Below are 56,234 nucleotides of genomic sequence, written 5' to 3' on the forward strand. Positions count from 1 at the left end.
CGCCCCGGCACTTGGCGTTTTTCTCCGGTGAGTGTTCATCCACCGAATACGGGTACGCGCTGCAGGTCCATCCGACCGGATGGAGCCGAAGGGGGTGTTCGGATGCAGGCGCAACATACTACGGAGTCGTCGTCACCCGGCGAGGGTGGTCCGCACCAGTTGCGGGAACAAGCAGGTCAGGTAGGCCACGAAGCGGCGCACGAGGGCCGCCAGTTGGCCAACCAGGCGACCGAGCAGGGTAAGCGGGTGGTGAACGAAACCGGCCGGCAGGCTCGCAACCTCGTCGGCGAGGCCACCTCGCAGCTGCGGGAGCAGGCCAGCACTCAGCAGCGCCGAGCCGCCGACGGGCTGCGAACGATCGGCAACGAACTGCAGGAGATGGCAGACAAGGGCCAGCCGGACGGGCTGGCGGGCGAGTTGGCGCGCCGTGCCTCCGACGCCGCCCAGCAAGCCGCCGGCTGGCTGGAGAACCGGCAGCCGGGTGAGCTGGTCGACGAGGTGCGACAGTACGCCCGACGGCACCCGGGAACCTTCCTTGCCGGGGCGGCCTTCGCCGGACTGCTCGTCGGTCGACTCACCCGCAGTCTCAGCGGCGGTCAGGCCGGCTCCGGCCAGCAGGACCAGCAGGATACGGGCGGCAACGGGCACCGGCCGGACCCCGGCGACGGGTTCACCGCGCCGCCGCCGGTCGCCCCGATAGGTGGCGAGTACGGGCAACCGCTGACGGCCGGACGCCGTCCAGGTGTCACGTACGGCGACGGCCGCTATCCCGATGGCGACGGCTATCCGGGTTCTCTCGGCAATGGGGTGAACCGATGAAGTCGATGCAGCGGGAACAGGCTGTGGCTGGGGACGGACGCGCGCAGGCCTCCCTCGGTGAGTTGCTGGGCGACGTGTCCCGGGATCTGTCCACCTTGCTGCGCCAGGAAGTCGAGCTGGCAAAGGCGGAGCTCAGGCAGGAGGCGGGTAAGGCAGGCCAGGCCGGGGGGATGTTCGCCGGGGCGGCGATCGCCGGCCTGCTGACCCTGTTCTTCCTCTCGTATGCGCTCTGGTGGGGGCTGTCGAACGTGATGGACCAGAGCTGGGCCGCGTTGATCGTGGCGGCGGTGTGGGCGGTGATCTCGGTGGTCCTGCTGACGATGGCGCGCGGCCGGGCCCGGGAGATCCGTGGACTGCCCCGCACCATGCAGACCGCCCGGGAGATACCCGACGCGGTCCGGGGCCACTAGGTCCGGGAACCACCAGCGGGACCGTCGAGCACAACAGGTGAGGGAGTCTGACATGTACGACGAACCAGAGCGGATTCGCCAGCAGATCGAGGCGACCCGCGGCGAACTGAGCGACGATGTCGACGCGTTGGCGTACCGGGCCCGGCCCGGGCAGATCGCCAGCGACCAGATGGATCGGGTCCGCGGCCGGGTCCGAGGCCGGATCGCCCGGCTCCGGGACCGGGTGATGGGCACGGCGGTCGACGTCCGCGACAGCACCACCCACATGGCGTCCGACCTCGGCCATCAGGTCGCCGGGCAGGCGCAGCACGTCGGCTCAGCGACCATGGGCACGGCGCAGCACGTTGGTTCGGCGACCAGGAACATGGCACACCGGGCCGGAGAGGGGCTTTCGCACACCGCTGAGACGGCGGCAGACCGGGTCCGGCACGTGCCGCAGATGACCCGGGAGCGGACCGAGGGCAGTCCGCTGGCGGCCGGGCTGGTCGCGTTCGGCGTCGGGGCGCTCGCTGCCGCGCTGCTGCCCGCCAGCGGCAAGGAGCGGCAACTGGCCCAGCAGGCGAACCAGCAGGTGATGGAGCACTCCGGGCAGGTTACGCAGAAGTTCGGCGAGATGGCGCATCAGATGGGAGACAACCTTCGCGAGCCGGCACAGCAGGCGGCAGAGTCGGTCCGCTCGACGGCTACCCAGGGTGCGTCTTCGGTGCGCGACCAGGGTATGGCCGCCGCCCAGCACGTGCAGGGCCAGGTGCGTCACGGCGGCGACGGTCACCAGCAGAGCTGACCCGGCTGCTTTTCGCCCCGACAGCTACTGCGCGGGAGGGCAGCGACCGTTGTCCGGTTCGGTAGGGTGCGCAAGGAGGTGCCTGGATGGCCGAGCCGGCGAGCAACACGCAACACTCAGCGGGCGCAGCGGACCCTTCGGCGCAGTCGGCCGGCGGACCCCGCCCCTGGTGGCGGTCGCGCCCGAGGTGGCAGTTGGTCACCGCGGGCGTGCTGGCCGGTCTGGTGGTGATCGGTGCCGCCACGGTCGTCGCCTGGCGGGTCCTCGCCCCGGCCGAGGTCGTCACCCCGTCCGGCTACCAGCCGTCGCCGCCGACCGCCGAGCCCGGTCCGGTGGCCCGGCTCTCCGCCGCACCGTTGCTGGTCGACGGACGGTTCCGGGTCTACGCCACCACCCGCCAGGTGCGCGCCGACGGCCCGATCGACATGCGGACCCAGGTCACCCCGGCCTGGTCGTTCCGGCGCTGGCCGGAGCAGGTGACCGGGGTCGTCGCCACCGGTACGACGGTGGTCACCCGCTGGTCCGACGGCGAGCTGGTGGCGATCGACGCGGTCAGCGGCGAGGTCGCCTGGCGGGCGGCCGGCCCGCAACCCAACGACACCGGGTACGCCGGCCGGCGTACCGGGGCGCAGACCGTCTACGCCCCGGCCGGCCTGCACACCGTGGTCAGCGGGGCGGACGGCCGGGTGATCGTGCTGGCGCAGGGCGGGTCCCAGCTGGCCGGGTTCGACGCCGCGACCGGCCGCCGCCTGTGGCAGGCCACGCTGCCCGGCCAGGGTGACGCCTGTCGGGACGCCGGCTTCAGCACCACCGGCGGCCAGTTCGCTCTGGTCAACAGCTGCGCCGCGCCACCGGCCGTGGAGTTCTACGAGGTTGCCGGCGGGGAGTTGACGTCGACCTGGCAACCGGAGGGGGCCGGGCCCGGCCTGGCGGTGGAACCGCTCGGCTGCGCGGTCGCCCGATCGCGGTGCGCGGCGCTGCGGACCACCGGTGCTGGCGAGTCCCGGGGCTGGCTGGTCGACGGCCCGGAGCCGGAGCCGGCAGCGGCGCTCGATCCGGTGGACGCCATGCTGGTCGACGGAATGGCGGTCCGGCTGGACGCCGACGCCACCGACCCGGCGGTGGTCGCGCAGGTGGTGCGCACCGGTGAGCAGGCGTGGCGGTGGCCGCTGCCGACCGCGGTGGCACCCGGCCCGGAAACCACCGGTGACCGGCTGCTCGCCGTGCAGCCGGGCCGCGTTCACCTGCTGACCGCTGCCCGGGAGCTGGTCACCCTCGACGCGACCACCGGTGCCGAGCTGTCCCGCTTCGTGCTCATCATGCCGAGCGAGCGGATGACCGACTGGGCACCGGGCTACGTCTACACCCAGGACGGTTTCGTGGCCGTCGAACGGCTCCGCCTGCCGGTCGACCCGGACGCCGACGACGGCGGCTACTACTGGATCCAGGAGACGGTCATCGTCGCCGGCACCTGAGGTTCCGGCTCACCTACAGCCCAGCCGGCGACCGTTGGCCCAGGTCAGCTTTGGAGTGCGGCCTCGGCGGCGGCGAGGAAGGCGTCGTTCTCGGTCGGCGTACCGATGGTGACCCGGACCCCGTCGCCAGCGAACGGGCGCACGATCACGCCGCGCCCCTCGCAGGCCGCGCCGAACGCCGCCGCCCGCTCACCCAGCGGCAACCAGACGAAGTTCGCCTGGCTCGTCGGCACGTCCGGCACCAACTTGCGCAGCGCCTCGGTGACCCGCTCCCGTTCGGCGATCACCAGATCGCAGCGGCGGCGGACCTCGTCGGCCTGGTCGAGCGCGGCCAGCGCCGCCGCCTGCGCCAGCGAGCTGGTGCCAAACGGGGTGGCCACCTTGCGTACCGCCGACGCCACCTCAGGATGCGCGACCAGGTAGCCGACCCGTAGCCCGGCCAGTCCCCACGCCTTGGACAGTGTCCGCAGCACGACCACGTTGGGCCGGTCGCCGTAGGCATCGAGGCCGTCGGGCACATCCGGGTCGGTGACGAATTCGCGGTACGCCTCGTCCAGCACCACCAGCACGTCGTCCGGCACCGCGTCGACGAACCGGTCCAGCTCGGCCCGGCGCACGCTGCTGCCGGTCGGGTTGTTCGGGTTGCAGACCAGCACCATCCGGGTCTGCTCGGTGATCGCTGCCGCCATCGCCGGCAGATCGTGGCCATGGGTCGCGGTGTTCGGCACCCGGCGGCTGTTCGCCGCCGTGGTCGCGGCGATGATCGGGTACGCCTCGAACGACCGCCAGGAGTAGACGACCTCGTCACCGGGCAGGCAACTGGCCCGCATCAGGTGCTCGCAGAGCGCCACCGAACCGCAGCCGGTGACGACCCGCTCCGCCGCCACCCCGAGCCGCTCGGCGAGGGCGCCCCGCAACGCCAGCACCCCCATGTCGGGATAGCGGTGCGTCGACGCCGCCGCCTGCGCCACCGCCTCGACGACGCCGGGCAGCGGCCCGAACGGCACCTCGTTGCTGGCCAGCTTGATCGCCTCGGGCAGGCCGAGCTCCCGGGCCAGGTCCACCGGGCTGCGCCCCGGCACGTAACTGGGCAGCGCGTCGAGGTCGGCGCGGGTCAGACCGAGCGAGGGGGGCATCGGGGGGCCTCCTGTCATGCTGAACTTCCGGGAGTGTCGCGGTCGGCGGGCGGCTTGTCCACCCCGGTACCGCCGGTGCCGCCGGTCCCGACCGCCGTCGCCGGTACGCCGGCCGGCAGTTGCACCACGACGGTGCGCGCCGACTTGTCGTGCAGCGCCTGCCGTAGCGGGCGGTCGAACAGCAGGTAGACGCAGTCGATGAACTGCAGGACGAACCCGACGCAGCAGATCCACAGCAGAGTGGGCAGGCCGAGGGTGTTCCAGCGGCGGAACGAGCGGGCGAAGCCGAGCTGGCCGCCCGGCTCGACCGGCACGATCTTCAGCCGGGTCAGCCGTTTGCCGAGGGTCTGGCCGGTGTTGGCGACGGCCGGCACCTCGTACGCCCACCAGATTGCCGCCGCCAGCAGGATGATCACCATCTGCAGCCCGGAGGCCCGTTCGGTGACCTGCGGCAACCCTTCGGTGGACCGGTCGCCGGCCAGGGACCGCTGCCAGATCTCTGCCCACACCGGCCAGGACTCCACCACGAACTGCCAGACGAACCAGCCGTTGATGACGACGTTGAGCAGCAGCACCGCGCCGATGTCGATCAGCCGGGCGGCCAGCCGGGCACCGAGCGGGGCCAGCGCCAGCCCGTGTGGTCGCGGCTCGGGCGGCGGGTAGTAGGCCGGGTACCCCGGGGTCGGATATCCCGGCGGCGGGGCCGGATAGCCGGGCGGTGGATACCCCGGCGGTGGGTGTCCGGGCAGCGGGTGTCCGGGCAGCGGGTGTCCGGGCAGCGGGTGTCCGGGCGGCGGCGGGGCCGCCACCGGAGTCGGCGCAGTCGGGGCGGCCGGCACAGGTTGCGCTGGTGGGCTCGGCGGCTCCTCGGCCGGCGGCGGCCCGTCCGGCGGGGTGGCGTCAGCCGGCAGCGGCGCACCGATCCACCCGCCGCCGTCCCAGTACCGCTGGGTGCTCGGATCGGCGGGATCCTTGTACCAGCCGGGCGAGATCGACGTCACCGGACCGATCCCCGGTGGCGGGCGGATCCCCGGTGGCGGGCGGCCGGGTGGGGCGCGTTGGGCAAGCTCACCCTGGCACCTTAACGACCGACCCGGCCGGCACCGCAGCCTGTCGACGGTTCACCGACCGCCCACCCGGGTCAGAGGTTGCCCCGGTTGGCCTGTTCGCGCTCGATCGCCTCGAACAGCGCCTTGAAGTTACCCTTGCCGAAGCCGAGCGAGCCATGCCGTTCGATCAGCTCGAAGAAGACCGTCGGCCGGTCCTGCACCGGCTTGGTGAAGATCTGCAGCAGGTAGCCGTCCTCGTCCCGGTCGACCAGGATCCGGCGGGCCTTCAGCTGCTCGATCGGGGCGCGAACCTCGCCGATGCGGGCCCGCAGCTGCGGGTCGTCGTAGTACGAGTCCGGCGTGTCCAGGAACTCCACCCCGGCGGCGCGCATCGCGTCCACTGTCGCCAGGATGTCGTTGGTGGCCAGGGCGATGTGCTGCACGCCCGGTCCGCCGTAGAACTGCAGGTACTCGTCGATCTGCGAGCGGCGGCGGGCGAGGGCCGGCTCGTTGAGTGGGAACTTCACTTTGCGGCTGCCGTTGGCGACGACCTTGCTCATCAGCGCCGAGTAGTCGGTGGCGATGTCGTCGCCGATGAACTCGGCCATGTTGGTGAAGCCCATGACCCGGCGGTAGAACTCCACCCACTCGTCCATCCGGCCCAGCTCCACGTTGCCGACGACGTGGTCGACGGCCTGGAAGAACCGCTTCGGCTGCAGTCCGGCCTCGACCAGCGGGGACCGGTCGACGATCGGCGCGCGGGACACGAACCCCGGCAGGAACGGCCCGTCGTAGCCGGACCGGTCGATCAGCGTGTGCCGGGTTTCGCCGTACGCGGCGATGCTGGCCATCCGTACGGTGCCGTGGTCGTCGGTGACGTCGGTCGGGGCGGCCAGCCCGGTCGCGCCGTTGGCCAGCGCGTGCGCGTACGCGGCGTCGACGTCCGGTACGCCGAGCGCGATGTCGGCGACGCCGTCGCTGTGCCGGGCGACGTGCGCGGCGTCGGGGGCGTCGGCGTGCACCGCCCCGCGCAGCACGAACCGGGCGGCACCACTGGTCAGCACGTACTCGGCGTGGTCGCGGAAGCCCTGCTCCGGACCCCGGTACGCGACACAGGTCATGCCGAACGCGGTCGAGTAGTAGTGCGCCGCCTGCTTGGCGTTGCCGACCAGGAAGGTCAGGTGGTCGATGCCCTGCACCGGGAACGGGTCACGGACCTCGGTGCGGCGGACGGTCGGGGATTCGGCCAGATCAGTCATCGTCGTCGTCTCCCTTCGGTACCGGCGGTGGCCGGTAACGGCAGGATGGGCGGTTCCGGGTGGACTAGGCAATAGTTCGGCACAATGCTGGTCATGCTGCCCATTCGTTAGGGTTTTCAGTCATGGATGCTGTGCAGAATGTTCAGCTCGACCGGTTGGACGCTGACCTGATCGCCCTGCTGGCGGCCGAGCCGAGGATCGGCGTACTGGAGTGTTCGCGGCGGCTGCGGGTGGCGCGCGGCACCGTCCAGGCCCGGCTGGACAAGCTGCTCGCCCGGGGCGTGATCGAAGGCTTCGGCCCGCAGGTGTCACCGGTGGCACTCGGTTTCACGGTGACGTCGTTCGTCACGTTGGAGATCGGTCAGCGGCACGGGCACGGGCCGGTCGCGGCGCACCTGCGGGGCATCCCGGAGGTGCTGGAGGCGCACACCATCACCGGATCCGGCGACCTGCTGTGCCGGATCGTGGCCCGGTCCAACAGTGATCTGCAGCGGGTGCTGGACGAGATCCTCGCCTACGAGGGGATCCGCCGGGCGTCGACGATCATCGCCCTGGCGCAGCAGATCCCGTACCGCGTCCTGCCGCTGGTGTCGGCGGCGGTGAGCGGCCCGCCGTCGCCGTCGGTGAGCGGCCCGCCGCCGGCGGCGGTGCCACCGGCGCCTCGTCCGGATTGATCGCGCAGGTGGGCGAGGTTGTCCAGCGGTTGATCACGCCGCTCCGGTGCCGGTGCCGCGGGACAGTGGCAGCCTTCGATCGTACGGTGGTCGCTGCCAACCACCGTTGCGCTCTCCACGAGGAGGAGACACCATGTCCAGAGGTTCGGCTGTACTCCGTCGGCTGACCGCCGTCGCCGCTACCGCCGCACTGCTGACCGGCATGTCCGCTGTGGCCGCGTCACCCGCGTCCGCCCAGCAGATCGTCCGGCAGACCACCACCCGGGGCTGTGAGTGGACCACCGGTGTGGGTCAGTACTGGCGGGTCAAGGCCGATGTCACCGTCGCCCAGATCGCCGGTACGAGCACCCGTTGGATCGAGTCGGCGACCAACGCCCGCACCGAACTGTCCGGGTTCACCTTCGGGGTCCGGGAGAGCAACTCGGTCGCGAGCGCGACCATCCAGGGCGGCGGGGTGAGCGTGCGGATCAGCGGCTCGGCGGTGCTCAACTACGGCGTTCCGACGCCGTTCGGCACCATCGAGTGGCTGAGCCAGCCGATCAGCTGCGCGACGACGTACTCGGTCTACTGACCACCGGGTGCGGTGCCGTGCCGGACGGGACCCGGCGCGGCACCGCGCCACTGGCGTCGTCGCCCGCGCCCCCGTCGGCGTCGTCGAGGGCGTCACCGAGCGCGGTCCGCTCGTAGCGGACCGCGCGGCCGGTGCGGGCCCGTCGCACCAGCCCGGCATCCCGCAGTACGGCCAGGTGCCCGCCGACGGTGCCCAACGTCATGCCCAGCTGGGCGACCAGCTGGCTGGTGGTCGCCGGCACCGCCAGGGCGCGGAGCACGGCCGCCCGGGTAGGCCCGATCAGCCGGTCCAGCCCGTCGGCGGCCCGGTCGGGCGGCGGCGGGCCGAACAGTCCGGCGACGCCGCGCGCCGGGTAGCTGATCGCGTACGGCCAGGGCGGCTCCAGGTGCAGGCTCAGGGTGCTGAAGACCGACGGGACGAACAGCAGCCCCTGCCCGCCGAGCCGGTGCTGCTCCGGGGGGAACCGGTCGACGACGATGGTGCCCGGGTCGGGCTCCCAGCGCAGCCGGGCTTCCAGGTCGGCCAGTGCGGCGCTCCAGCCGTACGTGGTCAGCCGGCCGGCCCGGTAGACGACGTCACGCTCCAGGATGGCCCGCAGCCGGGGCCAGTCCGGGGCGATCAGCGCCTGCCACGCGGCGTCGATGGCCTCGGCGAGCCGGTCGACCACGTCGTCGGCGGCCAGCAGGCGCCCGGCCGCTCCGGTGGGGAAGGGCCGACCGGCCAGGCTGCGGGCGATCTCGTCGCGGGCCTGGTCCAGCGGGGTACGGCGGACCACCGCCAGCTGGTCGGCGAAGCTGAGCCCGACCCCGTCCGGCGGCGGCTGGACGAAGTCGGCGTTGTAGCCGGTGCGCCGGTACAGCGCCCGGATCGCCATGATGCCGGGCTGGGCGCGGCGCAGCGCGGCGTAGCGGTCGCGGTGCCGGTGCACCCAGGGCAGCAGCGGCCCGGCCGGACGGGTGCCGGCGAACAGCCGCAGGGCGGCCATCGTCTCGCCCAGCGGGGAGATCCCGAACCGACTGGCCGCCAGGTCGCCGGAGCTGACCTCGATCCGCACCCGCTCCGCCTCCGCCCCGTCCCGCCACCTTTCGCTTGACGTCGAAAGGTTACCGTCGCCCGGCACCGGACCGGGATGCTCCACGCATGACCACGAGTGCGCCGCCGGCCCCGCAGGCGACCTTCCGGGACCTGTTCACGGTCCGCGAGTTCCGGGTGCTCTTCGCCAGCTACGGCATCTTCATGGTCGGCGAGACGGTGAAGATGCTGGCCCTGTCGGTGCTGATCTACGACCGTACGGGTTCGCCGTTGCTGGCCGCGTTGGCGTACGTCGCCGGTTTCCTGCCCAGCGTGCTCGGCGGCATGTTCCTGCTGGCGTACGCCGACCGGTGGCGACCACGGGCGGTGATGGTCGGCTACGACCTGGTCCGGGTGGCCATGGTGGCGGTGCTGGCGCTCGGTGTGCTGTCACCCGGTGGCGCGTTGGCGCTGGTGTTCGTCGTCGGGTTGTTCACCCCGGTGTCGTCGGCGATGCGGACCGCCCTGCTGCCGGATCTGCTGGCCGGCGACCGGTACGTGCTGGGGCGGGCGTTGTTCACCGTCACCGCCGGGGCCACCCAGGTCCTCGGGTTCGCCGTCGGCGGGGCGCTGATCGGCCTGCTGGGCCCGTACGGTGCCCTCTGGATCACGGCCGCGACCTGCCTGACCTCGGCGGTGTTGATCCGGTTCGGGCTGACCGACCGGCCGCCCCGGACGGTCGCGGTGGCCGGGGTGGTGCGGCCGGGCGCGGTCCGTCAGACCTGGCAGGTCAACCGGCAGCTGCTGGCCGACCGCCCGGTACGCGGGCTGCTGCTGGCGCAGTGGCTGCCCGGTTCGCTGCTGGTCGGGGCGGAGGGGGTGGTGGTGCCGTACACCGGTGGTGACGGGGCCGGGGTGCTGTTCATGGCCGGTGCCGCCGGGATGCTGCTGGGGGATCTGGTGATCGGACGCTGGACGGCGCCGGCGCGGCGGGAGGCGTTGACCCCGTGGTTGGCGTTGCTGCTCGGGGTGCCGATGCTGGCGTTCGTCGCCGACATCGGGCTGCTGGTGGCGGCGGTGCTGTTCGGGGTGGCGGCGTTCGGGTTCTCGTACCATCTGGGGTTGGCCCGGCGGTTCCTGGACGCGGTGCCGGCTGATCGGCGCGGCCAGGCGTTCGGGCTGTCCCACATGGGGATGATGACCGGGCAGGGGCTGGCGGCCGGTGGTGCCGGCCTGGTGGCGCAGTGGCTGGCGCCGGGGCTGGTGATGGCCGGGTTCGGGGCGTTGTCGCTGGTCGCCACCCTGCTCCTGTGGCGACAACTCCGGGTGCCACGCATGAATGTACCCCGACACGCCTAAAAAGGGCATTTGGGTCGGCGGTCGGTCGGGTCCAGGTCCGGCCGTTACGGTGGCCCGATGGCGAAGGGGAGCGCGCCGTGCGTGAAGTGCTATCTGGCCTTCGCGCTCGTCGTGGTCATCGTGCTCGCCGCCACCGGCGTCTGGAACCCGTTCCCCGGCCTGTGGGACTGGGTCAACCGCAGCCGCCCCCTCGCTGAGCCCGACGTCACCTGGCAGCAGCGGGTCGACGGCGCCCCGCAGAGCATCACCGTCACCGACCGGGCCGTCATCGTCGAACACCGGCTGACCGTCGAAGGCCACAGCCTCACCTCCGGCAACCAGGTCTGGGAGCACAAGGCCGACTGGGCCGCCGTCGCCGGCACCGGCACCGACCAGGTCGTCGTCGCCGGCACCCTGCTGGTCAAGGGCTACCAGGTGCTCAACCCGGCGACCGGTGCCCTGCTGCGCCGCGACGAGGCCGCCGTCGCCGTCTGGACCTACCGCAACGCGCTGCTCGACGTCGAGTGTGCCGGCCCGCGTGACTGCACCCTGCGGGCCTGGGATCCGCGCGGCCAGCAGCCACGGTGGACCGCCCAACTGCCCGGCATGGGTCTCGTGCTCTTCGCCGACAACCCGCAGCTGCTCACCAGCCGACCGTTGACCGCCCGCGGCGTCGCCGACGACGCCGGCGGCCCGCAGAACCTGCCGGCCGCCCTCGGCTTCCCGATCGACGGCAAGATCCACGTCGTGGAGACCCGGACCGGCAAGGTGCTGCAGGAGCTGAAAGAGGAGCAGCACGAACGGATCGTGGTCCTCGGCGGTCGGGTCTTCACCCTGGTCGCCACCCCCCGCGACGGTGCCTGCTACTACACCGCCACCGCCCACGACCCGGTGACCGCGCTGCCAGTGTGGCAACGGGCCGGGATCAACCTGCGGACCGCCGACCGCACCGGTTGCGCCCAGCGGCACAATCCGACCGGCGGCCCCAACGTGCTGGCCGGGGTCGCCCCCGACATGCGGGAAACCGTCCTCGACGCCCACGACGGGCGGGTGCTGTGGACCGGTGCCGCCGGGCAGGAGCTGCGGGCCGTCGACGACCGGTACGCGCTGACCCGCTCCGCCGACGGCACCACCCTCCAGGCGTACGCCCTGCCGACGTCGACCCCGGCGTGGACCCGGCCGATCGACGACGACGCGCAGATCGCCCTCACCCGGTACGCCGCCCTGGTCGTCACCCGTAAACCCGACCGGGTCGTCGCCCTTGATCCGGCCACCGGCACCGAACTGGCCAATCTTCGTACCTCGGCCGAGGTCAAGGCGGTCGGGCCAGCCGGCATGGTCATCGGCGAGGGTCGGGAGATCGGCTACGTCAGGTTCGCCGGAGCCGATCTCCCGGCACCCGCCGTCACCGGCCCCGGGGGCGTCGACCCCGGACCCACCTGTGGCGGTGTGAAGCAGGAGTCCTGCCCCGGCGACGGCAGCAAGGACGGCTGACCGCCCCCTCTCTTTTCCCGACGATCTTGCAGTTATCGCGAAGATTTGTCCAAAATGTTCCTCGATAAGTGCAAGATCGTCGGGATCTTGGACGGGTGGCGTGGGGGATGACCGGGGGGTTGGTTGGTACCGCCCTCTCTGGCCTAGGCTTGCCGGTCATGAGCAGTGCCGCCCCGTTCTCCCACGTCCCGCTGCTGCCCACCGGGGACGACCTCACGGAATACCGCCTGATCAGCGACGAAGGCGTCGACGTGGTGCACGGGCCAGGAGGGCGCCGGTTTCTCACCATTGATCCGGCTGTGCTGACGGCACTCACGGCCGAGGCCATGCATGACATTGCTCACTACCTGCGCCCGGCGCACCTGGCGCAGCTGAGGGCGATCCTCGAGGACCCCCAGGCGTCCCCCAACGACCGGTTCGTCGCCCTCGACCTGTTGCGCAACGCCAACATCGCCGCCGGCGGGGTGCTGCCTATGTGCCAGGACACCGGCACCGCGATCGTGATGGGCAAACGCGGCCGGCACGTACTCACCGACGGCACCGACGAACGGGCCATCGCCCAGGGCGTGTACGAGGCGTACACCAAGCTCAACCTGCGCTACTCGCAGCTCGCCCCCATCACCATGTGGGAGGAGCGCAACACCGGGACCAACCTGCCGGCTCAGATCGAGCTGTACGCCGAGGACCCGGGCGGGCAGCCCGACGCCTACAAGTTCCTGTTCATGGCCAAGGGCGGTGGCTCGGCCAACAAGTCCTACCTCTACCAGGAAACCAAGGCGCTGCTGAACCCGACCCGGATGATGCAGTTCCTGGAGGAGAAGCTGCGGCTGATCGGCACGTCCGCCTGCCCGCCGTACCACCTGGCGATCGTCGTCGGCGGCACGTCCGCTGAGTTCGCGCTCAAGACCGCCAAGTACGCCAGCGCCAAGTACCTGGACAATCTGCCGACCAGCGGCAGCATCGCCGCCCACGGCTTCCGGGACGTGGAGCTGGAGGCGCAGGTGCTCGAACTGACCCGTCAGTTCGGTATCGGCGCGCAGTTCGGCGGACGTTACTTCTGCCACGACGTACGGGTGGTCCGGCTGCCCCGGCACGGTGCCTCCTGCCCGGTGGCGATCGCCGTCTCCTGCTCCGCCGACCGGCAGGCCGTCGCGAAGATCACCCCGAGTGGGGTGTGGCTGGAGAAGCTGGAGACCGACCCGGCCCGCTTCCTGCCCGACGTGACCGACGAGACCCTCGCCGCCGACGCCTCCGCCGACGCCGACGTGGTCCGCGTCGACCTGAACCGGCCGATGGCCGAGATCCGCGCCGAGCTGTCGAAGTACCCGGTGAAGACCCGGTTGTCGCTGACCGGCCCGCTGGTCGTCGCCCGCGACATCGCCCACGCGAAGATCGCCGAGCGGCTGGACGCCGGCGAGCCGATGCCGCAGTACCTGCGCGACCACGCCGTCTACTACGCCGGCCCGGCGAAGACCCCCGAGGGGTACGCGTCCGGCTCGTTCGGCCCGACCACGGCCGGGCGGATGGACGCGTACGTGGAGAAGTTCCAGGCCGCCGGCGGCTCGCACGTCATGCTCGCCAAGGGCAACCGGTCCGCGCAGGTCACCCGCTCCTGCGGTACGCACGGCGGCTTCTACCTCGGCTCGATCGGCGGCCCGGCGGCCCGGCTGGCGCAGGACTGCATCCGGCACGTCGAGGTCCTCGAATACCCGGAGCTGGGCATGGAAGCCATCTGGAAGATCGAGGTGGAGGACTTCCCGGCGTTCATCGTCGTCGACGACAAGGGCAACGACTTCTACGCCGAGGTCACCAAACCGGTCCTCACCGTCGGCCGCCGCTGACCGGCCAGCCCGTCTCCGGATGCCAATTATGACCTGACATCTGACCTGATGAGATGGGCAAGTGGCGAACCTGGAGGCGGCGGTACGGAAGTTGCGCACGGCGCAAGCTGCGGTGCCTCGTGCCGAAGAACGGGCCGCCCGGCTCGTGGCCGAGGCCCGAGTGAAGGTGGACCGGGCACGCGCCGACCTGGCCGAAGCGATCAGGGCCGCCGACCGGGACGGCGTGCGCCAAGTGGACATCGTGGCGGCCACCGGCTACAGCCGGGAGCGGGTCCGGCAGATCATCCGCGACGGGGAACCCTGACGTCTCGACGCCGGACGCCAGCGCCGCCGGGGCCTTGCGGCAGGCGGGCTGGCGTCAGACGTCGGTGGCCGAACTTCGGAGAGCGTGGCCGTGTACGGGCGGGCCGGATCTGGTCGGTCCGGCCCACCCGTACGGTCGATCGGGTCAGCCCAGGTACTTCTCCCAGGGGCCGGTGATGGCCAGGGTGAGGCCCGGGTCCTGCATGTTGACGAAGAGCACCTTGCCGTCGGCGGTGAAGACCGGCCCGCAGAACTCCGAGTCGTTGAGCTGGTTGCGGGCGATCGCGTAGGTCGGGCCGCCCGGGACCGAGCTGAGTACGTGGGACGCGCCCGAGCCGTCCTCGGCCAGCACCAGGCTGCCCCACGGGGTGACGGTCACGTTGTCCGGCCCGTCGAAGGTCAGGTCGCTGTACCTGGCCGGCGTACCCTCCTCGGACGACGTCTGGTGCGGGAAGTACGTCACCAGCTGGATGGTCTGCGCCCGGTAGTCGTAGAACCAGACCATGCCGTCGTGCGGAGCGGCGTCCGCCGGCAGGTCACCGTCCTCCCATGCGTACGAGTTGACCACGTACACGCCCTGGTCGGTGCCCCACACGCCCTCGAACTTGCGGCCCCGGGTGACCTGATCGTCGGCGAACTGCTCCCGCAGGGGCGTGGCACGGGCGTCGCGCTCAGGGACCTCGATCCACCGTACGGGGAACGGCCGGCCCAGCTGCGCGGAGGTCAGGTAGGCGACGTCCGGCAGCACCGAACCGTCATCCATGATGATCTGCATCGCGGCGAGGGTGCCCGCGTCCGGGGCGAGGCGGGTGAGCACTCCGGGGCCGAGCTTCACGCCGCGCGGCGCGGTCCACCGGTAGAACAGTCCGTTCGGCCCGTCGGCGTCCTCGGACAGGTAGATCCTCGTACGATCCTTGTCGATCGCCAGGGCTTCGTGGGCGTACCGGCCCAGGCACTTGATCGGCCTCGGGTCGGCACGGCCGTCGGCCCACACCTCGAAGACGTAGCCGTGGTCCTTCTGGTAGACGCCGGTGCGGCCGTCCTCGTCCCACTCGTCGCCGGCCCGGTCCTCGGTCTCCTCGCAGGTCAGCCAGGTCCCCCACGGGGTGGGCCCGCCCGCGCAGTTGTCGACGGTGCCGGAGATGGCGACGAACTCGCCGAGGTTGCGCCCGGCCCGGTCGGTCCGGATCACCGTGCAACCGCCGGCGTCGACCGCTCCCGGGTCGTAGACGGTGCCGGCGACGTGCGGTACGCCGTACTCGGCTCCCGGGCCGAGCTCGTGGTTCTGGATCAGGGTGTACCGGCCGTGTCCGGCGTCGAAGACGGCCATCCCGTCGTGCTCGGCCGGGGTCAGGCCCTGGCCGCGGTCGAGGCGGGTGACGCCGGTGCGGGTGACCACGGTGTACCGGAAGCCCTCGGGCAGGGCGAGGATGCCGGCGGGGTCGTCCACCAACGGCGGGAACGGTACGTGGCCGCCGCCCCTCGGCGGGTGGCTCCGGCCCGGGTGGGCCTGGGCCGGGTGGGCCTGGGCCAGTGACGGCAGGCCGCCGGCGACGGCGAGGCCGACGCCGGCCGCGCCGACGGCACCACCGGCGAGGAAGGTACGACGAGAGGAAGGCACGTCGATCGACTCCAGTTCACATCGAGGGTGACGATGTGACGCAACTCCGACGGACCGACGGCCGTCTATCGGCGCGGTGGCGAACGGGCGACATCGATGTAAAGAGTCGGGGTCGCGGCCGCCGGCGACCTGCGGCCCGCTCGGGCCGTGCCAGGTGGCCGCGCTACGACTCGCCATGACCGCTTTCTTCCCGGCCGGTGGTCCGGGTTGCCTGCTCGTGCGCCCGGTGCAGGGTCGCGGCAGCCTCCTGGCGGGCGGCGGACAGGATCGCCTCGGCCTCGCGAGTCGCCTCGCGCCGATGGTCATCGGCCTGCTCCTCGGCGAGTCGCAGAATCTGTTCCACCCGGGTGCCGAGGCCACCGAGGGCAAACTGTTGCCCGTCGTGGCCGGGCGGACGGCTGCCCGTACCGGTCAGGTATCGGTCGTCCGTCGGACCCGCCACACTGAGTGCGACACCGAGCGCGGCGATCACGACTCCTACCCAGAGCGCCGCGTCGCCGAGGAACGGACCGGTGACGACGCCGACACCGATCCCGAAGACCATTCCCGCTGCCGTCGCCGATCTGCGCATGACTCACTCCTCGGCGTGCGACGCGGAAGCTGGACCGTCCCACGGGCAACGGTGGCAAGCGGAGTCAACATTCGACCACCTGCCCGGTCGGCCGGTCACGGATCGGCTCACGGATCGGCGATGTCGATGGTGACCGTCGACGTCGGACGGCCTCCGCAGGTCAGCACGTAGCCGTCGGCCTTCTGCCGGGGAGTGCGGCAGTCCGGTCCGTCCTGCGTGACCTGCCCGGCGAGCAGTTTCACCACGCACTCCCCGCAGTTGCCGACCATGCACGAGTACGGCATCGGCAGCCCGGCCGCGAGCCCCGCGTCCAGCAGGGTCTGACCCGGCTCGACCAGTACGGTCCCGACCGGGCGTCCGGCCTGCTCGACGGTCATCCGCTGAGGTTCGGCCCGGCGCGGTCGCCGGCCCTGCGCCGCGGGTGTAGAGCTCATGGTGCATTCGCGTGTCCGGCACCCCGAGGCCGGTCAGCACTCCTCGCACGGTGTCGATCAGCGGCTCCGGGCCGCAGATGTAGTAGTGGGCGTCCCGGTGCGGGGACAGTGCGGTGATCCAGCGCCGTACGCCGTCCGCGTCGAGCCGCCGGTCCCGGCAGGTCAGGACGTGGGTGACCGACAGCCGGTCCGGGTGCTGCCGTTCCAGTCGGCGCAGCTCGTCGGCGAAGATGACGTCCTGCTCGGTCCGGCTGCTGTAGAGCAGCGCGATCCGGCCGCCCTCGGCCCGGCCGCCCTCGGCCCGGCCGCCCTCGGCCCGGCCGCCCTCGGCCTTGGCGGCGAGCCGGGTACGGATGATGCTCATCATCGGCGTCACGCCGCTGCCCGCCGCGACCAGCACGATGTCACCGCCGGCCTGCGGCCCGGTGTGGGAGGAGCCCGACGGGCCGCGTACCGCGAGGCGGTCGCCGGCGCGCAGGTGCTGGTGCACGTACGTGGAGAAGCGCCCGCCCTCGATCTGCTTGACGGTCACCTCCAACTGTGGCGAGCCGGGTGCAGACGAGGCCGAGTACGCCCGGCGCACCGGGCGGCCGTCGATGTCGACGACGAGCGTGAAGAACTGGCCGGGCCGGAAGTCGAACGGCGCCGCGTTGCCGTCGGCGTCGGCCAGCACGAGGGTGACGACGTCCGGTGTCTCCCGGCGTACCCGCACGATCCGTACCTCGCGGAGCGGGTCGTCCCGCCGCGACCCGGCCGCCGGCTGGCGGCGCAGCCGGGCCAGCAGGCCGTGGCGTCGGCCGCCCGCGTCGGTCTCGACGCCGTCGTAGCCCTCCTTGTGCAGCCCGGAACGGTATGCACGGTCGAACACCAGCCGCAGCAACCGGGGCATCCCCGGGACCGCCCCGATGGCCTTGAGCAGGAACGTTGGTGGGCCGCCCGGGACGTTCGCCAAGCCGGCGGCGAGGTGGTCGGAGGCCAGAGCCATCAGGTCCGGCACCTCGCCGGGCCGGACGTGCCGGTCGGGCGTCCATGGCCGCGAGCGCGCCACGGCCAGGTTGTCGGTGATCTCGGCGTGCTCGACGTCGATGAGCAGCGCCGCGTGCGGTGCCATGCCCCGCAGCGCCATCGTCTCCAGCAGTACGGGATCGTCGGTGATCGCGCCTCGGCCGCGTACGTGCAGTACGCCGCTGCGGCCGGGAACGAGTGCGGCGAACGAGAGTCGGTCGTCGGACAGCAGGTTGTGCAACGTGTCGGCGCGTTTGTTGCCTTTGCGGTCGGCGATGGCGAGCGTGTGACCGTCGAGGATCCGGACCACCGTCGGCTGGTCACCGCGCGGGCTGGTGTCGCTGCCACCAACGGAGTCCCAGCTGGACAGCGCGAGGAACGGTGCGCCGGCCAGGAACTCGGCGACACCGGGTCGGCACAGCGGACCGTCACCTGAGATCTCCGCCACCGGCGGCCCGACCGAGCTGGGTGGCTGCCACAGGCGGGACCGCAGTACGGCCTGGGCGCAGTGCACGTACGCCTGCTCGATGTCGACCGTCGTCTGCGCGCCCTGACGCGCGACCACCGCGCCGTTGACCCGCAGGATCTCCCCGACGCCGGGCAGGAGGAAGAAGAACGAGACCGGACCGTACGGGTCGCCGGGCTCCGGCAGGGCGAACGAGATCCGGGTGGGGGAGTGGACGCGGGTGAAGCCCGGCGTGCCGCCGATGAAGGTGGTCCTGCTGGCACCGCCGGCGTCCCGGTAGCCGAAGGCCGCGATCGGGCAGCGGGCCAGGACGGCCCGGCAGCCGTCGTCGAGGGCGCTGATCTGCTTGACCATGACCATCGACGCCGGTCGGCCGACGATGGCCTCTACCTGCTCCACCGTGGTGAGCCGCCGTGCGGTGGCCACCTGGTCTACCTGTCGCACAAGGGATTCCTCTCCGCAGAGAATTCAGCCGGGTGCGGCCCGGCCGAGACGCCAGTAGCCGAAGAACGAGATGTCCCGTTTGGCGACTTCTCGGTCGTGGACCAGGTGTCGCCGTACCGTGGTGGCCAACCAGGACTCGCCCGCGACCCAGGTGTAGAAGCGGTCCGATGGCAGGGCCGCGTCGCGTAGCGCCGCCACCAGCAGAGCACCGGGTCGCAGATCCGCGCCGTCGCGGCTGAACCAGTGGACGCGTACGCCGGCGGGTGTCTCGACCGACCGGATGTCAGCCCCGGTCGGGACCTCCAGGTAGACCTCCGTGGCCACCGTCGGCGGCGTACCGTCGAGGATCGACAGTACGGCGGGCAGTGCGCTCTCGTCGCCGACCAGCAGTTGCCGGTGCACCTGCTCCGGAAGCCGGTACATGGTGCCGATGTCGAAGATCCCGGCGGGGGTGCCCGGCTCGGCGGTGCGTGCCCAGGAAGACATGGGTGAGTCGCCGTGCAGGGCGAACTCGATGTCGATCTCGTCGTCGGCGGGTCGGGCCCGCCGGATCGTCAGGTTGCGGACCCACGGCCGGGTCGACCTCGGCCACAGCAGCAGCTGGGCGATCCAGGCGTCGTTCGAGACGGTGGGCATCCGTAGTCCGGTCTGTCCCTGGCGGGGGAAGAACAGCCGGACTGCCTGGTCGTTGCCGGCGACGACGAGGTCCCTGATGGCGGGGCCACCCAGGGTGACGCTCGCGAAGCCCGGGGTGGGGAACTCGCGGCGGCGCACCTCCAGCGTGATCATCGTCCGTGACTCGGGCAGTTGGACCTTGGGTATCACGATCCACCACCGAGCTGACGGTCGCCCTTGTTTTCGCAGCTCACCACTATATTCTGAGTAATAGCTCAGATATTGGCTACTCGCTTTTCCTGCCGTCGAGGAGGACCCGGATGCCGTCGGGCGACGACCGTCTTGCGCCACGTCGCAGGCCACGCCAGGTGCGTGCGGAGCTGACCCGGGAGCGCATCCTCACCGCCGCTGCTCACGTTTTCACCGAGTACGGCTACGCCGCCGGGACCACCAACCGCATCGCCGAGCGGGCCCGCATCTCCATCGGCTCGCTGTACCAGTACTTCCCGAACAAGGACGCGATCCTCGCCGAGCTGCTGGTCCGCCACATCGATCGCGGTGCCTGGAAGCAGGCCGATCAGCTCGACATGTCCCCCGGCAGCCTGAAGGCGATGGTCCGGGCGATCGTCCGCGACGCGATCGACAACCACCGGGACGATCCGCAGCTGCTCCGCATCATGATCGAGGAGGCGCCGTTCTCGCAGGAACTGCTCGACACGGTCAACCGGCACGGCGAGATCCGGGCCGGTCAGCTGCGGGACCTGCTCACCCGGCATCCGGATGTCGACGTCCGCGACGTCGGCACCGCGGCCGAGCTGATCCTGTTCACCGTGGAGGTCAACACGCACAAACTGATGGCCGATCCACGGGGCATCCCGGTCGAGACGCTGGAGAACGAACTGGTCGACATGGTGACCCGGTATCTGCGCGGCGACAGCTAGCGGATGCCGTCCAGAGACGGGTGACCGGGTGGGTCGGGTACTTCTGCAGGCCCGGGTGGAGCCACGCTGAACAGGTCACCTGGCTGGCAGCGGAGCACGTCGCAGATGGCGGTGAGGGTGGAGAACCGGACGGCTCTGGCCCGGTCGTTCTTCAACACCGACAGGTTCACGACGGTGACCCCGGCCCGCTCGGCGAGTTCGGTGAGGGTCATCCGGCGCTCGGCGAGCAGCCGGTCGAGGTGGCAGACCACCCGGTGTCCGGCGGACTGTTCGTCGTCGGCGGCGGCCATCAGACCAGTCCGTCGAGGTCGGCGCGCATCGCCGCGCCCCGGCGCAGGAATTCGGCCGCCGCACCGAGGCCGAGGCCGAGCAGCAGGACGGCTGCCGGCGGGTCGATGACGGCCTGCAGGGCGAGTGTCTGGTCCGGCGGCCAGGCGCGCCGGGCGGCGTCGACGAGTGCGAGGTGGCCGGCGGCCTGCAGCGCGGCGGCCAGCGATCCGCCGACCAGGAGTACGGCGGCCGCCGCGCCGACCCGGCGGGCGTTGCGCGGATGGAACGGATCCGCTGTGCGCAGCGACCGCACCACCCGCCACAGCAGTCCGCCTGCTGTTGCGATGACGGCGGCGAGCAGCAACGCCGGCCCGAAGATCCAGAGTCGGTCGCCGGCGGTCGGGTCGGTCACGGTCAGGACGGCGCCGCCTTGGGGCGCGAGCGCGAAACGGCCTGCGGCGCCCTGCGGCCCGAGGTCCGTGGCCGGGTCCACCGTCACGGGTACGACCAGGTTGTCGGCGATCAGTACGCCGATCGCCGAGCCGACGGCCAGCAGGGTGCCGAGCGCCACGGCGCCCGCCGTGACCGCCTCGACGGCCCACTGACCAGCTGGACCGGTACGGGGACGGGCCCCCTGTTCGATGTCCTGCCGCACGCCGACCTCCCTATCGAAATTCGATATGCCCTTCGTCTAGTATATCGAAATTCGATATGCGACCCGGCGGGACACCCGCCACCTGGCATGTCGAACGACCCGAGCCGTAGACCGGAAGGCTGGACCAGCCCGTGACCATCCCCGTTTCCGTCCGTACCGCCGGGGTGTTTCTCGCCGGCGCGATCGTCTGCTTCGTCGGCCCGCCGCTGGCCATGGGCGTGTTCGCGGCCGACGGGGTACCGGCGGTGCTGGTCGCGGTCGCCGCCGCCGAACTGGTGTCGGCCGCCGCCCTCGTCGTCTGGTGGGTACGCCGCCACAGGCTGACCCGCCGCAGCCTCGGTGTGACGTCGCGGCACTGGCGGCGGGACACCCTGATCGCGGCGGCCACCGTTCCGCCGCGCCTGCTGCTGGAGTTCGGCGTACTGCTGCCGGCGGCCGGCGGCGAAGCCAACCCGGAGGTCCAGGAGATCCTGCGAATGTCCGCCGCCGGACCAGCCGCGTTGGCCGCCACCCTCTTCCTCGCCGTCGTCGGCGGCGGCATCGCCGAGGAACTGTACTTCCGTGGGTTCCTGCTCGGGGCGATCCCGCAACGGTCCGCCCGCCCCCGGCGGGCGCTGTGGGTGGCGGCGGTCGTCTCGGTGGTCCTGTTCGGCCTGCTGCACCTGCCGGCCAGCGCCCTGGACGCGCTGTCCATCGCCGTCGCCGGCCTGGTCTACACCGGGCTGTTCCTGGCCACCCGCCGGCTGACGGCGTCGATGGTGGCCCACGCGCTGTGGAACGCGACCGCGCTCGGCACGGTCCTCGTCAGCTACGGCTGATCGCACTCGTCAGCTACGGCTGATCACATCCGGGTGGCCGTCCGGACGAGGCCGGCGACGGCCCGGGATCGGTTGTCCGGCAGCCAGGCGAGCACGGTCGTCACGTACGGTGCGTCGGTCAGCGGCACGGCGGCGTGCGCACCCCACAGCCAGGACCGGGACGAGGCACACAGGACGGCCATGGTGTGCCCGAGGGCGATCAGCTGGGCCAGCTGCGACTGGTCGTGGATCTCCGGGCCCGGCCCGGGTTCGTACTTGCCGTCGGGGCGCGGCCAGCGGGCGAGCGGCAGACCCGGCACATCGGTGATGTCGGCCATGGTCAGTGACGTACGCATGGTGAGCGGATGCCCGGCCGGCAGGATCGCGATCTGCTGTTCGGTCAGCAGATCCTCGGCGTCGAGCCCGGCGAGCGAGTCGAACGGCCGCTGCATGAGCGCGGCGTCGGCACGGCCGTCGCGCAGCATCCGCGCCTGGTCGCCGATGCCGCACAGCACGACGTCGATCTCGGCGGCGTCCGGCTCGGCGGCGTGCGCGTCGAGCAGTTTCTGCAACAGTTCGTGCCCGGCGCCGGCCTTCGTGGCCAGGGTCAGCCGGTTCGCGCCGGCGGCGGCCCGGCGGGTACGCCGGGCCGCCGCCGCCGTGGCATCCAGGATGGCGCGGGCCTCGTCGAGCAGCACCTTACCGGCGTCGGTGAGGGCCACCCCTCGGCGGTCGCGGTCGAGCAGGGTGACGCCGAGCCGGCGTTCGAGCTGGGCGATCGCCCGGGACAGCGGTGGCTGGGCGATGCCGAGCCGTTCGGCCGCCCGGCTGAAGTGCAGCTCCTCGGCGACCGTGACGAAGTACCGCAGCTCACGGGTCTCCAACTGGTCCACGCCGACAACGATACGTCGGTGATACCCGCCGGGTATGACGTCCGCACTCAGATGGTGTAACGCCGGCACCCGCCGCCGCGCCACCATCGGCGTCATGACCGAGAAGAAGACCGCGCTGGTCACCGGCGCGAACAAGGGACTGGGCTACGAGATCGCCGCCGGGCTCGGCGCGAAGGGCTACCGGGTGGCGGTGGGGGCGCGCGACGCCGCCCGCGGTGAGGCGGCCGTCAAGACGCTGTCCGCCGCCGGAGTCGACGCGTTCGCCGTACCGCTCGACGTCACCGACGACCGCAGCGTCGCCGAGGCCGCCCAACTGATCGAGCGCCGGGTCGGCGGACTGGACGTCCTGGTCAACAACGCCGGCATCTCCGGCGAGACCGGGCCAGGGTGGGTGCAGGACCCGACCACCCTCGACATCGACGCCGTACGCGAGATCGTCGACACCAACGTGTTCGGGGTGATCCGGGTGACCAACGCGATGCTGCCGATGCTGCGCCGGTCGCCGTCGCCGCGCATCGTCAACATCTCCAGCAGCGTCGGGTCGCTGACCTGGCAGTCGGACCCGGAGATCAACGTCGGCCCGATCATGGCGGCCTACTCGCCGACGAAGACGTACCTCAACGCGATCACCGTGCACTACGTGCGCCAACTCGCCGACACCAACATCCTGATCAACACCGCCTGCCCGGGGCTGGTCGCCACCGACTTCACCGGCGGTGTCGGACGTCCGGTGCACGAGGCCGCCGCCACCCCGATCCGGCTGGCGACCCTGCCCGACGGCGGCCCGACCGGCACCTTCGTCAACGACGACGGCACCATTCCCTGGTGACGTGACGGCTGACGCCGGACACCGTGCCAAGATCGATGTGAGCGGGATCGTTGTCAAAGGAGCGACCTGGCAACGATGACGCTCACATCGATCTGATGGAGCCGCGCACGACGGCGCGCCGGTCGGGTCAGCCGGCCGGCCGTCCGAACCAGCGGGTCAGCCGGTCGTGCAGCTCCCGCTGACCGTCGCCGCCCCCGTCGCCCACCCATGCCACGTGCCCGTCTGGGCGCAGCAGCACCGCCGGCACGGCCAGCTCGTCGCCGACGTCGACGACATGGTCGACCCGGTCCGCCCAGCCGGTCACCGAGAACCCACCGGTCTGATCGAGCAGCAACCCACGCCCCCGATGCATCCGCCCGTACAGTCGGCCGCGCTGGAGCGCGACATCGCGCAACCGGCGGCCGAGCAGCTCGTGGCCCGGACCGAAGTCGTACCGGACCGAGACCGCGGTGATCTTCTCGACAAGGAACCGGTTGACCTCCTCGAAGTCCATCAGCTCCGCCAACAGCCGCCGTACCGCCTGCGGGCCCGGCTCCAGCGACATCAGCTCCGTCTGCGCGCGGGTGTTGTCCAGCACGTCCGCCGCGACCGGCCGCCGTTCCGCCTGGTACGTGTCGAGCAGATCCGCCGGCGCCCAGCCGACGACCTGCGCGGCCAGCTTCCAGCCCAGGTTGACCGCGTCCTGGATGCCGAGGTTGAGGCCCTGCCCGCCCAGCGGCGGGTGCACGTGCGCCGCGTCACCGGCCAGCAGCACCCGGCCGACCCGGTACCGCTCGGCGAGGCGGGTCGCGTCGCCGAAGCGGGACAGCCAGCGTGGCGAGTGCGCCCCGAAGTCGGTGCCGGCGGTCGCCCGCAGCTGCTGCCGGAACTCCTCGAGCGTCGGCGGGACGGCCCGGTCGTCGGACACCCCGGCCGCCGGTACGACGATGCGGTACAGCCCGTCGCCGACCGGCCCGGCCCCGAACCGCAGCTGGGTACGGCGTACCCGCGTCATCACGGCGCTCACCTCGTCGGGGGCGGCGGTCAGCTCCATCACGCCCAGCAGCGTCTCGACCCGGGCCGGCTCGCCGGGGAAGTCGACGCCGAGCAGTTTGCGTACCGTGCTGCGGCCGCCGTCGCAGCCCACCAGGTAGCGGGAGCGCAGCCGGGTGCCGTCGGCGAGTTCGGCGGTCACCCCGTCGTCGTCCTGGGTGAGCCCGACGAGTTGACACCCGCGCCTGATCTCGGCACCGGCCGCCGCGGCATGCTCGGCGAGCAGCCGGTCGGTGACGGGTTGCGGGATGCCGAGAATGTAGTCGTGTGCGGTGTCCATGGTGGTCGGCCAGGCTTTCGCGATGCCAGCGAAGTAGCCGCCGATCTGGAACCTCTGCCCGTGCGCGAGGAATCGGTCCAGCAGGCCGCGCTGGTCCAGCAACTCGATGCTGCGTACGTGCAGGCCGAGCGAGCGGACCACCTCGGTCGGTGCCGAGTCCCGCTCCACCACGACCACCCGTACGTCGTGCAGCCGCAGCTCAGCGGCGAGCATCAGGCCGGTCGGCCCACCACCCACGATGATCACGTCGATCATTGAATCCCCGTCCGATCGTTCGCGTTTTGCGCACCCGTCGACAACGAATGCGTGCTCGCGAAACCCTGATTCGCCAGGTGTTCTGGCTTCGGCTGGAGATTCTGCGGCAGACCCGGGGTCTTGTGGCAAGACCCCGGGTGCGCTATACGTTAAGAGTGGCAGGAAGCTGTCGGCTTCTGTCATTCTCCAAAATGCCACTCAGCCCGTTCGTCGAAGCGGGATCTCCGAACATTCAGTCGGCGACCACGGTGACGACCAGTGGGCCGTCGGGGATGGGGTTGCCCGCGTTGTTCGGGTAGCCCCACAGGCTGGTATTGCCGGCGCCGTCGGTCAGGGAGAAACCGATCGTGTACTGCCCCGGCTCCAGCCCACCGGTCGACACCGCCAGCCCGAAGACGCCGGTGCCGTCGTCATTCTCGCCGCCGTACATGCCGCCCCGCGACACGCCCGTGCTGTCGTAGATCGTCGCGCTGTAATTTGAGATCGGCGCGAACTCGTCGACCTCGATCGTGACGTCGAAGCCGATGCCCCATGCGTCGTCAACTTCCTGTTGGGTCCAGGTCGCCTTGGGCAACGTCGCCGAGAGCACGACCGGTGCCTGCTGATCCGGCACGCGCGTGACCGTGAGGCCGAGGTCGGGGGCACCGTACGTCGTGCCGTAGAGCGCGACGTTGCCTGCCCCGTCGGTCAGCTTGACGCCTTCGATCCGGCAGGAGTCGATCCAGCTCGAATGCACGACGATCTCCACCGAGAACGAGCCGTCATCGCCCGCTGTCGGCGTACGCGACGGCTGCGAGCACCAGGACACGTCGACCTCGACAGACGCCAGGCCGCCGACCGCGCCGTGCGGGGTGAAGGTGAGCGCGGTCGACGCCGGCTGGCGCCAGTTGTTCACCTGCGTCTCGGTGAGCGCGAAGCCGGACGCGGCGACCACGTCGTTGCGGCTCACCAGGACCGGAGCTGCCCCCTGCGGGGCGGTGTCGGTCCGGGTGTTACCCCAGATGTCGGTCAGATCGAGCCGGGCGACCCGCCAGGTGCCCGACGGCGTGCCGGCCGGTACGACGATCGAGATGGGACAGCTCAGCCAGGTCGGGTCATAGGTCGCCTCGCCGTTGCAGGACCACCCTGATCCGCTCCGGGCGAGCTGGAACGTTGCGGTGAGCCGTACGCCGGCCGGCCCGGCCAGCACAAGCTTGCCCTTCTTGAAGGCGGAGTCGTCCACGATCTGCACCCGGTAGCGCAACGTCACGCCCGAGCCGTCATCGTAGAACGCCGGCGGCTGGCCGAAGTCGAAGTAGAAATGGTCGGCGACCGGTCCTTCGGCGTCGACGAGCTGGGTCACTGCCAGCGCGGCCGGGCCAGGGTCGCGCACCGTACGGGCATGAGCGACGTCGTCGGCGATGGTCACCTTCGTCACCCGCCAGACCGTCTCGGCGGCCGACGCGTACCGCGGCACCAGGAACTCGTAGACGTAGGTGGACTCCTGCGCCGTTCCGGAGCCTCCGACCTGCGCCTGGCCCCAGTGCAGGTGGTAGCTGACCGTGTGCGGCTGACCGACCTGCTCGCTGCCAGCGAACTGGCGCAGCTCGACCGCGCCGTTGACCCACTGGGCCTTGGCGGACCGGTTGCTGATCGTCCACCTCAGGTTGACTGCGGCGTAGTCCTGCGTGACGTCGACCTGCGGATGGTCGAAGGCGATCGACGCGACGTCCAGCACCGGGCCAGCGGCTGGTGCCGCCATGGCGGCAGGTGCGATCGACAGGGCAACCGCGACGCCTGCCACGGTTGAGACAAGCGCGCGGAGGCGCCAAGGCTTCATCTACTCTCCCCGTGCATCAAACTCCTCGATGGATACCTCGGCTCAGATTAACGTTGCTGCACAAGGGGTTTCGGCGGCCGTACCGTGCCTGACGGGTCTTGGTCCTGATCGAGTCGCGCCGCATCCGACGAGCTGCGGTAACCCTGGCGGCGGAGGCGGAAACAGACCGGGCATGGACGACGACCGGAGACGATTCGCGGAGCTGTTCCGGCGGCACTACGGCCAGGTCATGCGGTACGCGGCCCGCCGGGTCGGCCGGGACCGCGCTCCCGACATCGTCAGCGAGGCGTTCCTGGTGGCCTGGCGACGCCTGCCGGACGTGCCGGCCACCGACCCGCTGCCCTGGCTGTACGCCACCACCCGGCACCTGATCGGCAACGAGATCCGGGGCCGGGACCGGCAGGCGAGGCTGACGTCCCGGCTGGGCGCGGCCGTCGAGACGGTCACGGCCGACCACGCCGATGTCGTGATCGACCAGGTACGGGTCCGCCACGCGCTGGCCCAACTGTCCGAAGCGGACCAGGAGGCGCTGCGGCTGGCCGCCTGGGAAGGGCTGGACGCCACTGCCGCCGCCACCGTCATGGGGTGCAGTCGTACCGCGTACAAGGTGCGGTTGTTCCGGGCCCGGCGGCGGCTGGCGGCCGCGTTGGCGCCGACCCCGACCAGGAGGCCGGCGGACGCCGCGCTCTCCCCGCTGGCGAACGAAGGAGGACGATGATGGAGACCGACCGACTGATACGCGAGGCGGATCCGGTCGCCGACTGGCGGGTGGACGCCGAATCGTCCCAGGCCACGGCGATGCTGGCCGGCATCCTCGCGCAGCCCCGGTCCGACACCGCGCAACCTTCCGGCACGACAGGGGTACGCCGTCCGCGTGCCGCCGTTCGTCGGGTGCGGCACCGGCGGCTCATGCTCGGCGGGGTCGCCGCCGCAGCGGTGGCGGTGGCCCTCGCGGCGTCGACGATCTGGCTCGACGGCCCCGGCGGGGCCACCCCCGCGTACGCGGTGACCGCCAACCCGGACGGCTCGGTGGAGCTGATCGTGGAGTGGGACCGGCTCGACGATCCAGGTGGTATTGCCGCCGACCTGCGCCAAGCCGGCGTACCGACGGAGGTGCACTACGACATGCCAGCTCGGCCCGTACCCTTCTGTGATCCATCGGAGACGGACAAGACAGGCGAAGGCTTGAACAACATGAGTCCCAGCGGGGAGCCGATCTCCACTGACGGATACGTCATGCGGCCGGCGCTGTTCCCTGAAAACAGCGTTCTGACCATCTCGCACTACTCCGACCCGGCGACTCAGACGACGTACACGATGTTCTATCTCGCGCCGACCGGCGGCACATACTGTGCCCTGTCAGGCGTGCTTGGCTCAGCCCGCTACACCGGGCCCGGCCCGCACCCGACGAGGATCGTGTGGCCGCAGCCAGGAGAGTGAGCATGGTTGCGTGAACGCCCCGGTTGTTGGTCGCCTCGCTACATCGGCTCAGCCGATGACGCGAGGGAACCCACATGGTTGTCTCAGGGTCGATTTGACGACAATGAAGGTTCCCTCGACAGTTGCCGGCAACAGTGCGGCGAGCTCGTAGGTCAGGCTGGGGTGAGGAGGCAGAATTCGTTGCCTTCCGGGTCGGTGAAGACCTTCCACGGGATGTCGCTTCGGCCGAGGTCGACGGGGGTGGCGCCGAGCGCCCGCAGCCTGGCCGCTTCGGCGTCCAGGTCGTCATCCGGGTACGGGCGGACGTCGAGGTGGACGCGGTTCCACCCGACCTTCGCGTCGGGCGTGCGGACGAACTCCAGGTACGGGCCGACGCCGGCGGCGGAGCGCAGCCTCGCAGTCGCGTCGGTCACCTCGTACAAGGTCCAGTCCGTGGCCGCGCTCCAGAAGCGGGCCATGGCTCGCGGGTCCGCGCAGTCGACCACGACCGTGGCGATCGGCCCGGTGTCCAGGTAGACCGGCCGGGGCTCCAGCACGCAGAACTCGTTGCCTTCCGGGTCGGCCAGGACGGTCCACGGCGCGTCGCCTTGGCCGATGTCGATGGGGGTCGCGCCGAGTTCCGTCAGTCGTGCGACCAGCTCCGCCTGATGGGCCGCCGAGGTGGTGGCGAGGTCGAGGTGTACGCGGTTCTTCACCGTTTTGGGTTCGGCAGACATGACGAGGTCGATGCAGACGGCGACCGGGTCGGGGTAGACGAAGCCTGCGGGTTCGAGGTTGGTCACGCCCGGTCCCTCGCTGGAGACTTCCCAGCCGAGGACCGCCGCCCAGAAACCGCCCAACGCGGAGTCGTTGCGGGCCTTCATGTTGATCTGCACCAGCCGCGTCGCCACCCCGACGATGCTAGACGGCGTTGACGCAGGACAGATAGCTGTCGCTGGACGGCGGTACGGTGACGCAATGCGGGCTGTCCGGATTGGGCTACCCATCGCCGTGCTGTTCGTGGTCGCCAGCGCCACGGCGGTCGCCGTGCCGCTGATACAGGCCAGCGTGTCAGCGAATGAGCCGGACGGTCGGCCGGCGGCAACGGTGGAGCAGTTAATGTGTGCCCAGGTGGTGTCCAGCGTGGATGACTACTGCGAGCGCATCGCGGAGGATCTCGGCCGGCGTGCGCCGCTGACCGACGACGAGCGGGTAGCGGCGCAGCCGCGCCGGCAGGCGCTACTGGACGGCTTCGTCCGCCAGCTCGGCGCAGACTGTGGCGGGCCGTTGGAACATTGTCGGCTCCCGGTCACGACACCGGAGGCGGTCCGGCAGGCGCTGATCGCCGCCGGCTTCAACGAACCGGTGGTACGGCCGGCCCGGTTCACCGATCCGGCTCCGGCGGGGGCGATCCTGTACGCCGTACGGGCCGGGCGTGCCTGCCTGCTCGGGCACGTTCGGTCGGAGACCGCCGCGCCGCCCCTGATCGTCGGTCGCCTGCCCGACGACGCCTGCCTGCCGCTGTAGCAGGCAGCATCTGCCCGTGCTCCTGCACGGGTAACGGTGAATGGACGCTGTCGCCATGATCACTTGACTCGTCCCAGCCTTGCGATGTCGGAGTTCTGACCGACTTCCGGCTCGATCAGTGACCGATCAGGATGAAGAATGGTGACATCGACGCGGGACAAATCATGGTGGGGCAGCATAGTGGATGAACCAGACCCAAACACTCGCGTACAGGTCGTGGAGTTGCGCAGTGGTCGAGAGATCAGCTGGAGCGACGGGCTGACGGAGCGGCTGGGTGAGCGCGTCGACGATGTGCGTACGGCCGTTGTCGACGGAGTTCGGGCCGTAGCGGAGAGCCTGCCGGACATGGCTTCGGTCGACGGCTGGAAGCTGGCCGAGGTTTCCGCCACCTTTGGTGTCGCACTCGTCGCCGAGGCGGGCGTCGTGCTGAGCAAGGCGTCGGCCGAGGCGACGTTCGAGGTGACCGTCACTTTCCAGCGCGCCTGACGGCCGCGTACTCGATAGCCGCGCCCCTGATGACAGACGCAACCATCCTGCTGGAGCCGGGGGGACGTACGCTTGGCAGCGCATTCTTGTGCCTGCCGGGAGTCGTGGTCACTGCGGCCCACGTGCTGGGCAGCAGGCCGGCCGGCCAGATCCGGGTACGGCTTGGAAGCGATTCGGTGGCGGTGCCGGTCGAACGCCTCGAGTGTGCAGAAGAGCTTGATGTCGCCGCCCTGTGGCTGGCGGCCCCGGAGGTCCGAGCTCTGCGGGCCGGCGCAGCCGGCGTCGACACCAGGTGGATCGTGACCAGTCGGCCGGCCGACAACGACCCGCAGTTGACCGGCCGGGTTGTGGCGACGAACCGTGACATCGTCAACGGTGGCGGCGCTGTGGTGTCGATGCTGCAACTGGACGTGGATCAGGCACTCGGCGACTACGGCGGATACTCGGGCAGCGCTGTTCGGCTGCGGGAGCGCCCCGACGTCGTGATCGGCGTGCTCTGCGAGCAGGTCCGTGCTCGACAGCGGCGTCCGGAGGGGCGGTCGGCGACCACAGTGCTCTACGCCGTCCCGATCGACGCAGCGCTTCGGCGCCTCGGCCTGCAGCTAGCACGGGACGTGCCCCACCGGTTCGCCGGGGTGCGGGAAAGGCTCGGCGAGCGCGACATGGACGGTGCCGATCGGGCGTTGGCCCGGGTGCCGGCCGATGCCCGGGACGCCGAGTACTGGTTCTGGCGTGCCCAGACCGCACGGGCTCGCGGCAACTGGCATGTCGCGGCCGCGTACCTGGATGAGGCGCTGAAGCGCGACGCGCGGCATGCGCCGAGTATCAGTGTCAAGATCTGCCAACTTCTACTGACGAACGATCCGACCGACCGGACCGCCGCAGCACGGCTGGTCGAGAAATCCCGAGGGTGGGATCCCGATCTGGACGCTTGGACAGGTTGTGTCGAGCAGTGCGGGCTCCTGACGCCAGGGATTCGCTCAGAGACGGAACTGATCCGTCTCTGCCCCCTACCCGAGTTCGACTTGCACTGAGGAGATTCCGATGTCCAGTACCGGCGAACATGGCCAACCCAAGGTTGTCATCGCCGTCTGGCCGTGCGACCGCCTGGATGACGAGGCCGAGCGCTCCGCTGGGCACGAATCGCATCTAGAGTTGGCCGTTGAGTACGGGTGGCACATTCTCGACGAGATCACGATCCCGCTGTGTCCACTGTCTGTCCCGCATGACGGGCACCGCGCCTTGGTCGAGGCGGCGCTCAGCAGGGTTGAGGAAGTCCTGCAAGCGGGTGGTGGCCGGAGGTTGTTGCTGTTCGGACCTCCGGAGCCGTCGAGGTTTCCCGATGGATGGCAGAATTTCCTGACGGATATATTGCTGAACTTGAATCTCGACAGAAGTCATTCCTTGATCAGGGTTCTGGAACTACTTCTGTCGCCTGATCCCAGAAGAGCCACAGGAAGCGAGGTGGATTTCCTTGTTGAGGAATTCGATGCCGAGGAGGTTGAATATGGTGGACGGCTACAGCATGACTCGGTTGGAGTGCACACTTACAGACTCGTAGAATCATTTGATGGATGGGTAGCCGAGGCGGTTTCGGCGGGAGCGTCTGCCGTGCCCGCCGGGCACGCTTGGGGGCTGGATGACGTACCGCCACCGCTGGTGCCGGCCCGGACCGGCCCGTTGCCGCACGATGGCTTGTTCGTGCGGCGCAACAACGCCTTCGGCACGCGGCCGACGCTGGGTATCGCGGATCTGATCGACCAGGGCGTGCTGATCGACCAGACCCGGATCCGGTTCGACGACTTCGTCGCGTCCAACACGGATGGCATCCCGTTGCCAGGTCCGGGCAGCGCTGTCGCTGTGAGCCACGGTTCGACCGCCGTGTCCGGCCCGTTCAGGACCCACGATGACACCACCCATCTGGTCGAGATCGCGTTGCGGGCCGGTTCGCAGGCGCCAGCGGACCAACTGGCCGGTGAGTCGACCGGCGAGCCGCTGTCCGTGAACTTCGTGTTCGCCGTCGACGTCAGTTGGTCGATGTCGGGCGAGAAGTTGGGCGACGCCATTATTGCCATCCGTGAGCTGTACGCACAGCTGCGCGACACCGACGTCCTTGGCATCATCGTCTTCAACGATCAGGCCCGTACGCTGCTGCGGGCAACTCGTAAGGATGAGCTGTCCGATGATCAACTGGGGCAGATCCTTGCTGGCATGCACGCCGATGGCGGCACCGATCTCAACCTCGGGCTGTCGTTCGCGTTCGATGAGATCCAGCGCCACAGTGCGCTGGGTACCGTGAACTGCGTCTACCTGTTCTCTGACGGTGACCCGACCTCAGGCGAGACGAACTGGGTCACCATTCGCGCCAACGTCGCCGCCCGGGTCCGAGGCGATGTCACTCTTTCCTGCTTCGGCTTCGGCTCGGACGCGCGGGTGGCCGAGCTGCGTGCCCTCGCCGGGGTCAGCGGCGGACACTGGACCTTCGTCACGGAGGCGACCGACGTCACCTCCGTACTGTCGGAGGATCTGGCCCGGCGGGACAGCCTCGCCGCGATCAACATTCAGCTGCGGATCGACATCCCTCCGCAGACCACCGTCTGGCACATCTACGGCCATGACCTGATCACCGATCCGGCGGGCCGGGCGGCGGTGCTGACTGAGGCTGAGTCGGCGCGGCAGCGGTCCCGTGACGAGTATCAGGTGGAGAACCTGCCCGACCTGATCCGCGACGAGCGGGGCATCCGCATCTTTGCCCCTGACCTCGCCTACGGCGAAACGTACTGGGTTGTCGTGGAGCTGCAAGTCCCTGCCGACGCCGCCGCCGATGGCGCGTTCGGCAGGGCGACCGTTCAGTACCTCGACACCCTCGCCCGCGACAATCGCCGCGTCGAAATCGAGTTGTCGGCCGCCGGCGGGATCCCCACAGAGACCGTCCTCACTCACGGCCTCGGGCTGCGGACCAGTGAGGTCACCTTCCTCGCTCTGGACGACCTTTACGACGACGACAAGGAGGCCGCGACGCGGCGACTCCATCAGCACGCACAGACGCTCAAGGTCGCCTTCGCCACGGTTCCGTCGCCGCAGTTTCGTGACGACGAGATCACTCTGGCCAAGCTGACGTCGCTCGCCATGAACCTGGGCACCCAGCGGACGTCATTCGAGGGGGCAGCGGTCCGGGGTGGTGCCTTCGGATACGCCGTCTACCAGATGAACCAGTTCGGCCGGGTCCGCGGCGGCTACCTCTCCCACCGCGGGGCCGCTACCCGCTGACCGAGGTGGCCGGTAGGTCTGGCCGATCGCGTTCCTCCAGCAGCATCCAGGCCGCTCAGCTGTCGGTCTGCTGGTCGATCGCAGCCTCGTAGAAGGCGTCCGCGAGGGCCATGACGACGGCGCTGATGCCGGGGCCGTCGCTGAAGAAGTAGTCGGCCATGGTGTTGTGGGCTTCCTGGTTGTCGACAACCGCCTCGATGACCGCCGACTGGAAGTCCTGCGACTCCATGAACTGCTTCTTCGAGTTCACCAACGTCTGGTTGATCAGGTCTGGGCGGGTGAGCAGCCACGTCGAAGCCAACCGCTACACAGGATGAAAATGGCCAAAGGATGCCGTCGAGACGTCGCAGGATTGTGAGCGGAAGGATGACGTTCCCGTACTGGTTGGGGCGGTAGGGGCCTCGTAGCTGGTCGGCGATAGACCAGATGAAACTACCAAGGGTGCTCACAAGGCTCCATGCGCGGATCACTCGACGACAGATGCAGGACGCCCAGCGCAGGTCCGTGCGTGCCGTGGAGCGGGCGGCGCACAGCCTGCAGCAGCCGATGCGTCAGCAAGCATGATCGCGCACCACGACACCCGCCGGCCATCGTGGCCCGCGTGTCGTTGCTCATCTGGTATGTCGATCCGCGTCTGCCTGGCTACTCCCTGCTTGTCGTGGCGTCTTTGCGCCGCTGGCCGCCGTGGTGCTGTAGCCAGTTGGTCAGCAGTTCGGGCTGGTGCAGTTTGACGTCGCCGTAGGGCTCCCAACGCAGCCAGCCGGGTATCACGCCGAGCGTGATCAGCTCGGAGCCGTCGCTGTCGATGATCTTGAGCCAGCAATCGGGCCAGGGCATCCAGTCCATGAGCCCAGACTCGGGCTGGAGGCGAAGCGCGGCTGCGAGCGCTACCAGGGCGTCAGCATCTACGACATCGGCGAGTAGCCACGGGCGACCATGAGTACGCCGTTTGCGAGCTGGGCGATCGCCGCCTTGGCGATCGAGGATCTGGACCCGGTGCGCGCGGAGCAGCCTGGCGGGTAGTGCCTCGGCAAGCTGCTCGGCGGTGACGCTAGGGTCCACGTGCAGGTCGGTCAGTGGGTGTCGGTGAGGGTGGAGAGGAAGGACGTCCAGTCGGCGGGGGAGAAGGTGAGTGCCGGGCCGGCGGGGTCTTTGCTGTCGCGTACGAGGACTGTGGCGGGGACGTTGGTGGCCACCTCGACGCACATGCCCTGCCCGTTGCTGCGGGTGCTCTTGCGCCAGATCGCCTGATCCAGGCCACGAGGGGTGGTCATTCGGGGCTCTCCCTTGCTCCCTGCGCCAGCATCGCCTCCGCCCTCATCCGCAGGAAGGCCAGCGTGTCGGCGGGTGAGAGCGCGGTCGCACGGAGGTGGTCGAACGCCAGCCCGTGCGTCTCCACATGGTAGTCCTTGTCCAGGTACAGAGCGCCACTCAGATTTTCCTGGTAGACGACCGTCGGGTGGTTGCTGAAGTCGAGCATGGTGAAGGACACGCCCATGCCCATGTGGGCGCCTTGGCGGAACGGCAGGACTTGGACGGTGATGGCTGGCCGCTGCCCGATGGCGATCAGGTGTTCCAGTTGCTCTGCCATCACGTGCGGGCCGCCGACCGGCCGGTGCAGTACTGCCTCGTCCAGGACGAACCACATCCGGGGCGGGTTCGGCCGGTCCAGGATCTTCTGGCGGACGAGACGTACTTCGATCCGCTCCTCGACCTTCGCTGCTGGGCCGTCCGGGAACTCGGCGCTGATGATGGCGCGGGCGTAGTCGGTGGTCTGGAGTAGACCGTTGACGAGCTGGACGTTGTAGGCGCGAAGCTGGGTCGCCTCGTCCTCGAACGCGACGTACTCGGCGAGTTCGTGTGGCATGGCGTTGGAGTAGTCGTGCCACCAGTTGTACTGCTGGGCCTCGCGGGCGAGCTGGACCAGCGCTTCGACGTCCTCGTCTGAGACGCCGTAGAGCCGGAGTAGGTGCGTGACGGTTCTCGGCGTGACCGAGACCTGGGCATTCTCGACGCGCGACAGCGTCGACTTGCCGACCTTCACCTTCTGAATGACCTGGTCGATGGTCAGATCGGCGGCTTCGCGACGTGCGCGGAGCTCTGCTGCGAGTCGACGGCGTTGAACGCTCGGGATTCCTGCCATAGAGGACAGTGTGCAGCATGATTCAGACTTTGGCGAGTCCCGCGCAAAGGAATCTATGCGCCTATGGGAGTTGCAAGATCACATTTTTGGTGCCAACGTAGGCGGTGCATCGAAGGTGGACGGTTGATCAACTGGCCGGCTGCTGGGTAGCGGGGAGCGGCGAGTTCATGATCGTTTCCCGTTGCGTTTCGCTGTATTCCCAGGTGGTCGGGCGGGTCGCGGCAACGGCCCGCCCGGCTGCCTCCCCAGCCCAATCGGAAGGGTTGATCATGATCGTGTTCAGTGCCCTGGCTTCCGGAGTCCTGCTCGGGTTCTTCGTCGGGCTGTTCTGCTTCAAGGTCAAATCCCGGTGGTGCCCGGTCTGCGGTCGATGGACCGTGCCGGCGGCCCATAGGTAGCGGGTCGGCTGGCCGTTCACCTGCCGATCCCCGGCCCGGCGACGAGTTGATCATCGACGGTCGGGCGAGTGTGCAGTTCGCGGCCGGCCGAGGTTTCCGGTTCCGGGTGACGGCAGTGGACAAGGGCTGGACGTACGACGGTTGGGTCTGGCTCGCCGGCTACGTGCTCGGACCCGACGGCGGAGCCCGCGAACGCCGCGACATCTTCGTCCAACGCGCCGGCCTGCGCTTCGCACCCCGCCGGCACCGCTGACCAGGGCGGCGACACCACGACATGCACCGCGCCTCCTTCACCCGTACCCCCTGATTGAAAGGTGGTCCTGCCGTGCGCAGACTCCTCGACCTGTTCCGCCGGCCGCCGCTGCCCCGCAGCCGCCGGCACCGGCGGCTCCTCGCCGAAATCGCCGAACACGCCCGCCGCACCACGACGCACGCCGCCGACCGGCGTCCGCCGGTACGGCCCGTCCCGAACACCGCCGGCCACTACTACGGGCGGCCGGTGCGTCCGTCGATCAGCCCCGGCATGGTCCGCGACCGTGCGTTCGGCGACCGCGTCCGGCGCGGCTGCGACCCCACCGAGGTACGCACCTTCCTGCACCTGGTCGCCGACGAGCTGACCGCCCTGCGTGCCGAACTGCGCTCCACCCAGGACGAGAACACCCGGATCAAGCAGGCCCTGCGGGACTGGCAGTCGGAGCAGTTCCGCCAGTCCCACCGGTTCGGGGCGGGGGTGGCGGCGTGAACGGCGTCGACGCGGTACCGCCCAGCTCACTGCACATCGTCGGAGTCGGCGCGGACCGACGGCGGGCGCAACGCGTCTTCACCGTCGCCAACCTCGACACCGGGGCGGTCGCCTCCACCAGCCTGATCCCCGGCTCGTTCACCCCGATCCCGACCCCGGGCGGCACCTGGTGGCTGCCGTACGCCCCGATCGTCACCGACCTCGCCACCCGCGCGGGCATCGCCCCCGCGACGCTGCGCGACCCGGACTTCCCCGACGAACCCGGCCGGCTCCCGTCGTCCGGGCTGATGCTGCCGATCCAGTGGCAGCCCGGCATCCCGCAGCGCGACCGGCTGCGCTGGGAAGCCGTCGCGCTCACCAACCGGCAGGTCACGCCGTGGCTGGTCCTGATCGGCCGCAGCACCGAACCGCCGCCACCGGGCGACCCGGCCCGGCTGCTCGGCCGGCTCTGCGCCCTCGCCGACCAGCTGCACGTCGACCTGGTCCTCGAAGTGCGGCCCAGCTCCAGCCGGGGCGGGCTCAGCTGGGACGTCCGGTTCGAACACCCCGGCGGTACGGTCCCCGACTACCAGCACCGCTGGATCGCCGACCTGCCGACCGCGCTCGCCACCATCCCCGCCGAACGCGCCGTCACCGGCCTGACCGTCGCCAACCCGCACCTACCCGCCCACTACCTCACCGAGGATGCGCTGACCGCCCGCCCGGTGCCGGTCGGACTCGCCGGCCACCCCGGCGGCCACGACCTCGACCAGCTCGAACGCCGCATGGTTGCCGACGCCGAACAGCACGGCGGCGCACAGGCCATCTGGCGCAACCGGCACTGGTGGCACACCAGCCTGCGACCCGCCGACACCGCCGGGAAGTACGTGCGTGGCTGGGAGCCGCCGACCCCGAAACACTGGGGCGAGGCGATCCCCACCCACCCGTGTGGACGCTGCGCCGACCGGGTCGACCCGCCGTTCTGCCTCGACTGCTACGGCACCCGGCAGGTCCGGCGCGGCGCGGTGCTGACCGTCACCGACCTGCGCGGCCGGACCGTGCACCGCAACTGGCGACCCGACAGCGCCCCCGAGCCGGCGACTCGCACGCTCACCGACCGGCCGTCCGGCACCACCGTGTGGCAGCTGCCCGAGCACTACCAGATCGGCGCGCTCGCCGCACAGTTCGGCGTCGAGCCGACCGACCTGACCGACATCGACGGCGAACACGTCATCGACCAGCACCTGCGCAACGGCGTCAGCCAGGTCGCCCACACCGGCGGCGACCCGCTCGACGCGTACCTCGGTGAAGTCGGCGCCACCCACGACGGCGCCCGCGTCATGGTCCTGGCCACCGACTGGCCCGGCCCCACCCTCGACGCACTTGCCGCCGTCGTGCGCGGTCTCGGTCTCGCCCTGGACGTCACCGTCGTCGACCACCGCAACACCGTCGGCCGCCCCGAACTGTCGCAGGGCCACAGCTGGTCCGTCCGGGTCGTCGACCCCGCCACCCCGCTCGCCGTCGACCCCGTCCCCACCAGCGCGAGCCTGCCCGAAGCCGTAGCGCTCTGCTACCGCTACCTGCACGGGGCACTGCGCGCCACCATCCCCGCCGACCAGGAGAAGCCGATGCCCGTCCCACAACAGGCCGCGGCGGCCGGCACCGTCGCCGACACTGGGGCCTGGATCACCCAGGTACGCCGCCTTGCCGCCAACCGGCCCGGCCAGCCCGCCACTGTCCGGCTCCACCCCGACGGCACCCACACCACCACCACGGCCCAGCCTCGCGCCTGAAGGGCTGCAGGATGTATTCGTGCTCAGCGATATTCCTGTGAGGAATAATCATGGATCTTGTGTTGTGTCTGTGGGTGGTTCGGCGCGGCGTTGGTGGCGCACGCCGTTGCCCTGCCTAGGTTCTGGCTTGTCGAAGGTCAGAACTGGGAAAGGCGGGGAACGGCGTGCGTTCTGTCAGCGTATGGGCTGCTCTGCTCGGCGTCGAGCGGGCGGTGGTGGAGGACGTCGAGTTCGACGACGAAGACGCGTTGTTGGTGGTCCATGTACGGGTGCGTAGAGGGGCGCGGCGGCGGTGTCCGTACTGCGGCCGGCGGTGTCCGGGTTTCGACGCCGGTCACGGGCGGCGGCGGTGGCGGGCTCTGGATCTGGGCACGGTCAGGGCGGTCGTCGAGGCCGACGCGCCACGGGTGTCCTGCGCCGAGCACGGCGTGGTGGTCGCGGCGGTGCCGTGGGCGCGTCACAACGCCGGACACACCCGGGCGTTCGACGCCACCGTGGCGTGGCTGGCGGTGCGCACCGCGAAATCGACGGTGTGTCAGCTGATGCGCGTCGGTTGGCGCACCGTCGGGGCGATCGTGGCCAGGGTATGGGCCGACACCGGCGAGGTCACCGACCGGTTCGCCGGGCTGCGTCGGATCGGCATCGACGAGATCGCCTACAAGAAGGGTCACCGGTACCTGACCGTCGTGGTCGACCACGACACCGGCCGACTGGTGTGGGCCGCGCCGGGCAAGGACGCCGCGACGTTGCACGCCTTCTTCGACCAGCTCGGTGAGCAGCGCGCCGCGGCCATCACCCACGTGTCCGCCGACGGCGCCGACACGATCGCGAAGGTCGTCACCCGCCGCTGCCCGCAGGCGGTGCGGTGCGCCGACCCGTTCCACGTCGTGGCCTGGGCCACCGAAGCGCTGGACCTGGTACGCCGACAGGCGTGGAACCAGGCCGCCGGACGCGGCACCGGCCGACGCAACACCGCCCGGGGCGACGCCCGCACACTCAAGAACGCACGGTGGGCCCTGTGGAAGAACCCGGACAACCTCACCGAGGCACAGAAGGCAAAACTCGACTGGATCGCCAGGACCCAGCCCCAGCTGTACCGGGCCTGGGCCCTCAAGGAAGGCCTCCGCGCCGTGTTCGCCATGGCCAAGGACAGCCCGGCAGCGGCACTCGAAGCCCTCGACAGGTGGATCGAGTGGGCCCGCCGCAGCCGTATCGACGCCTTCGTCGAACTCCAACGCCGGATCACACGCCACCGCGACACGATCCGCGCCGCGATCGAACACCAACTGTCCAACGGACTCATCGAGTCAGTCAACGCCAAGATCCGGCTGATCACCCGGATCGCGTTCGGCTTCCACTCACCCCACGCACTGATCGCCCTCGCCATGCTCAGCCTCGGCGGCCACCGACCACAACTACCCAGATGACGATCCAGAACCGACCCACACAAACAACACAAGACCCATAATCATTCCTCACAGGAATACCGTTGGATCGATCACCATGGGCCCGGGGCCCGTACCCGCCGCAACCGCGCGGAGGGCGGTCAGACAGCCGTACGCGACCACTGCTGGTTGGTGCCGGAGTGGCACGACCACTGCGTCAGGACCACGCCGTCGGCGGTCGCGGCGGCCGGCACGTCCACGCACTTGCCGCTGTGCCGGGCCCGGAGCTGGAAGTAGGAGCCGTTGGCGACCATCTGGAACTGCTGGTTGGTGCCGCCGCCACAGGTGTACTGGATCAGCTCGGCACCGTCGGCGGTCGACGCGCTCACCACGTCCAGGCACTTACCGCTGTGCCGGCTGACGATCCGCCAGTAGCCGCCGCCCGCGTCCTGGAACTGCCACTGCTGCCACGCGCTGCCGTTGTAGGTGTACTGGCCGACCCGCGCACCGTTGTCGGTGTTCGGCTGCTGCACGTCCATGGCCTTGCCGCTGTGCCGCGCGGTGACCCGGTAGAACGTCCCCGTCGGCGGCGTCGAGGGGTCGTCGCCGACGGCGTCGCCCCAGCCGTAGCGGATCCGGTCGGCACCGGAGGAGTTGCGGACCGTCAGGTCCAGGCTGGTGCCGCTGCCGCTGAGCGCGAACATCGAGTACCAGTCGTACCCGATGTTGCCGGTCTTGCCGCCAATGGCCGGCCAGTAGGTGCCACCCATCTGGTTGTCGCGCATCACCTGGGCCATGGCGCGGATGTGGCGGACGAAGTTGTCGGTGCTGTTCGGGTCGGCGTAGTTGCGGCCGTCGTTCATGGGCGCACCGAACTCCGTGGCGACCGCGCGGGAGGCGCAGTTGCCGAGGCGGGTCTGGATGTGGCTGCGGAACGCGTCGTAGGACATCTCGCCGTAGAAGAAGGCGTAGTGGTGGAAGGAGAACAGCGTCGCGTTGAAGCGGCTGTCGTTGCAGACGTCCCGCAGGTCCTGGCTGAGGCCGGTGCCGCCGATCAGCACCCGGCTGGGCACCGCCGAGTAGTGGTAGCTGAGCCAGTTGGCCGCGACGTTGCGCCACTCCGCCGAGCTGTAGCCGTGCGGTTCGTTCATCGGCTCGAAGTAGACGTTGGGGTTCGAGCCGTAGGTGTTGGTGACCGTGGACCACATGGCGTTCCACGCCGCGAGGTTCGTGACCCGGCCGCCGGAGGCCGCGCCGTCCTCCCAGTACGCCAGGATGACCTTGAAGCCGCGGGCGGTCGCGGCGTCGATCGCACCCCGGTACGCCTCCCACCAGGCCGTACCGACCGTGTGGGTGTTGATCGGCAGCCGTACGGTGTTGACCCCCATGGTGGCGGCCATGTCGTCGTAGATGGCGTTGGCCTTGGCCCGTACCGTCGCGTTGCTGTCGGACATGCTCAGGCCGTGCACGACGAGCGGACCGGTGCTGAAGTTGTCACCCAGCACGGCCCAGTTCATGCCGCGGAAGTGACTGGTGGCGGCAGCCGCAGGGGAGGACGTGACGACGACGCCGCCGACCGTCGCTGTCATCGCGATCACCGGCACGACCAGCAACCGACGCAACCAGCGGTGACCCATGGTGCCTCCTGGGCGAGCCTCGATGTGAGCGTTAACAACACTGTTGTTACGTGCGTGTTGCCGACAAGTGTCAGTGATCGCATACAGGGCTGTCAATGCGCCGAGGGTCGCCGTACGGGGCGGTCGTCGCCCGGTCAGCGCCCCGGTCAGCGGCGGAGTGCCGCCGGCGGTTGACGGCCCGGATCGGCTCGGGGTTAGCTGACCGGCGTGCAGCGACCTCAGGTAGGGGTGGCGGTCGTCGTGCTCCGCGACGGTCGCTTCCTGATGGGCTTCCGCAAAGGTGCCCACGGGGCCGGCACCTGGTCACTGCCCGGCGGCCACCTCGAACACGGGGAGAGCTTCGAGCAGACCGCGCGGCGGGAGGTCGCCGAGGAGACCGGCGTCGAGATCACCAACGTACGCTTCGGCGCGGTCACCAACGACGTCTTCGACGCCGCCCGGCACTACGTGACGATCTGGATGATCAGTGACCACCTGCGGGGAAGTCCTCAGGTCCGCGAGCCGGACAAGTTCGTCGACCTGCGCTGGATCGCCCCGCCCACGATGCCTGATCCACTCTTCCTCCCCATGCGCAACCTGCTCCACCACCACGACCTGGACCAGCTGCTGGGGCTGCCACCCGCACCTGTGCGGTAGCGGATTTCCGTAGCACTCGCGCAACCTGTTCCTGCTGCTCCCGGCGCTTGCGGCAGTTGGACGCAAGGCCGCGCGTCAGCCGTCGGTGCCGCAGTCGGTGACCGGCTGCGTCGACTGGGTCGTGGCGATGATGGTCAGGTCGCGTTCGGCGAGTGCGTCCGGCAGCCGTACCAGGCCGGCGCGCTGACGCTCCCACAGGGCGATGCCGTCGTGGAAACGCACCGCGTACGTCAGCACCGCCTGGTCGCGCACTGCCCCCTCGCCCAGCGCCTGGTCGATCCGCGCCGCCATCGCCGGCTCGGTCAGGTCCACCTCGGTCATCGTGCACGGCGGCAGATCCGAGATCTGTACGCCGATCCGCCGTTGGATCGGCCCGCTGAACTCACGCTCCTGCACGTCGATGACCTGGACCATCTGCAGGGTCACGTCCAGGGCGGGCACCGGGGAGCGGTTCTGCACGACGACGGTTCCCCGGTCACGTCGGGTGGCCCACCAGGACACCCGCTCGGCGTACCGCCGCTCGAACCGGTCCAGCGCGAGACCGTTGACCTGCTGCTGGTCGCGGAGCGCACTGACCGCGATGATCAGCGCCACCGTGGAGACGACGGTGGCGGCGATCGCGGCGACCGCCTGGACCCAGCTGGCGACGGCGCTGGACCGCCCCGGCCGATCGGTGCCGTCGCCGCCGGGCGCGACGGCCTCGGGTCGGCCTGCCGGGACGTACAGGCCGCTGCCGGACCGGTGCCAGTCTGCCACCTCGCCCATGATGTCGTTCGGCGGCAACCCGGCGTCATGGTGTGGCTACTGCCCGGTGGTCGGCAGGTGGTCGGTATCCGTTGGTTGCCCGACGGTGGCGTACCGGCGGGCCAGGGTCGCGAAGGCGGCCGCCAGCTCCGGCGGGCCGACGACCTCGATGTCGGCGTCGAACAGGCCGACGGCGCTCGCCAGACCCACCCAGGACCAGGAAATCAGGGTCAGCCGACAGCGGCGTGGACCGACCACCTCGACGAGACCGCCGTACGCGAACGGGGCCACCTCGGCGGCCGGCAGGTCCAGGATCACCTGTCCCTGGCACGGCCAGTCACCGGAGCCGGTCGTGCTGTCCGCGCCCCGGAACCTGGCCGTGACGAACGCGGCGACGCTGTCAGCCGGCAGCTCACGTGGGGTGAAGCGCGGCCCGGTCGGGGTGCGTGGGGTGATCCGGTCGGCCCGGAAGATCCGCCAGTCGGCGCGGTCGAGATCCCAGCCGACCAGGTACCAGCGGCCCCGCCGGGTGACCAGGTGGTGCGGCTCGACCCGCCGGGGCACAGGAGCCGACCGGTAGTCGAAGCGCAGCACCTCGTGGGCCCGTACGGCGTTGCTCACCGCCAGCAGGGTCGCGGTGTCGACCAGCTGCACGGCGGTCGATTCGACGGCGACGGCCTCGACGGCGTCGATGCGGTGGCGCAACCGCTGCGGCATGACCTGCCGGACGGTGTGCAGCGCCCGCGCCGCCGCCTCCCCGATGCCGGCGCCGCTGGCGGCGGCGGTCCGCAGCGCGATGGCGAGGGCGACCGCCTGCTCGTCGTCGAAGAGCAACGGCGGCAGTCGGGTGCCGGCGTCCAGCCGGTAGCCGCCGGCCGGTCCCTTGACCGCCGCGATCGGGTAGCCGAGCGCGCGGAGCCGGTCGACGTCGCGCCGGACGGTCCGCGGACTGACCGCCAACCGCTCGGCCAGCAGTGCGCCCGGCCACTCGGGGCGGGCCTGCAGCAGCGACAGCAGCATCAGCAGTCGCTCCGAGGTTTTCGGCATTTTCCCATTCTGGCTGTAGTAGCGGACACATCCTGGCCGCTACCGCTGCGAGTGTTGCCCCCGCACCCGACACCCGTCGGGTCTGTACCGCACAGCCAAGAGGGGCCGACCTTGTCGATCATCACGACCACCCATCTCAACTTCCGGGGCGAGGCGCGCGCGGCGCTGGAGTTCTACCGTTCCGTCTTCGGCGGCGACCTGGTCGCCGTCACGTACGCCGACGCCGGCGCCGTCCAGGACCGATCCGAGGCCGACCAGGTGATGTGGGGCCAGGTCCGCGCCGCCAACGGCTTCCACGTCATGGCGTACGACGTGCCCGGCCGGCTGGCCTACGCCCCGGGCGAGAACGCCTACTTCGTCTCCGTACGCGGCGAAACGGTCGAGGAGGTCACCGGCTACTGGGAGAAGCTCATCGACGGGGCAACCGTGGTGGTCCCGCTGGGCCCGGCCGCCTGGGCACCGGCGTACGGGATGGTGCGGGACCGGTTCGGCGTCGTCTGGGTCGTCGACGTCGCTGCCCCGTACAACGGTTAGTCGGGTTTCGCGGCTGCCGATCGGGGCACCCCCGCCTCCAGGACGGGAGGGCGACGACATGGGGCGACGCAGCGACAACGCCGGGCAGGACCGGGACTACGAGCGTGATCACGGGCAGGCGTTCGTCGACGAGTTGGAGCAGCGGTCGGCGTACCGCCAGGAGATCCTGGACGACGTGGTCGCGCCGCCGACGGACCCGGTCCGGGAGGTGAAGCAGCGTGACCTCGACGATCCGGCCGACGTGCCGATCCCGGCCGAGGTGCTGCGTGACGGCGGCCCGACCCGCTCCGGCGGCGGGCTGACCACGACCGGCGGCACCGCCGGACCGGCCAGCACCCGCCGCGCCGCCGGCCCCGGCCGGGGCAAGGACCCCGGCCGGGGGAAGAAGGGCCGGGGTCGGGGCAAGGTGGCGCCGACGACGACCGGCGACGCGACCAGCGGCGGCATGGGTACGCCGGCGGGCGGCTCGACCAGCGACGCCACCACCCGGGAGTGACGGCTGACCCGGCGGGCACCCGGGAGTGACGGCTGACCCGGCGGGCCTGAAGGATGTATTCGCGCTCAGCAGTATTCCTCTGAGGAATGATCATTCCTCAGAGGAATACTGTTTGTGCGCGACAGTGGTTCCGGACCCGGGGGCGCGGCGCCCCGGGACCAGGGGGCGCGGCACCCGGTGGCCTCGCCCACATCGTCTGCGCAGTGCCGCCACTGGGGGCAGGATGGGAAGGGTGACTGACGAGGGCATCAGCGACGGCGGCATCACCGAAGACGGCATCCGGGACGAGGGCTACCGGATCGAACGCGACACCATGGGCGAGGTACGGGTCCCCGCCGACGCGCTGTGGCGGGCGCAGACCCAACGCGCGGTGCACAACTTCCCGGTCTCCGGCCGTACGCTCGAATCCGCCCAGATCCGCGCGCTCGCCCAGATCAAGGGTGCCGCCGCGCAGGTCAACGCCGACCTCGGGGTGATCCCGGCCGGCATCGCCGAGGCGATCGTCACCGCCGCCGCGCACGTCGCCTCCGGCGGCTACGACGACCAGTTCCCGGTCGACGTGTTCCAGACCGGTTCGGGCACCTCGTCGAACATGAACACCAACGAGGTCCTGGCCACCCTCGCCGCCCGCGAGCTCGACCGGCCGGTGCACCCCAACGACCATGTCAACGCCTCGCAGTCGAGCAACGACGTCTTCCCGACCTCGATCCACCTGGCCGCCTCGCACCAGGTGGTGCACGAGCTGATCCCGGCACTGGACGAGCTGGCGACCGCCCTGGAAGGCAAGGTCGGCGAGTTCGCCACCGTGGTCAAGGCCGGCCGTACCCACCTGATGGACGCCACCCCGGTCACCCTGGGCCAGGAGTTCTCCGGCTACGCCGCGCAGGTCCGCTACGGCCAGGAGCGGCTGCGGTCGATCCTGCCCCGGCTGGCCGAACTGCCGCTCGGCGGCACCGCCGTCGGCACCGGGGTGAACACCCCACCGGGGTTCGCCGCTGCGGTGATCGCGAAGCTGGCCGAAACGACCGGGCTGCCGTTGACCGAGGCCCGTAACCATTTCGAGGCGCAGGGCGCCCGCGACGCCCTGGTCGAGACGTCCGGGCAGCTGCGGACCATCGCCGTCGGCCTCTACAAGATCGCCAACGACATCCGGTGGATGGGTTCCGGCCCCCGCGCCGGCCTCGGCGAACTGCGCATCCCCGACCTGCAGCCCGGCTCGTCGATCATGCCCGGCAAGGTCAACCCGGTGGTCTGCGAGTCGGTACGCCAGGTCTGCGCCCAGGTGATCGGCAACGACGCGACGATCGCGTTCGCCGGCAGCCAGGGCGACTTCGAGCTGAACGTGATGCTGCCCGTGATGGGCAGCAACCTGCTCGAAGCGATCCGGCTGCTCGCCGCGGCCAGCCGGCTGCTCGCCGAGCGTTGCGTGGTCGAGCTGGCCGCGAACCCGGAGACCTGTCTGGCGTACGCCGAAGGGTCACCGTCGATCGTCACCCCGCTCAACCGGCACCTCGGCTACGACGAGGCCGCCTCGATCGCCAAGCAGGCCCTCGCCGAGAACAAGTCGATCCGCGCGGTCGTCCTGGAACGCGGCCACGTCGACGCCGGTACGTTGACCGCCGCCGAGCTGGACGAGGCGCTGGACGTTCTTCGGATGACCCGCCCCAGCTGAGCAGGCATACCCTGGTGGGGTGATTACCACCGTGGTGTTCGACGTCGACGAGACCCTCGTCGACCTGCGGCCCGCGGTCACCGGCGCGCTGCGGACCGTCCTCGCCGAGCTGCGCCAGCTGACCCCCCGCGCCGCCGAGCTGACCCTCGACGACATGGCCGAGGACTGGGATCTCGCGTTCGCCGCCGACCCGTCCGCGCCGGTGATGTCGATCCGCCGTGCCGCCCTGGCCCGCTCCGTCGCCCGGGTCGGCCTGCCGCACGAACTGGACCGGATCACCGACGTCTTCTTCGCCCGCCGGTTCGAGCTCAGCCGACCGTTCGCCGACACGCTGCCCGCCCTGAGCCAGCTGCGCCGGCGGTACGCCGTCGGCCTGGCCACCAACGGCAACAGCCGCGCCGACCGGTGCGGGCTGCGCGGCCAGTTCGCCTTCGAGGTGTACGCCCACGTCGACGGCCTGCCGAAAAAGCCGGACCAGCGGTTCTACGGTGCCGTACTGGCCGCCGCCGGGGCCGCCCACGCCGACCGGGTGGTCTACGTCGGTGACTCGATCGCGCACGACGTGGTCGGCCCGCAGGCGGCCGGGCTGCGGGCGATCTGGCTGAACCGGCGCGGCGAGTCCTGCCCACCGGAGGTGTGCCCGGACGCCCAGGTCACCACCCTGGCACAGCTGCCCGACGCCCTCGCCGACTTGTTCTGACGAACATTCACGCCTCGCCGGCCAGCAGCCGGGCGACGGTCTCGGCGGTCGCCTGCACCTGCGCGCCGATCGCCGCCACGTCCAGGGTGCCCATCGCCACCACCCCGACGCTGGCCTCCAGGCCGGGCACCCCGAGCACCGGGGCCGCGACCCCGTACGCGCCGGGTTGCAGCTCGCCGCTGCTGGTCACCGGTCCGGGCGTACCGTCGCGGCCGGCCAGGATCGCCCGCCCGGCGGCCCCGCGATCCACCGGATGCCGCGATCCGGTCCGGTACGCCACGTGGAACGCCGTCCAGCTGGGCTCGACGACGGCGAGCGCCACCGCCTCGACGCCCTCGGCGACGGTCAGGTGGGCGGTGGCCCCGGCGGACTCGGCGAGCCGGCGCAGCGCCGGCAGTGCGGCGTCGGCCAGCAGCGGCTGCGCCCGGCGGGCCAGCTGCAGCAGCCCGGCACCGAGCCGTAGCCGGCCGGCGGAGTCCCGGCGCAGCATGCCGTGCGCGGTCAGCGTGGTGGCCAGCCGGTAGACGGCGGCCCGGCCCACCCCCAACTGGTTGGCGGCCTCGGTGACGCTGACCCCGCCGGGCGCTTCGGCGACCAGCCGCAGCAGCCGCAGCCCCCGGTCCAGGGTCTGCGCCGTCTCCGCCCCTCGCGCGTCCACTCCGACAGCGTACGGACGCCTGCCAGTCGGTACCCTCGTAGCGTGACGCTCCGCTTGTACGACACCGCGACCCGGTCCGTGCGGGACTTCGTGCCCCGCCAACCCGGCGAGGTCTCGATCTACCTGTGTGGGCTCACCGTCCAGTCCGCCCCGCACATCGGTCACCTTCGCTCCGGCGTCAACTACGACGTGCTGCGCCGCTGGCTGACCCACCGTGGGCTGCGGGTCACCTTCATCCGCAACATCACCGACATCGACGACAAGGTGCTGGAGAAGGCGGCCGCCGCCGGTCAGCCGTTCTGGTCGATCGCGTACGCCAACGAGCTGGTGCTGGCCGCCGCGTACCGGTCGCTGAACGTGCTGCCGCCGACGTACGAGCCGCGCGCCACCGGGCACGTGCCGGAGATGCACCAGCTGATCGAGCTGCTCATCGAGCGCGGCCACGCCTACCCGGCCGGCGACGGCAGCGGCGACGTCTACTTCGACGTCGCCTCGTACGCCGACTACGGCGCCCTGTCCGGGCAGCGCCTCGACGCGATGCAGCCGGCCGAGGACTGCGTCGGGCGGGCCAAACGCGATCCGCGTGACTTCGCCCTGTGGAAGGGCGTCAAGCCGGACGAGCCCGCCGACGCGGCCTGGCCGTCGCCGTGGGGTCCGGGCCGGCCCGGCTGGCACATCGAGTGCTCGGCGATGGGCTGGCGCTACCTGGGTGCCGAGTTCGACATCCACGGCGGCGGACTGGATCTGACCTTCCCGCACCACGAGAACGAGATCGCCCAGTCGAAGGCGGCCGGGCTGCCGTTCGCCCGCTACTGGGTGCACCACGGCCTGCTGAACCTGGGTGCGGCGAAGATGAGCAAGTCGCTGGGCAACGTCGTCGACCTCGGCCACGTCGCCGAGATCGGGGTACGTCCGGCCGAGTTGCGCTACTACCTGACCGCCGCGCACTACCGGTCCCGCATCGACTACTCCGACGACGCGTTGCGGGAGAGCGCGACGGCGTACCGGCGGGTCGAAGGGTTCGTGCGGCGGGCGGTGGAACGGGTCGGCGCGGTCGCCGCCACCGACGTTCCGGCGGCGTTCGCCGCCGCGATGGACGACGACCTGAACACGTCGGCGGCGTTCGCGGTGCTGCACGACGAGATCCGCGACGGCAACAACCTGCTCGCCGGCGCGAGCGCGAGCTCCGACGCCGACGGCGGCGCCGACGACCAGGCGCTGCGGGCCAGCCTCGGCCGGGTCCGCGCCATGGTGGGCGTGCTCGGCCTCGACCCGCTCGACCCGGCGTGGGGCGACACCGCCCCCCGCGACGAGCTGCGCGGCGCCGTCGACGCGCTGATCGCCCTCGCCCTCGACCAGCGGGCGCAGGCCCGCGCCCGGCGTGACTGGGCCGCCGCCGACGCGGTGCGTGACCAGCTCAAACAGGCCGGGATCGCGGTCGAGGACACCCCGCACGGACCCCGATGGACCATTGGAGAGCAGACCTGATGCCCGGCAACTCGCAACGACGTGGCCGGCGGGTCACCTCCAAGAAGGGCACCACCCAGGGCTCCGGCGGCAAGAACCGCTCCAGCCTGTCCGGCAAGGGCCGCACCCTGCCCGCTGACGAACGCCCCTGGCACAAGGGCTACTCCGGCACCGAGAAGCTGCCGAACAAGACCGCCTGGAAGCAGGAGAAGGAGCGCCGGGCGGCGGCCGCCGAAGGCCGGGCACCGAAGGTCGGCGTACCGGGGACGAAGGACACCACCTGGGGCGGCGGTGGCCGCAGCCGGGGCGGCCCGGTCAGCGGCAAGCTGACCCGTGGCGGTGCCCGGTCCGGGCCACGGGTCTCCCCGGGCCGCAAGGCCCACCCGCCGAAGGACGCCCCGGAGCTGCTGGTCGGGCGTAACCCGGTGGTCGAGGCGCTGCGGGCCAACGTACCGGGCACGGCGCTCTACATCGCCCAGGGTATCGACGTCGACGAGCGGGTGACCGAGCTGGTGCGGGCCGCCGGTGACCGGGGCATCGCGATCCTGGAGATCAGCCGGGCCGAGCTGGACCGGATGACCGGCGGCGTGCTGCACCAGGGCGTCGGGCTGCAGGTGCCGGCGTACGCGTACGAGCCGTTCGAGGATCTGATCGCGGCGGCGGCCGAGCAGCCGGAGCCGCTGCTGGTGGCGCTGGACGGGGTGACCGATCCGCGTAACCTCGGCGCGGTGGTCCGCTCGGCGGCGGCGTTCGGCGCGCACGGCGTGTTCGTGCCGGAGCGGCGGGCTGCCGGGATCACCGCGACGGCGTGGCGGACCAGCGCCGGCGCGGCCGCCCGGATGCCGGTCAGCCAGGTGGTCAACCTGACCCGCGCGGTGAAGAAGTGCCAGGCGGAGGGGTTCGTCGTGGTCGGCCTGGACGCCGACGGCGAGACCGACCTGTACGACCTGGAGGCCGCCGTCGGCCCGCTGGTCGTGGTGGTCGGCTCGGAGGGCCGGGGCCTGTCGCGGCTCGTCGGCGAGACCTGCGATCTGCGGGTACGCATCCCGATGCACTCCGACGTCGAATCGCTCAACGCCAGTGTCGCCGCCGCTGTCACCCTCGCCGAAGTGGCCCGCCGCCGCGCTGTCGGCTGACCCGCCGCCGCGCTGTCGGCTGACCCCCCGCCGTGCTGCCGGCTGACCCGCCGGCCGGCACCGGGACCGGGACGCTCGGCCGATCGCTGATCACCGGGTCAGCCACCCGTAGCATGCCGGGGGCGGGACGGTCCCGCCGGCAGCGGAGGTCAGCGGATGACAGGGCAGGACGGGGGCTTCGCTCTCGGCGTCGACCTGGGCACGTCGCACACCGTGGCGGTGCTGCGCTGGCCGGACGGTCGGACCCGCCCGCTGCTGTTCGACGGCGCGCCGCTGCTGCCGTCCGGGGTGTTCCTCGGTGACCGGCTGTACGTCGGCCGGGACGCGCAGCGCCTCGCCCAGGCCGACCCGGCCCGGTACGAGCCGAATCCGAAACGCCGGGTCGACGAGCCGACGGTGCTGCTCGGCGACCGGGAGGTGCCCACCGTCGACCTGCTCGCCGCCGTCCTCGGCGTGGTCGCTCGGTCGGCGGTGGAGGCCGTCGGGTTCCTGCCTGTGGCGGCGTTGACGTATCCGGCCGCCTGGGGTGCCCGCCGTCGGGACGTCCTGGCGCATGCGGTGGCCCGCGCCGGCTGGCCGCCGGTCGCCGACGGGTCGGGCCGATCCGCCGGCACCGGGAACGGGCCGCCGGCCGGGACCCGGCTGGTGCCGGAGCCGGTCGCGGCGGCCCGCTACTTCGCCGACGTGCTGCGCCGGCCGGTGCCCGTCGGGCAGGCGCTGGCCGTGTTCGACTTCGGCGGCGGCACCCTGGACGTCGCCGTGGTCCGCAACGAGGGGGTGGACCCCGCCGGCCGGGCCCGGTTCGTCGTGATCGGCTCGGGTGGCCTGGCCGAACTTGGCGGCCTCGACCTGGACGCGGCGCTTGTCGAACACCTCGGCGGGGTGCTGGATCCGCAGGTGGGTCGCCAGTTGGCGGCGCCGGCGACGCCGGCGCAGTGGCGCAACCGGCGGCAGTTCTGGGACGACGTACGCGGCGCCAAGGAGATGCTGTCCCGGTCGTCGTCGGCGCCGGTCGCCGTACCGGGGGTGGACCGGGCGGTGCACCTGACCCGCGACGAACTGGAGCGGGTCGCCACCCCGCTGGTCCGCCGGGGTGTGCTGGAGGCGGCGCGGGTGATCGACGGCTGTGGGCTCGGCCGCGACCAGCTCGCCGGGTTGTTCCTGGTCGGCGGCTCGTCCCGGGTGCCGCTGGTGGCCCGGCTGCTGCACAGCGAGCTGGGCGTCGCGCCGACCGTACTGGAGCAGCCGGAGTTGCCGGTCGCCGAAGGTGCCCTGGCGGAGCTGGCCCCGGCAGCGACGCCGGCCGCACCCGGCCCGGCCACGGCCACGTCGCCGGCCGGCGCGGCTCACGTGTCCCCGGCCGCGCGCGGTCCGGTGCCGCCGGCCGCGTCCGGTCCGTTGCCGCCGGCCGCGTCCGGTCCGTTGCCGCCGGCCGCGTCCGGTCCGGTGCCGCCGGCCGCGTCCGGCGCGGCCGCGGTGCCGCCGGTCGGCGGGGCCACGGGGCGGCCGGCGCGGTCGAAGCGGCTGCCGTGGCTGGTCGGCGCGGCGTCGCTGGCCCTGGTCGCGGTGGTCACCGCCACCGTGGTCTATTTGCTGCGGGACCCGGCCCGGCCGATCGAGTTCCGGGCGTTCACCCCGGTCGGCACGGCGATCACCGTCGGTGAGGACGCCGACGCCGACTTCACCCAGCTCGTCGCCGGTCAGGCGTACGGCGGCTACGTCCGCGACGACGGCCGCCTCGGGGTCGTCGCCATCGACGCGGCGAGCGGCGAGAAACAGTGGGACGCCGCCACGACGGTACGGTCCGACCGGTGGGCGGGCCTGCGGGCCACCCCGGACGCGCTGATCGCCGTCGCCGACGGGTTGAGCAGCGAGCCCCGGCCGGTCGCGGTGCTCGATCCCGACGACGGCCGGCAACGGTGGAACTTCGCGATCACCGGCGACGACCAGATTTTCGTCTTCGACGACGTCCTCGTCTGGTCGGACGTGGCCGGGGCCCGGCTGGTCGGGCTGGACCTGACCGACGGCACCCGCCGCTGGTCGCACCAGAACCCGGCCGACGAGTACGGCGCCACCGACACGGCGGTGTATCCGGCGGTCAGCGCCGCCGACCTGACCGGGCCGGCCGGGTTCGACGGGGTGCCCACCGCGCCGGACCACGGCGACGACCGCCGGTTGGCCCAGGTCACCGCGACCCGGCAGGTACGGGTCTTCGACGCGGCCAGCGGCGAGCTGCTCGGTGAGCGGTCCAACGTGGCCGGGCCGACCGACACGGCGATGGTGTACGCCGGCTGGCTGCTGATCGCCCCGTCGGACAGCGGCTACCGGTTGGCCGCGTACGACCTGTCGACCACCGGCGAGGCGGTCAACCTCTACACCCCGGCGGACGACCAACGGCGGTTGCAGGCCATGGTGCCCTGCGGTGGGGTGCTGGTCTGTCTGCTGGAGTCGACCGGGTTCAGCGCCGACACCAACGAGCTGGTGGTGATCGACCTGGATGAGCGGGCGCAACGGTGGCGGGTCGACGCGGCCGAGTTCGACGTCGTCGTGCCGGTGGGCGAGCACGTTCTGCTGCGGCGCAGCGCCACCGATCATCTGTCGCTGCTGCTCGACGCGTCAGGTACGGAGGTGCTGCGCCGCGAGGGCGTCGCGGTCCGGGTCGACGCGGCGAACCTGCTGTGGTTCCGGGACGACCCGAGCAGTTACGCCGACGACGTGAGCGTGGCCGGCGTACCGGTGTCGGCCCCGGCCGACCTGCTCGAACTCGGGGTGCTCGGCGATGTGGTGGCCGCAGCGTGCTCGTGGGACCGGTCGGTGATCGTCTGCCCGACCGACGACGGGTTCGTGACGCACCGGTTCGTCGCCGACTGAACAGCCGCCTGGACCGCCAGCAGCGACCTACTGCTGCGGGCCGGTGCGGCGCAGTACGGCGTGCAGGCCGTGCAGGGTGTAGCCGAGCAGGATCGGTGCCAGCACCGGGATGGTCAGGGCGCTGAGCAGGGCGGCGAGGCTGACGACCCCGGCGGCGGCCAGGATCGCCAGTGGCCGCTGTTCGACGAGCCGCCAGGTGCGGCGTACCGCCGCTCGCCAGCCGGCGCCGGCCCGGCCGACCTCGACCACGACGAGGCCGGCGAAGCCGGCGACCAGCGCGGCCAGCACCAGGGTGCCGACCAGCATGACGGTGCCGCCGGGCACCACCCCGGCGGAGATCAGCACCGCGTTGCCGCCGAGTACGCCGATCGCGACGGCCGCCACGGCGGTGGCGGCGGCTCCGGGCAGCAGTGCGCGCCAGAAGCCGCCGGCCAGCTCCCGCAGGCTCGGCCAGTGGCCGTCGACGGTCCACCGGTGGATGGCGGTGCTGGCGGTGGCGACCGCCGCGCCCGCCGTCAGCACGGCGGCCGAGGCGAGCGCGGTGACGATGCCCAGCAGCGCCAGGTCGGTGGCGGCCCGCAGGGTGTCGCGCCAGTCGGCCCGAGCCGGGGCCGGGGTGTCCGGCCAGTCGGGTCGCGACACGGTGGTCACCCCTTGAGTCCGCTGGTGTTGATGCCCTGCACCAGCATTTTCTGGAACGCCAGGAAGAAAAGGAAGACCGGCAGCAGGGAGAGCACGGACATGGCGAACATCGGGCCGAGCGAGGTCTGCCCGGTGGAGTCGATGAACAGTCGCAGCCCGATCGGCACCGTGTAGCTTTCCACGCTCGGCAGGTAGATCAGCTGGGTGAGGAAGTCGTTCCAGGTCCAGATGAACGAGAAGATCGCCGTGGTGACCAGCGCCGGGCGGGCCAGTGGCACGATCACGTACCGGAACACCCCGAACGGCGAGCAGCCGTCGATCTTGGCCGCGTCGTCGAGGTCACGGGGGATGCCCCGCATGAACTGGACCATCAGGAAGACGAAGAACGCCTCGGTGGCCAGCAGCTTCGGCACGATCAACGGCAGTGGGGTGTCGATCCAGCCGAACGTGTTGAACATGATGTACTGCGGCACGATCAGCACGTGGCTGGGCAGCAGCAACGTACCGATCATGATGGCGAACCAGACCTTGCGGGCCCGGAACCGTAGCCGCGCGAAGGCGTACGCCGCCAGCAGGCAGGAGACCGCGTTGGCGACCACCGTGGCGGTGGCGATCACCGTGCTGTTCCAGAAGAACCGGCCGAACGAGATGTTGCGCAGGTAGTTCCAGCCGTCCGGGTAGTTGGCCCAGGTCGGGTCCTGCGGGATGACCGACAGGTTGCTGGCCACCTCGGTCGGCGACTTCAGCGACGAGCCGACCACCCAGATCAGCGGGTAGAGGACCACGACGAGGATGGTGACCAGCATCGCCACCCGGGCGACGGCGCGCACGCCGGTGCCGGCCCGGCGGCGGGTGTACGGAGCAGCCTGCGATGTCATCAGTCGTTGTCTCCGTCCGAGTAGTGCACCCAGAACCGCCCGGTGCTGAAGAACAGCACCGTGATCAGGCCGATCGCGATCAGGAAGATCCAGGCCAATGCGGACGCGTACCCCATCTGGAACTCGGTGAAGCCCTTCTCGTAGAGGTACAGCGTGTAGAGCATCGTCGAGTCGACCGGTCCGCCGGTGCCGTTGCTGATCACGAAGGCGGCGGTGAAGCCCTGGAAGCCGTTGATGGTCTCCAGCACCAGGTTGAAGAAGATCACCGGGGAGAGCATCGGCAGGGTCACGTTGAAGAACTGCCGGACCTTGCCGGCGCCGTCGACCGAGGCCGCCTCGTACAGCTCGGTCGGCACCTGCTTGAGCCCGGCCAGGAAGATCACCATCGGGGCACCGAACTGCCAGATGGCCAGGACCATCAGGGTCTCCAGCGCCCACGCCGGGTCGTTGACCCACGGTCGGCCGGTGATGCCGAACAGGGCCAGGAAGTCGTTGAACGCGCCGTCGCCGCTGAACATCGCCCGCCAGATCAGCGCCAGCGCGACGCTGCCGCCGAGCAGCGACGGCAGGTAGAACAGGCTGCGGAACAGCCCGACGCCGCGGGACTCGCGGTTGAGCAGCAGCGCGACGCCGAGGGCGGCGGCCAACTTCAGCGGTACGGCGACGAACGCGAAGAGCAGCGTCACCCACACCGAGTGGCGGAACGTCTGGTCGTTGACGAACAGGTCCCAGTAGTTCTGCAAGCCCACCCACTCGACGAACTCCCAGGACGACAGGATGTCGTAGTTGGTGAAGCTCAGGTAGAGCGAGAACAGCATGGGGAAGGCGGTGATCGCCATCAGCCCCAGCAGCCACGGGGTGAGGAAGACGTACCCGGCCAGCC

General features: G+C 71.0%; 57 protein-coding genes and 2 pseudogenes (1 of these 59 only partly in view). 31 read left to right on the forward strand and 28 right to left on the reverse strand.

Annotation, left to right across the window (positions count from 1 at the left end):
- Positions 1-102: 102 nt before the first annotated feature.
- The 4 genes from O7623_RS23655 to O7623_RS23670 all read left to right on the forward strand — a co-directional run bounded on the left by O7623_RS23655 (position 103) and on the right by O7623_RS23670 (position 3,488).
- Complete coding sequence (locus O7623_RS23655; RefSeq protein WP_282225193.1) at positions 103-819, forward strand: hypothetical protein; 717 nt, start codon at positions 103-105, stop codon at positions 817-819.
- Positions 816-1,229: a phage holin family protein gene (locus tag O7623_RS23660; RefSeq protein ID WP_282225194.1), complete on the forward strand. Its 414-nt coding sequence runs from the start codon at positions 816-818 to the stop codon at positions 1,227-1,229. The genes O7623_RS23655 and O7623_RS23660 overlap by 4 nt, the downstream gene beginning before the upstream one ends.
- Before the next feature lie 52 nt (positions 1,230-1,281).
- Positions 1,282-2,013 (forward strand): DUF3618 domain-containing protein, encoded by a 732-nt coding sequence (locus tag O7623_RS23665; protein ID WP_282225195.1) that lies wholly within the window; start codon positions 1,282-1,284, stop codon positions 2,011-2,013.
- Between the two features lie 194 nt (positions 2,014-2,207).
- Positions 2,208-3,488: a PQQ-binding-like beta-propeller repeat protein gene (locus O7623_RS23670; RefSeq protein WP_282225196.1), complete on the forward strand. Its 1,281-nt coding sequence runs from the start codon at positions 2,208-2,210 to the stop codon at positions 3,486-3,488.
- 44 nt (positions 3,489-3,532) lie between these two features.
- Here the strand turns inward: O7623_RS23670 and hisC are convergent, their stop codons facing one another.
- The 3 genes from hisC to hppD form a co-directional block, all read right to left on the reverse strand.
- The gene (hisC, locus tag O7623_RS23675; RefSeq protein WP_282225197.1) at positions 3,533-4,624 is read right to left on the reverse strand and encodes a histidinol-phosphate transaminase; all 1,092 of its coding nucleotides are present in this window, start codon (positions 4,622-4,624) and stop codon (positions 3,533-3,535) included.
- A 14-nt stretch (positions 4,625-4,638) separates the two neighbouring features.
- The gene (locus O7623_RS23680) at positions 4,639-5,625 is read right to left on the reverse strand and encodes an RDD family protein (protein WP_282225198.1); all 987 of its coding nucleotides are present in this window, start codon (positions 5,623-5,625) and stop codon (positions 4,639-4,641) included.
- Between the two features lie 140 nt (positions 5,626-5,765).
- Positions 5,766-6,932, reverse strand: coding sequence for a 4-hydroxyphenylpyruvate dioxygenase (gene hppD / locus O7623_RS23685; protein WP_282225199.1), 1,167 nt, complete (start codon positions 6,930-6,932; stop codon positions 5,766-5,768).
- Positions 6,933-7,054: 122 nt separating this feature from the next.
- Between hppD and O7623_RS23690 the strand changes: the two genes are divergently transcribed.
- Complete coding sequence (locus O7623_RS23690) at positions 7,055-7,606, forward strand: Lrp/AsnC family transcriptional regulator (protein WP_282225200.1); 552 nt, start codon at positions 7,055-7,057, stop codon at positions 7,604-7,606.
- Between the two features lie 133 nt (positions 7,607-7,739).
- Entirely contained in the window at positions 7,740-8,177 is a 438-nt protein-coding gene (locus tag O7623_RS23695) for a hypothetical protein (RefSeq protein ID WP_282225201.1), read from the forward strand.
- Here the strand turns inward: O7623_RS23695 and O7623_RS23700 are convergent.
- Positions 8,146-9,231 carry a DUF5937 family protein gene (locus O7623_RS23700; RefSeq protein ID WP_282225202.1) on the reverse strand — a complete coding sequence of 362 codons (1,086 nt, stop codon included), beginning with the start codon at positions 9,229-9,231 and terminating at the stop codon, positions 8,146-8,148. The two genes, O7623_RS23695 and O7623_RS23700, sit on opposite strands and share 32 nt — an antisense overlap.
- 86 nt (positions 9,232-9,317) lie before the next feature.
- Here O7623_RS23700 and O7623_RS23705 point away from each other — a divergent pair, with 86 nt between their 5' ends.
- From O7623_RS23705 to O7623_RS23720, 4 genes are all read left to right on the forward strand, one after another.
- Positions 9,318-10,547 carry an MFS transporter gene (locus O7623_RS23705; RefSeq protein ID WP_282225203.1) on the forward strand — a complete coding sequence of 410 codons (1,230 nt, stop codon included), beginning with the start codon at positions 9,318-9,320 and terminating at the stop codon, positions 10,545-10,547.
- Between the two features lie 57 nt (positions 10,548-10,604).
- Entirely contained in the window at positions 10,605-12,020 is a 1,416-nt protein-coding gene (locus O7623_RS23710) for a PQQ-binding-like beta-propeller repeat protein (protein WP_282225204.1), read from the forward strand.
- 158 nt (positions 12,021-12,178) lie between these two features.
- Entirely contained in the window at positions 12,179-13,861 is a 1,683-nt protein-coding gene (locus O7623_RS23715) for a fumarate hydratase (protein WP_282225205.1), read from the forward strand.
- Between the two features lie 61 nt (positions 13,862-13,922).
- Positions 13,923-14,165, forward strand: coding sequence for a hypothetical protein (locus O7623_RS23720; RefSeq protein ID WP_282225206.1), 243 nt, complete (start codon positions 13,923-13,925; stop codon positions 14,163-14,165).
- 144 nt (positions 14,166-14,309) lie between these two features.
- On the opposite strand, the gene O7623_RS23725 is transcribed toward O7623_RS23720, so the two are convergent.
- The 5 genes and pseudogenes from O7623_RS23725 to O7623_RS23745 all read right to left on the reverse strand — a co-directional run bounded on the left by O7623_RS23725 (position 14,310) and on the right by O7623_RS23745 (position 19,530).
- Positions 14,310-15,785: an alkaline phosphatase PhoX gene (locus O7623_RS23725; RefSeq protein ID WP_282225207.1), complete on the reverse strand. Its 1,476-nt coding sequence runs from the start codon at positions 15,783-15,785 to the stop codon at positions 14,310-14,312.
- A 163-nt stretch (positions 15,786-15,948) separates the two neighbouring features.
- Positions 15,949-16,356 carry a hypothetical protein gene (locus O7623_RS23730; protein WP_282229701.1) on the reverse strand — a complete coding sequence of 136 codons (408 nt, stop codon included), beginning with the start codon at positions 16,354-16,356 and terminating at the stop codon, positions 15,949-15,951.
- Between the two features lie 107 nt (positions 16,357-16,463).
- A complete protein-coding gene (locus tag O7623_RS31390; RefSeq protein ID WP_348775172.1) occupies positions 16,464-16,790 on the reverse strand; it encodes a 2Fe-2S iron-sulfur cluster binding domain-containing protein in 327 nt (108 codons plus the stop codon).
- Positions 16,791-16,893: 103 nt separating this feature from the next.
- Positions 16,894-18,621: pseudogene (locus O7623_RS31395) on the reverse strand (FAD-binding oxidoreductase); the annotation flags it as partial.
- Between the two features lie 108 nt (positions 18,622-18,729).
- Positions 18,730-19,530 carry a siderophore-interacting protein gene (locus O7623_RS23745; RefSeq protein WP_282225208.1) on the reverse strand — a complete coding sequence of 267 codons (801 nt, stop codon included), beginning with the start codon at positions 19,528-19,530 and terminating at the stop codon, positions 18,730-18,732.
- A gap of 158 nt (positions 19,531-19,688) precedes the next feature.
- Here O7623_RS23745 and O7623_RS23750 point away from each other — a divergent pair, with 158 nt between their 5' ends.
- Entirely contained in the window at positions 19,689-20,261 is a 573-nt protein-coding gene (locus tag O7623_RS23750; RefSeq protein ID WP_282225209.1) for a TetR/AcrR family transcriptional regulator, read from the forward strand.
- Here the strand turns inward: O7623_RS23750 and O7623_RS23755 are convergent.
- Together O7623_RS23755 and O7623_RS23760 are read right to left on the reverse strand one after the other, a co-directional pair.
- Entirely contained in the window at positions 20,258-20,551 is a 294-nt protein-coding gene (locus O7623_RS23755; protein WP_282225210.1) for a helix-turn-helix transcriptional regulator, read from the reverse strand. The two genes, O7623_RS23750 and O7623_RS23755, sit on opposite strands and share 4 nt — an antisense overlap.
- Positions 20,551-21,186: a DUF2975 domain-containing protein gene (locus O7623_RS23760; RefSeq protein ID WP_282225211.1), complete on the reverse strand. Its 636-nt coding sequence runs from the start codon at positions 21,184-21,186 to the stop codon at positions 20,551-20,553. Before O7623_RS23760 ends, O7623_RS23755 begins: the two co-directional genes overlap by 1 nt.
- Before the next feature lie 131 nt (positions 21,187-21,317).
- Here O7623_RS23760 and O7623_RS23765 point away from each other — a divergent pair, with 131 nt between their 5' ends.
- The gene (locus tag O7623_RS23765) at positions 21,318-22,004 is read left to right on the forward strand and encodes a CPBP family intramembrane glutamic endopeptidase (RefSeq protein ID WP_282225212.1); all 687 of its coding nucleotides are present in this window, start codon (positions 21,318-21,320) and stop codon (positions 22,002-22,004) included.
- A 23-nt stretch (positions 22,005-22,027) separates the two neighbouring features.
- Here the strand turns inward: O7623_RS23765 and O7623_RS23770 are convergent, their stop codons facing one another.
- The gene (locus O7623_RS23770; RefSeq protein WP_282229528.1) at positions 22,028-22,867 is read right to left on the reverse strand and encodes a LysR family transcriptional regulator; all 840 of its coding nucleotides are present in this window, start codon (positions 22,865-22,867) and stop codon (positions 22,028-22,030) included.
- A 103-nt stretch (positions 22,868-22,970) separates the two neighbouring features.
- On the opposite strand from O7623_RS23770, the gene O7623_RS23775 reads away from it, so the two are divergent.
- Positions 22,971-23,705 (forward strand): SDR family oxidoreductase, encoded by a 735-nt coding sequence (locus tag O7623_RS23775; protein WP_282225213.1) that lies wholly within the window; start codon positions 22,971-22,973, stop codon positions 23,703-23,705.
- Between the two features lie 127 nt (positions 23,706-23,832).
- Here the strand turns inward: O7623_RS23775 and rox are convergent, their stop codons facing one another.
- Positions 23,833-25,272: a rifampin monooxygenase gene (gene rox / locus O7623_RS23780; protein ID WP_282225214.1), complete on the reverse strand. Its 1,440-nt coding sequence runs from the start codon at positions 25,270-25,272 to the stop codon at positions 23,833-23,835.
- A gap of 232 nt (positions 25,273-25,504) precedes the next feature.
- Positions 25,505-27,013, reverse strand: a complete 1,509-nt coding sequence (locus tag O7623_RS23785; protein WP_282225215.1) for a hypothetical protein — start codon at positions 27,011-27,013, stop codon at positions 25,505-25,507.
- A 250-nt stretch (positions 27,014-27,263) separates the two neighbouring features.
- Between O7623_RS23785 and O7623_RS23790 the strand changes: the two genes are divergently transcribed.
- Together O7623_RS23790 and O7623_RS23795 are read left to right on the forward strand one after the other, a co-directional pair.
- Positions 27,264-27,809: a sigma-70 family RNA polymerase sigma factor gene (locus tag O7623_RS23790; protein WP_282225216.1), complete on the forward strand. Its 546-nt coding sequence runs from the start codon at positions 27,264-27,266 to the stop codon at positions 27,807-27,809.
- Entirely contained in the window at positions 27,809-28,531 is a 723-nt protein-coding gene (locus tag O7623_RS23795) for a hypothetical protein (protein ID WP_282225217.1), read from the forward strand. The genes O7623_RS23790 and O7623_RS23795 overlap by 1 nt, the downstream gene beginning before the upstream one ends.
- Positions 28,532-28,683: 152 nt before the next feature.
- Here the strand turns inward: O7623_RS23795 and O7623_RS23800 are convergent, their stop codons facing one another.
- The gene (locus tag O7623_RS23800; protein WP_282225218.1) at positions 28,684-29,421 is read right to left on the reverse strand and encodes a VOC family protein; all 738 of its coding nucleotides are present in this window, start codon (positions 29,419-29,421) and stop codon (positions 28,684-28,686) included.
- A 67-nt stretch (positions 29,422-29,488) separates the two neighbouring features.
- Between O7623_RS23800 and O7623_RS23805 the strand changes: the two genes are divergently transcribed.
- From O7623_RS23805 to O7623_RS23820, 4 genes are all read left to right on the forward strand, one after another.
- Positions 29,489-30,037 carry a hypothetical protein gene (locus tag O7623_RS23805; protein WP_282225219.1) on the forward strand — a complete coding sequence of 183 codons (549 nt, stop codon included), beginning with the start codon at positions 29,489-29,491 and terminating at the stop codon, positions 30,035-30,037.
- Between the two features lie 180 nt (positions 30,038-30,217).
- Complete coding sequence (locus O7623_RS23810) at positions 30,218-30,523, forward strand: CU044_2847 family protein (protein WP_282225220.1); 306 nt, start codon at positions 30,218-30,220, stop codon at positions 30,521-30,523.
- Between the two features lie 29 nt (positions 30,524-30,552).
- Positions 30,553-31,557 carry a hypothetical protein gene (locus tag O7623_RS23815; RefSeq protein WP_282225221.1) on the forward strand — a complete coding sequence of 335 codons (1,005 nt, stop codon included), beginning with the start codon at positions 30,553-30,555 and terminating at the stop codon, positions 31,555-31,557.
- A gap of 10 nt (positions 31,558-31,567) precedes the next feature.
- Positions 31,568-33,793 (forward strand): VWA domain-containing protein, encoded by a 2,226-nt coding sequence (locus O7623_RS23820; RefSeq protein ID WP_282225222.1) that lies wholly within the window; start codon positions 31,568-31,570, stop codon positions 33,791-33,793.
- Between the two features lie 55 nt (positions 33,794-33,848).
- Here O7623_RS23820 and O7623_RS23825 read toward each other — a convergent pair whose 3' ends face one another.
- From O7623_RS23825 to O7623_RS23850, 6 genes and pseudogenes are all read right to left on the reverse strand, one after another.
- A complete protein-coding gene (locus O7623_RS23825) occupies positions 33,849-34,094 on the reverse strand; it encodes a hypothetical protein (protein ID WP_282229702.1) in 246 nt (81 codons plus the stop codon).
- A gap of 37 nt (positions 34,095-34,131) precedes the next feature.
- Positions 34,132-34,263, reverse strand: a pseudogene (locus tag O7623_RS23830) (type I restriction-modification system subunit M N-terminal domain-containing protein); the annotation flags it as partial.
- 172 nt (positions 34,264-34,435) lie between these two features.
- Entirely contained in the window at positions 34,436-34,639 is a 204-nt protein-coding gene (locus O7623_RS23835; protein ID WP_282225223.1) for a hypothetical protein, read from the reverse strand.
- 227 nt (positions 34,640-34,866) lie between these two features.
- A complete protein-coding gene (locus O7623_RS23840) occupies positions 34,867-35,067 on the reverse strand; it encodes a DUF397 domain-containing protein (protein WP_282225224.1) in 201 nt (66 codons plus the stop codon).
- The gene (locus O7623_RS23845; RefSeq protein WP_282225225.1) at positions 35,064-35,936 is read right to left on the reverse strand and encodes a helix-turn-helix transcriptional regulator; all 873 of its coding nucleotides are present in this window, start codon (positions 35,934-35,936) and stop codon (positions 35,064-35,066) included. The genes O7623_RS23840 and O7623_RS23845 overlap by 4 nt, the downstream gene beginning before the upstream one ends.
- A gap of 127 nt (positions 35,937-36,063) precedes the next feature.
- A complete protein-coding gene (locus tag O7623_RS23850) occupies positions 36,064-36,354 on the reverse strand; it encodes a hypothetical protein (RefSeq protein WP_282225226.1) in 291 nt (96 codons plus the stop codon).
- Positions 36,355-36,380: 26 nt separating this feature from the next.
- Here O7623_RS23850 and O7623_RS23855 point away from each other — a divergent pair, with 26 nt between their 5' ends.
- The 4 genes from O7623_RS23855 to O7623_RS23870 all read left to right on the forward strand — a co-directional run bounded on the left by O7623_RS23855 (position 36,381) and on the right by O7623_RS23870 (position 40,275).
- Complete coding sequence (locus O7623_RS23855) at positions 36,381-36,587, forward strand: hypothetical protein (protein WP_282225227.1); 207 nt, start codon at positions 36,381-36,383, stop codon at positions 36,585-36,587.
- 72 nt (positions 36,588-36,659) lie between these two features.
- The gene (locus O7623_RS23860; RefSeq protein ID WP_282225228.1) at positions 36,660-37,076 is read left to right on the forward strand and encodes a DivIVA domain-containing protein; all 417 of its coding nucleotides are present in this window, start codon (positions 36,660-36,662) and stop codon (positions 37,074-37,076) included.
- A complete protein-coding gene (locus O7623_RS23865) occupies positions 37,073-38,848 on the forward strand; it encodes a hypothetical protein (RefSeq protein WP_282225229.1) in 1,776 nt (591 codons plus the stop codon). The genes O7623_RS23860 and O7623_RS23865 overlap by 4 nt, the downstream gene beginning before the upstream one ends.
- 164 nt (positions 38,849-39,012) lie before the next feature.
- On the forward strand, positions 39,013-40,275 hold the full coding sequence (locus O7623_RS23870) for an ISL3 family transposase (protein ID WP_282223817.1): 1,263 nt from the start codon (positions 39,013-39,015) through the stop codon (positions 40,273-40,275).
- Between the two features lie 119 nt (positions 40,276-40,394).
- Here O7623_RS23870 and O7623_RS23875 read toward each other — a convergent pair whose 3' ends face one another.
- Positions 40,395-41,870: an RICIN domain-containing protein gene (locus tag O7623_RS23875; protein WP_282225230.1), complete on the reverse strand. Its 1,476-nt coding sequence runs from the start codon at positions 41,868-41,870 to the stop codon at positions 40,395-40,397.
- 207 nt (positions 41,871-42,077) lie between these two features.
- Between O7623_RS23875 and O7623_RS23880 the strand changes: the two genes are divergently transcribed.
- Positions 42,078-42,506, forward strand: a complete 429-nt coding sequence (locus O7623_RS23880) for an NUDIX domain-containing protein (protein WP_282225231.1) — start codon at positions 42,078-42,080, stop codon at positions 42,504-42,506.
- A gap of 75 nt (positions 42,507-42,581) precedes the next feature.
- On the opposite strand, the gene O7623_RS23885 is transcribed toward O7623_RS23880, so the two are convergent.
- Together O7623_RS23885 and O7623_RS23890 are read right to left on the reverse strand one after the other, a co-directional pair.
- Positions 42,582-43,262, reverse strand: coding sequence for a hypothetical protein (locus O7623_RS23885; protein WP_282225232.1), 681 nt, complete (start codon positions 43,260-43,262; stop codon positions 42,582-42,584).
- Positions 43,263-43,307: 45 nt separating this feature from the next.
- Positions 43,308-44,297 (reverse strand): transcriptional regulator, encoded by a 990-nt coding sequence (locus tag O7623_RS23890; protein ID WP_282225233.1) that lies wholly within the window; start codon positions 44,295-44,297, stop codon positions 43,308-43,310.
- Between the two features lie 111 nt (positions 44,298-44,408).
- Here O7623_RS23890 and O7623_RS23895 point away from each other — a divergent pair, with 111 nt between their 5' ends.
- The 4 genes from O7623_RS23895 (at position 44,409) to O7623_RS23910 (ending at position 47,699) form a co-directional block, all read left to right on the forward strand.
- On the forward strand, positions 44,409-44,831 hold the full coding sequence (locus tag O7623_RS23895) for a VOC family protein (RefSeq protein ID WP_282225234.1): 423 nt from the start codon (positions 44,409-44,411) through the stop codon (positions 44,829-44,831).
- Positions 44,832-44,889: 58 nt separating this feature from the next.
- Positions 44,890-45,327: a hypothetical protein gene (locus tag O7623_RS23900; RefSeq protein WP_282225235.1), complete on the forward strand. Its 438-nt coding sequence runs from the start codon at positions 44,890-44,892 to the stop codon at positions 45,325-45,327.
- Positions 45,328-45,604: 277 nt separating this feature from the next.
- Entirely contained in the window at positions 45,605-46,999 is a 1,395-nt protein-coding gene (locus tag O7623_RS23905; protein ID WP_282229529.1) for a class II fumarate hydratase, read from the forward strand.
- 19 nt (positions 47,000-47,018) lie between these two features.
- A complete protein-coding gene (locus O7623_RS23910; RefSeq protein WP_282225236.1) occupies positions 47,019-47,699 on the forward strand; it encodes an HAD family hydrolase in 681 nt (226 codons plus the stop codon).
- Between the two features lie 7 nt (positions 47,700-47,706).
- Here the strand turns inward: O7623_RS23910 and O7623_RS23915 are convergent, their stop codons facing one another.
- Positions 47,707-48,357 (reverse strand): helix-turn-helix domain-containing protein, encoded by a 651-nt coding sequence (locus O7623_RS23915; RefSeq protein WP_282225237.1) that lies wholly within the window; start codon positions 48,355-48,357, stop codon positions 47,707-47,709.
- Positions 48,358-48,399: 42 nt separating this feature from the next.
- Here O7623_RS23915 and cysS point away from each other — a divergent pair, with 42 nt between their 5' ends.
- The 3 genes from cysS to O7623_RS23930 all read left to right on the forward strand — a co-directional run bounded on the left by cysS (position 48,400) and on the right by O7623_RS23930 (position 53,831).
- Positions 48,400-49,845, forward strand: a complete 1,446-nt coding sequence (gene cysS, locus O7623_RS23920) for a cysteine--tRNA ligase (RefSeq protein WP_282225238.1) — start codon at positions 48,400-48,402, stop codon at positions 49,843-49,845.
- On the forward strand, positions 49,845-50,960 hold the full coding sequence (gene rlmB / locus O7623_RS23925; protein ID WP_282225239.1) for a 23S rRNA (guanosine(2251)-2'-O)-methyltransferase RlmB: 1,116 nt from the start codon (positions 49,845-49,847) through the stop codon (positions 50,958-50,960). Before cysS ends, rlmB begins: the two co-directional genes overlap by 1 nt.
- A 156-nt stretch (positions 50,961-51,116) precedes the next feature.
- Positions 51,117-53,831: an Hsp70 family protein gene (locus O7623_RS23930; RefSeq protein ID WP_282225240.1), complete on the forward strand. Its 2,715-nt coding sequence runs from the start codon at positions 51,117-51,119 to the stop codon at positions 53,829-53,831.
- Between the two features lie 27 nt (positions 53,832-53,858).
- Here the strand turns inward: O7623_RS23930 and O7623_RS23935 are convergent, their stop codons facing one another.
- The 3 genes in view from O7623_RS23935 to O7623_RS23945 are tightly spaced (at most 5 nt apart) and all read right to left on the reverse strand, a layout consistent with a single transcriptional unit that may run on beyond the window.
- On the reverse strand, positions 53,859-54,473 hold the full coding sequence (locus O7623_RS23935; RefSeq protein WP_282225241.1) for a hypothetical protein: 615 nt from the start codon (positions 54,471-54,473) through the stop codon (positions 53,859-53,861).
- Between the two features lie 5 nt (positions 54,474-54,478).
- Positions 54,479-55,351, reverse strand: a complete 873-nt coding sequence (locus O7623_RS23940; RefSeq protein ID WP_282225242.1) for a carbohydrate ABC transporter permease — start codon at positions 55,349-55,351, stop codon at positions 54,479-54,481.
- Positions 55,351-56,234: the 3' portion of a sugar ABC transporter permease gene (locus O7623_RS23945; RefSeq protein ID WP_282225243.1), read on the reverse strand. The gene runs 103 nt beyond the window's last position; 884 of the gene's 987 nt are visible here — the last part of the coding sequence; the start codon falls outside the window, past its right edge; the stop codon is at positions 55,351-55,353. The genes O7623_RS23940 and O7623_RS23945 overlap by 1 nt, the downstream gene beginning before the upstream one ends.

Source organism: Solwaraspora sp. WMMD791, from assembly GCF_029581195.1.
GTDB lineage: Bacteria > Actinomycetota > Actinomycetes > Mycobacteriales > Micromonosporaceae > Micromonospora_E.

Coding starts and splice junctions, on each gene's coding strand:
- O7623_RS23835 (WP_282225223.1), bottom strand. CDS start 34,639: ATGGACTGGATGCCCTGGCCCGATTGCTGGCTCAAGATCATCGACAGC.
- O7623_RS23785 (WP_282225215.1), bottom strand. CDS start 27,013: ATGGCGGCACCAGCCGCTGGCCCGGTGCTGGACGTCGCGTCGATCGCC.
- O7623_RS23890 (WP_282225233.1), bottom strand. CDS start 44,297: ATGCCGAAAACCTCGGAGCGACTGCTGATGCTGCTGTCGCTGCTGCAG.
- O7623_RS23820 (WP_282225222.1), top strand. CDS start 31,568: ATGTCCAGTACCGGCGAACATGGCCAACCCAAGGTTGTCATCGCCGTC.
- O7623_RS23900 (WP_282225235.1), top strand. CDS start 44,890: ATGGGGCGACGCAGCGACAACGCCGGGCAGGACCGGGACTACGAGCGT.
- hppD (WP_282225199.1), bottom strand. CDS start 6,932: ATGACTGATCTGGCCGAATCCCCGACCGTCCGCCGCACCGAGGTCCGT.
- O7623_RS23665 (WP_282225195.1), top strand. CDS start 1,282: ATGTACGACGAACCAGAGCGGATTCGCCAGCAGATCGAGGCGACCCGC.
- O7623_RS23690 (WP_282225200.1), top strand. CDS start 7,055: ATGGATGCTGTGCAGAATGTTCAGCTCGACCGGTTGGACGCTGACCTG.
- O7623_RS23660 (WP_282225194.1), top strand. CDS start 816: ATGAAGTCGATGCAGCGGGAACAGGCTGTGGCTGGGGACGGACGCGCG.
- O7623_RS23930 (WP_282225240.1), top strand. CDS start 51,117: ATGACAGGGCAGGACGGGGGCTTCGCTCTCGGCGTCGACCTGGGCACG.
- rlmB (WP_282225239.1), top strand. CDS start 49,845: ATGCCCGGCAACTCGCAACGACGTGGCCGGCGGGTCACCTCCAAGAAG.
- O7623_RS23705 (WP_282225203.1), top strand. CDS start 9,318: ATGACCACGAGTGCGCCGCCGGCCCCGCAGGCGACCTTCCGGGACCTG.
- O7623_RS23755 (WP_282225210.1), bottom strand. CDS start 20,551: ATGGCCGCCGCCGACGACGAACAGTCCGCCGGACACCGGGTGGTCTGC.
- O7623_RS31390 (WP_348775172.1), bottom strand. CDS start 16,790: ATGAGCTCTACACCCGCGGCGCAGGGCCGGCGACCGCGCCGGGCCGAA.
- O7623_RS23840 (WP_282225224.1), bottom strand. CDS start 35,067: ATGACCACCCCTCGTGGCCTGGATCAGGCGATCTGGCGCAAGAGCACC.
- hisC (WP_282225197.1), bottom strand. CDS start 4,624: ATGCCCCCCTCGCTCGGTCTGACCCGCGCCGACCTCGACGCGCTGCCC.
- O7623_RS23845 (WP_282225225.1), bottom strand. CDS start 35,936: ATGGCAGGAATCCCGAGCGTTCAACGCCGTCGACTCGCAGCAGAGCTC.
- O7623_RS23715 (WP_282225205.1), top strand. CDS start 12,179: ATGAGCAGTGCCGCCCCGTTCTCCCACGTCCCGCTGCTGCCCACCGGG.
- O7623_RS23695 (WP_282225201.1), top strand. CDS start 7,740: ATGTCCAGAGGTTCGGCTGTACTCCGTCGGCTGACCGCCGTCGCCGCT.
- O7623_RS23730 (WP_282229701.1), bottom strand. CDS start 16,356: ATGCGCAGATCGGCGACGGCAGCGGGAATGGTCTTCGGGATCGGTGTC.
- O7623_RS23790 (WP_282225216.1), top strand. CDS start 27,264: ATGGACGACGACCGGAGACGATTCGCGGAGCTGTTCCGGCGGCACTAC.
- O7623_RS23655 (WP_282225193.1), top strand. CDS start 103: ATGCAGGCGCAACATACTACGGAGTCGTCGTCACCCGGCGAGGGTGGT.
- O7623_RS23795 (WP_282225217.1), top strand. CDS start 27,809: ATGGAGACCGACCGACTGATACGCGAGGCGGATCCGGTCGCCGACTGG.
- O7623_RS23710 (WP_282225204.1), top strand. CDS start 10,605: ATGGCGAAGGGGAGCGCGCCGTGCGTGAAGTGCTATCTGGCCTTCGCG.
- rox (WP_282225214.1), bottom strand. CDS start 25,272: ATGATCGACGTGATCATCGTGGGTGGTGGGCCGACCGGCCTGATGCTC.
- O7623_RS23805 (WP_282225219.1), top strand. CDS start 29,489: ATGCGGGCTGTCCGGATTGGGCTACCCATCGCCGTGCTGTTCGTGGTC.
- O7623_RS23815 (WP_282225221.1), top strand. CDS start 30,553: ATGACAGACGCAACCATCCTGCTGGAGCCGGGGGGACGTACGCTTGGC.
- O7623_RS23940 (WP_282225242.1), bottom strand. CDS start 55,351: ATGACATCGCAGGCTGCTCCGTACACCCGCCGCCGGGCCGGCACCGGC.
- O7623_RS23875 (WP_282225230.1), bottom strand. CDS start 41,870: ATGGGTCACCGCTGGTTGCGTCGGTTGCTGGTCGTGCCGGTGATCGCG.
- O7623_RS23775 (WP_282225213.1), top strand. CDS start 22,971: ATGACCGAGAAGAAGACCGCGCTGGTCACCGGCGCGAACAAGGGACTG.